This window comes from Shewanella glacialipiscicola (assembly GCF_023283485.1).
GTDB classification, from domain to species: domain Bacteria; phylum Pseudomonadota; class Gammaproteobacteria; order Enterobacterales; family Shewanellaceae; genus Shewanella; species Shewanella glacialipiscicola.
Map to the genome: position 1 here is coordinate 1 of NZ_JAKILU010000020.1, position 57,671 is coordinate 57,671.

Here is a 57,671-nt window from a genome sequence, read left to right on the forward strand (position 1 = left end):
CGACATTGTTGAGCAGTGTTCCATCGCATGGAATAGCTTCATAGAGAATAAAGAAAGGGTGAGTAAATTGTGCTCTAGACGATGGGCAGTGTTGACCAGTTAATTAATATAAATGGTATTGTCTCATTTCTCCAATAGCTTCACGAGTGAGATTTTAAGTGAGCCGTTCTTATAGCTACGAGTATGGTAGAGGTGTCGCGTTAAACTGGCTGGTAATTTGAGTGAAAGTGAGGGGGAGGTTTCTAAAAAGAGGGCTGTATTAAGGTATGTATATAGTTGAGATAAAAAAAGGCGACACTCATTGCTGAGTGTCGCCTTTCGTCATTTAACTTTTAATTTAGTCTACACCTAAGAATCCACAGGTTTGGTGTGCCCATAGTTGGGCATAAATACCGCCAGCGGCGATAAGTTCTTGATGTGTGCCTTGCTCGACGACTCGGCCTTGATCTAACACGATTAGCCTATCCATCGCTGCAATAGTTGAAAGTCGATGGGCAATGGCGATCACTGTTTTACCTTGCATTAATTCATATAAGCTTTCTTGAATTGCAGCCTCGACTTCAGAATCCAGCGCAGAGGTGGCCTCATCCAGCAGCAAAATCGGTGCATTTTTCAATAAAACCCGTGCGATGGCGATACGTTGTCTTTGGCCACCAGAGAGTTTTACGCCGCGTTCACCCACTTGGGCATCTAAGCCATGGTTACCGTTAGGATCGCTTAAGCTTTGAATAAAGTCATAGGCTTGAGCTTGCTTAATGGCGCTGTCGAGCTGTTCTTCGCTGGCACTTGGATTACCGTAAAGAATATTTTCACGGATGGTGCGATGCAAAAGTGAAGTATCTTGTGTTACCATGCCTATTTGCGAACGCAGTGAATCTTGCGTGACCGTTTTGATGTCTTGGTCATCAATATTAATCTGACCTTTTTCAACATCATAAAAACGCATTAGTAAATTTACTAGAGTTGATTTACCGGCGCCAGAACGGCCAACAAGACCGACTTTCTCACCCGCTTTAATATTCAGATTCAGATCTTCAATTACGCCAGTTTGTTCACCGTAATGGAAACACACATGTTTGAAATCTATCTTACCTTGATTAACGATAAGCGGTTTTGCGTTAGGTTCGTCTTGGATTATTGTTGTTTTTGATAGCGTGTTCATCCCATCGGTAACCGTGCCGATATTTTCAAATAACGAACTAATTTCCCACATTATCCACTGTGACATGCCGTTTAAGCGCAGTGCTAAACTGACCGCAATGGCAATGGCGCCGATAGTAATCGCGCTGTCAGTCCATAAAGCAATCGCTACCGCAGCAATGCTGAAGGCGAGCATATAGTTGATGATTTGCACGCTGACGCTGATGCCCGTTACTAAACGCATCTGGCGATAAACCGTGTCTAAAAATATCCGCATACTGGATTTAGCGTATTCGGCTTCTTGTTGTGTGTGGGCGAATAGTTTTACTGTGGTGATGTTGGTGTAGCTGTCGACGATACGGCCTGTCATGGTTGAGCGTGCATCGGCTTGCTCAGTAGAGACACTTTTTAACTTAGGTACAAAATACCATTGCAGCCCAACATACAATGCGAGCCACACTAACATGGGGAGTACGAGACGCACATCGGCGCTGGCGATCATCACTAGCATAGAGGTGAAATACACTAAAATGTATACCAGTACATCGAGCAATTTCATCACAGTTTCGCGCACGGCTAAGGAGGTTTGCATCACTTTAGTCGCGATTCGCCCCGCAAAATCATTTTGATAAAATGAAACACTTTGCTTCAGCAAATAACGATGTGCAAGCCAACGAATCGACATAGGATAATTGCCGAGTAAGGTTTGATGCATGATAAGCGCATGCAGTAATACCAACACAGGCATGACAATCAGCATCATCACGCCCATGAGTATTAAGGTTGTCCCTTCATCTTGAAATAAGGTCTGTGGATCTTTTTTCACAAGCCAATCAACTAACTGGCCCATAAATCCGAACAATGACACCTCAAGCATGGCCAGCATAGCGGTCAGAATAGACATTAGGATTAATGGCAGCTCGTAGCCTTTAGTATAGTGACGACAAAAAGCATATACCCCAGTAGGTGGCTTAGTGGGTTCGTCATCGGGGAGGGCTTCAACCCAAGATTCAAATCGTTTAAACATGAATTAACTCTATGTTGAGATAAAAAATAGTCGTATTTATACCTAAATAACCCGCTGATGTTGAAACTCGTATCCTCAGGTCGCTTGGGTATAGCATATAGGATTTCATGCATTAACAGCATGGAAATGATTGAGTTTCGTTTTCCGCTAGTGCTACATGTTAGTTTTACGTAAAGTAATCAACAAGACATAAATTGTGAGCGGATATTGTCGGGCCTAATAAATGATGAAGACGAGTAACATGCCTGTGGTTTTGATAAAAAAAGAGAGTAATCGTTCGGCTGATATGCTTGAATTCAGAGCGGGACACCTTTCAGCAACGGTTTGCCGAGAGGCGAGGATGAGCTGCGATGTGCATTTTGATGGTAAGTTTTTTGTTGGCGTGTTAACGACGGGCATTTATTGCCGTACTGTGTGTCCGGCTGTTGCGCCAAAAGAGCAAAATGTGCGTTATTTCGATTTAGCCGTTAAAGCGGCGCTGGCGGGATTACGCCCGTGTTTGCGCTGTCGGCCCGACAGTGCGCCGGGGTCAAATCCGTGGAAGGGTACAGGCACAACGCTAGCGAGGGCCATTAGCTTAATCGAAGCGGGCGCATTGGCAGGGAAATCATCGGGGGAAGCTGCTTTAACCGTAACACAATTAGCTGACCGATTAGGCATCAGCAGTCGTTATCTGAATAAGCTATTTACCGAAGGTTTTGGCACTTCGCCAAAACAATATGCCTTATACCGACAGTTACTGTTTGCGAAACAATTATTACATCAAACCCAGTTACCTATCACTCAAGTGGCGTTGGCGGCGGGTTTCAACAGTATTCGCCGTTTTAATGAGGCGTTTAAGCAAAACTTGCAATTAACGCCCTCTCAATTAAGAAAGACCGCATTAATCAAGGCGGCGAAGGAGCACGTTATTGATCCATCAACAGGATTGAGCGAAATTAATGCTATGGGTGAATTTGTACCACACTATGGATTAACCCTATATCAATACTATCGACCACCATTGGATTGGTCATCGCAGCTGGCATTTTATCGCTTACGTGCGGTGACGGGGATGGAATGGTTCACGTCGCAAGTGAGTCATCCACAAGTGAGTCATCCACAAGCGAGTGATGCAGTTCAAGTTACAGATGAAGCGCACCTTGCCGCGGAAGCCAAAGTTGACGATAACGGGCTCGAATATGGTCGTTGTTTTGCATTAGGTAACATGCGCGGCACAGTGCAAATGTCCCATGAGCCTAAGCTCAATCGATTCAAGCTGTCCATTGCATTGACCGAAGACTCTACCGTAGATGAATTACAGCAATTAGTGACGCAGATACGGCGGATTTTAGATCTTGATGCGGATATGCAGCAGATTGAGCAGGGCTTAAGCACGCTACCCCATGTAGAATTAACGCCTATGGCAGGCTTGCGTATTCCTGGCGCGGGCTCATTATTTGAGGCCGTGTGCCGCGCGATTTTAGGCCAACAAGTGACAGTAGTGCAGGCAACTAAATTATTGAATCTATTGGTTGAGGCCTATGGTGAGCGCTTTTACCTCAATGGCCGAGAGTATCGTTTATTCCCGACACCTGAGATCATTCGCAATGCCAGTCTTACTGAGCTTAACATGCCGGGGGCACGTAAATCGGCGCTCAATGCTCTGGCTGCATTTATCTGCGATTACCCGGAGGCAAGCGTTGATGAATGGCTTAGTGTTAAGGGTATTGGTCCTTGGACGATAGCCTATGCCAAGCTTCGCGGTTTGGGCGAACCTAATGTGTTTTTAGATTCAGATTTAATCGTCAAAAAGCATTTACTGGCCTTATATGCTAAAACACATCCGCAGGATGTATCTGCTACTACGGTAAGTTATCCTGATTTATGTCAGCAGCTTAGCCAAAGCATCGCGCCTTGGGGCAGTTATTTAACCTTCCAGCTCTGGCACCAATAACCGTCAAACAGTTCCAAATTAAACTGACAATGTAGAACATCGTTTACATTAAATGAAGAGACAGATCATGAAGCATCCTATTCGTCAATTGAGCCAAGCTCCAAACGTTGCAGCGTATCAGCCCTGCGCTGTTGATACTTTTATGAGTCCTGTTGGCCTGTTGCAATTACATGCTAACGCCTACGGGCTGAGCCATTTAACGGTTATTGGCTCAGATCGTACTGAGATTACCCTTGCTAAGGTGAGTGCGGATACTCTCAATCAAGCCACGGTGCATATTCGCGAAACTCAGGCACAGCTCACGGATTATTTTGCGGGTAAACGTGTTCAGTTTGATGTAAAGCTCGCGCCCAAGGGCACACTATTTCAACGTGAAGTCTGGCAAGCTTTGCTTAATTTAGATTACGGTCAGAGCTGCAGTTATGGAGAGATTGCTAAACAAATAGGTCGTCCCAAAGCGGTACGCGCGGTAGGCGCCGCCAATGGCGCAAATCCTATCGCCATTATTGTACCTTGCCATAGAGTGATAGGTAAAAATGGTAAACTCACCGGTTATGCTTACGGACTTGCGATGAAACAACAGCTGTTAACGCTGGAAACTGACAAGCACGGCTTCGATATTTAAGCTAGAATAGCGGTCTATTAAGATATTGGTGAGCAGTTAAACTTTTTATGACTCAGGCTTCTTCCTCTGCGGCAAACTTTGCCCAACTCGGCATTATTGCACCATTGCTAAATCGATTAACCGAATTAGCCTATGTTTTGCCCACACCAGTACAGGCGGCGACAATTCCTGCCGTGCTCGCAGGGCGCGATGTGTTAGCCGGCGCCAATACAGGCTCGGGTAAAACCGCAGCATTTGCCGTACCGTTGTTGCAACAACTTGTTGAAGCCAAAACTGATGATAAGAGTGGCGCTTATGTCCGTTGTTTGGTCTTAGTGCCAACCCGTGAATTAGCGCAGCAAGTTGCTGACAGCTTTTTATCCTATGCCTCGCATTTAAATGGCAAACTAAAAATTGTTGCCGCATTTGGTGGTGTATCCGTTAATGCCCAAATGCAAAGTTTGCGCTCGGGCGCCGATGTATTAGTGGCAACCCCTGGTCGTTTATTAGATCTGTTATCCAGTAATGCGATTAAATTGAACCGCGTTAGTGTCTTAGTGCTTGATGAAGCCGACCGTTTGCTAAGTCTTGGCTTTACTGAAGAGTTAGCCCAAGTGTTTGACGCTTTGCCAGCGAAAAAACAAACGTTATTATTCTCAGCGACCTTTCCTGAAGAAGTGCGTGAGTTAACAGCAAAACTGCTTAATAATCCACTTGAATATCAATTGCAAAGTGAGCAAGAAAGCACTATTCATCAGCGGGTGATTACCGTTAACCGACCGATGAAAACCGCACTATTGGCACATTTGATTAAAGAACATCAGTGGTCGCAGGTGCTGATTTTTGTCAGTGCTAAAAATACTTGTAATCATTTAGCGCAAAAATTGTCTAAACGTGGCATCAGTGCCGAAGTTTTCCATGGCGATAAAGCTCAAGGTGCGCGTACGCGGGTGCTCGATGGCTTTAAGAATGGTGAGATCAGTGTGTTAATTGCGACCGATATTGCTGCTCGTGGTATTGATATCGATAAACTGCCTGTGGTGATTAACTTTGATTTGCCCAGAAGCCCTGCAGATTATATGCATCGTATTGGTCGTAGTGGCCGCGCCGGTGAAGCAGGCTTAGCCGTGACCTTGATTTCCCATGAGGATTATCACCACTTTGGCATTATAGAAAAAAAGAACAAGCTTAAGTTAGTGCGTGAGCAAATTGTCGGTTTTGAAGCCGATGATGAAATGCCGGCCGAATTGTTAGAGCAAGAAAAGCCAGTCGCTAAGCCTGAAGGTACGGGCAAAAAAAAACGTAAGCAGTTACCGCCAGCCAATACTGAATTTTGGGGTAAGCAATCGTAAGTCGTTGGAGATAAGCTATTGTTAACTTATCTCTAATGTCCCTTGTCATCTCACTTGTCGTAGGTAAGGTTTATGCAGCACTTATTTTGGTTAGTTGAAGGTAAAGTCGCAGGGCGCAGTGGCCCCAATAAAGATCCTTGGGATTTGCAAACGCTCAAAGACGCTGGCATTGGCGCCGTTTTGTCAGTTAATGGCGGCGAAGGCTGCGAACCGAGCGCATTTAAACAGCTTGATTTACGTTACGAATGCATTCCATTGTCGCGCAATGTGCCACCCCAAAATGGAGACGTGGCGATTTGTGTGGCTCAGTTGCCTAAGGCTTTAGCGTTTATTCAGCAATGTGAAGCTGATGATGTTCCTGTGGTTATTCATTGTCGTTCGGGTAAAGATCGCACGGGTTTAATTATGGCGTATTATCTGATGGTTAACGGCGCAGCACCATTACATGCGGTGAGCCAAGTACGCAATATTCGCGATATCGCTTTTACTGCCGAAGGCTGGGACCAATTTGCCTTTGATGTCCTATATGCATTACAAGACTAAGTCTTTAAAAGCCATTTGGTCGTTAAATCGACTAATTAATAGGTAATAATTTTCATGTGTTTGACCTTAATCATCAATTTTTAATTGTTTTAAGGTTAAGCTATCTCTAGATTCGTTTGAGTGAGTTACCCATATCATTATGAAAAGCAAGGCAAGTCAGTCGCAGGGATTACTACTGTTTAAGTTGTCACAGACCCAAGTATTTGCTTTGGGCACGCTAAAAATTCGTGAGTTAGTGCCATACACGCCATTAAGTAAAATACCCCAATCGCACCCGACGATTCTTGGCGCTGCGACCATTCGTGGCCATACTATACCGATTATTGATATGGCGGCCGCTATTGGCTACAGGCCGATTACCGCCGATGAATTAGAGAAGTGCTACATTATTATCACTGACTGCCAACGGATGATTATTGGCTTTTTAGTGCGCGGTATCGATAAAATTATCGAGTGTAACTGGCGTGATATTGAAGCCCCTTCTGCCAACTTAGGTAAAAATGCCTATTTGACTGGCGTTACCCGTTTTCAAGATCAATTGGTGCAGTTGCTCGATGTTGAACTGTTATTGTCAAAAATTTTCCCCGATAACCCACAAACTAACCGCGCTATTTTGACCGATGTGCAGCGTGAAAAACTTAAGCCGATGAATATTCTACTGGTTGATGATTCTAAAGTTGCCCGTAAGCAATTATCCGACGCCCTAGATATGATCAATATTCCTTATCGGGTGACCGCAGACGGTAAAGAAGCCTTAGCGATTATGGAGCAGGCGGCACTGGATCATCATCCTATTGATATTTTAGTGAGTGATATCGAAATGCCAGGGCTTGATGGTTATGAATTGGCGTTTGAGGTGCGGGATAATCCGTTAACCGCCAATGCTTATATTATTCTGCACACGTCTCTATCCAGCGAAATTAGCGTGAGCCAAGCCCATCAAGTCGGGGCAAATGAAGCGCTAACGAAATTTGATGCCCATGAGTTGATTGATGCCATGTTGCGTGGTGCTGATTTAGCTATCAAAAAGCACTAATCAAGCAGTGTGTGCGGTTTTTGTGAGCTTTAGGCGAGCAAGAGGGGGATTTTGCTCGCTTATTTCTTTGTAAGACTAGACAAGTCCAGTCACATCCTATAAAAACCTAATGGCCTCATTTTCGAAGGCGTGCGTTGGGGATCTCAACCAAAATATAATAACGATAGGTTAACTCATGAAACAAAAATCATTATTAGCTAAATTGGCTAATGGAAGTCTCGTTATACAAATCTTATTAGGCATCATCGCGGGTGTGGTTTTAGCCAATTTTTCACCTGATAGCGCAAAAGATATCGCTTTTTTAGGTAGCTTATTTGTGGGTGCATTAAAAGCGATAGCGCCAATATTAGTATTCATCTTAGTGGCGTCATCGATTGCCAATCAAAAGAAAAATACTCAAACTAATATGCGTCCTATTGTGGTTCTGTATCTATTTGGCACGTTTGCCGCAGCATTAACCGCAGTCATTTTAAGTTCAATTTTCCCCACTGATTTAGTACTAGTAGCTGGCGTGGAAGGTACAAGTCCACCACAAGGCATTGGCGAAGTCATCAATACCTTATTATTCAAACTAGTCGATAACCCCGTTAATGCGTTAATGACGGGTAACTATATTGGTATTCTCGCTTGGGGTGTGGGTTTAGGTTTAGCCTTACATCACGCTACCGATTCGACTAAACAAGTGTTTGCCGACATGAGCCATGGTATTTCGCAAATGGTGCGCTTTATTATTCGTTTAGCGCCTATCGGTATTTTTGGTTTAGTTGCTGCCACATTTGCTGAAACCGGCTTTGCGGCAATTGCAGGTTATGCACAGCTATTGGCGGTATTATTAGGTGCGATGGCGATTATCGCTTTAATCGTTAATCCATTGATTGTATATGTTAAGATTAGACGTAATCCGTACCCGCTGGTATTTCAATGTTTGCGTGAAAGTGGTGTTACCGCATTTTTTACTCGCTCGAGTGCGGCCAATATTCCCGTGAATATGGCGCTATGTGAAAAATTAAACCTGCATGAAGACACGTATTCCGTTTCTATTCCTTTAGGTGCCACCATTAACATGGGCGGCGCGGCGATCACCATTACAGTATTGACTTTAGCCGCGGCTCATACCTTAGGTATTCAAGTTGATCTACTGACAGCATTGTTACTCAGCGTCGTCGCCGCAGTTTCAGCTTGCGGCGCATCTGGCGTTGCTGGTGGTTCATTACTGCTCATTCCATTAGCTTGTAGCTTGTTTGGTATTTCTAACGATGTAGCCATGCAAGTAGTCGCAGTGGGCTTTATTATTGGTGTGGTTCAAGATGCTGCTGAAACCGCATTGAATAGCTCAACTGACGTTATCTTTACCGCTGCCGCTTGTGAAGCTGCTGAGAATAAAGCTAAACTGAGTTAACGAGTGCAGTTATGCGTATTGAAAAGTAATAAAAAAGCAGTCACTTAGGTGGCTGCTTTTTTATGGGAGTTGTTATGATCTTTTTTGATTTTAAAGTGCTAGATGCGGAAAAGCCTTGGTATGGCATAAATGATACTGTGATGGGCGGTTTGTCCCGCAGCAAGATGGCGATTTTACCTTTCGGTTATGGTGAGTTTAGTGGTCATGTGTCGCTGGCTAATGGCGGCGGCTTTGCCTCGGTGCGTTGTGAGTTCACCCCTATAGATGTGAGTGGGTTTACGGGGATTTATCTTGTACTAGATAGCGAGCGAGATAAGCACTATAAAGTGAATTTAAAAGATATTAATACCCCTCAAAGTACGGTATATCAAGCGGTAATGCCCATGCCAAGTCATCAAATGTTTGGTGTGAATGACACAAAAATTATAAATTGGCAGCGTATCAATATTCCTTTCAGTAATTTTCAGCCGCAATGTCGCGGTAAAGCAATTTCCCGTCCAGATATAGCGTTAAGTCAACTCTGCAGCTTAGGGCTAGTGATTGGTGCCCAGCAAAGCGGTGACTTTTCACTGTTAATTAAAGAAATAGGTTATTACTAGCTTGTGCTGTTATTGCTTGTAACTGACAGATATATTATCCATCGACTTGATTAAATAAAAATAAGGCGGAGACACTTACTCTTATGGTGAGTTTGACGGCACGGTAACAAGCGCCGACAACCCCTAATGGTTGGATATTTTTCTAAGTATCATTAGTTTTTCGCGGTCGTAGTTAGCGTTCGCCATCATCATGCCGTTTGGGGGGCGCTTAGAGCGATCAACAATTTACCAATATTATTTAATTGTAAGCGCTAGCACTTTGATAAAATTATGTTTTTCACGTCCCATTGGCTCTGTCGCTATCAATGCATGCTATTCCCATTGAGTTGAGATCATACCGTGGCTTAACAGATCTGATAACTCAGGTCTTTGCATTATAAATTGTGTTGTTGGTCTTTTTGTGAGCGGTTAACGGTTAAGTGATTGGTATAGAACAATATTTGCAGTGACGAGCCCAGCGGTAGCGGCATCTTTAACCTAAAAAATTACGTCGATAAATATTATACATAACGCTTTTTATTTTTTGACCTAAAAATAGTGAAATTATCCTCGGCGTTGTTAGTGTGATAATTCACTGAGGATTTATATTAGAAACCTTATTCAAATGAGCCATAAAAGATCCAATAGCTTATTCACTACAGAAATAAGTCTTTTAGCGCCCTTTACTTTAGCAATGAGTAAAGAGTGATAATGATCACGTTTTAATTTACACGTTGAGCTACACTGCCGATTAATTAATCAAAGGTGTTTATCTTTTTATTTTATATAGTTAGCAAATATTAATTAACCAAATGATCACATTACATACGTTGTTCTAAGTAATGTGCAGTCATAAGGAGTAAAGAGTCAAATGGGTTCTATGCTTAATGTACTACCAAAACTGACTTTCACCTCAGGTGATTGGGTATTGCATAAGGATATCAGGATGTCTGGAATTGAAAAACGCCGTCGCCTTCATTGGCGGGAGACAGATATGCAAAATCGTGAAATTATAGGTCGTTGGTTAGATGGGCGTCCTTTATTGGGTGACAAAATTACCCTCTATAAAGAAGACGATAAATATTTTTTAGAAACGTGGTTTAGTGATGGCTGCCATAGTTTAGATGAAGTCTATATGTCGCAAACCGCTGAAGGCCATAAGCTGGAAGATGTGGGCGGTAATTTCTTTGGTGAATTCTTTATCGTGACACAGTCACAGCAATTACAATTTTGTAATGAGCAGGGCTGTTATTTCCAAGCGGATAAATTAGCCGCCGATGCCGATTTTGCTAAAGGCATGCGCGTCGCTTAAACGACGACAGTCGAATCCGTAAATAACTAAGGTCGCATTTTAGCTCAGTGCTAAGTCGCGACCTTTTGCTTTTATGGGATTGCAGCTATTGGATTGAGTTATTCACTAAAGGGATGTTTACTGCAAAAAAATAGCGATTTACCCGAATAGGGATGGGTCAAACTTAAGCTTTGTGCATGTAAGCATAAACGCGGTGCGGCTTTGATAACCTCGGCATCACCGTAAAACTCATCGCCTAAAATCGCATGGCCTAGGGCAAGCATATGCACACGCAATTGATGAGTGCGGCCAGTTTCTGGTGACAGCTCGACTAAGGTGCTATTTTCTCTTCTTTCTAATACACGGTAATGGGTGAGTGCGCTTTTACCGCCCGTTTCTCCCGCTGGCAGTGTTTTTTGATAGGGCGGATGTTCACTGTCTGGCGCAATCGCGAAGTCAATAACGCCCTGTTCCTGCGTCATATCTCCCATCACTTCAGCAATATAAACTTTCTTACTCTGCCTATCTTGAAACTGCGTTTTTAGATGTGACTCGGCTTTCTTATTACGAGCGAACACCATAATGCCCGAAGTCGCGCAGTCAAGGCGATGCACTAAAATTGTTTCAGGATAGAGTGTTTGCAGACGTGTTAGCGCGCAATCGAAGGTGTGGGCTGCTCGACCTGGGTTAGACAATAATCCCGAAGGTTTATTGATGATAATCAGATCTCTATCTTTATAACGTATGTCTAGCCAGGGAACCGCTGGGGGCTGGTAATCAAATATTTGCATCTTATCCTCATTTTCGCGCGGCCATATTAACAAAATTTACTTAGGCCAACAGCATAATCTGATGCTCGCTCATTTTTTAGAGCGTCGAGGGCAAATATTCTACTGGCGTCTTACGACCCCAAATACGGCTGTAAGCCATTAATTGTGGATAAAAAGTGCGAAATGCCGTTTCAATTTCTATCTGCATTTTATCGATAATTTTATGGCTATCTTTAAATAGCGCAGCTTGTGGGTGCTGTTTTGCCACTTGTGTTAAAGCGTGCCGTAGTCCTTGCTCGGTAGCATAACTGCCTAACCAATCTTCGCTGTGCATGGTTGGAATAAGCGTTAACAAAGATTGAGGATGATATGGGTCACTGCCTTGTGCTGCAAAGGACGCAAGGGCGCCATAAGCCTTTTGGCTAAATGCATCCAGTGGTTCTGGATGGTATTCTTCCCAATAGTAAGCCAAGTAATGATCAAAACTCACTGCCATCAGTTCTGCTGCTATGCTTTTTAAGGCTACAGGGAAAGCTTCCATTAATTCGAGAGTGAGTTCGTGGCTGGCGCACAGAGCGTTAATTTCTTGGTTTAGCCACAAAGCTTGACGTAATTCCATTGGCGCTTGTGAGATTGGTGCTTGAATATAGTTACCTGCCACATTAGCGGCAAGATGGGTTTTACTGATGTCGGCAAGATGTAAGTGTGTAAGAAAGTTCATATATATGCTTGGTTAACCACGTCGGTTCACGGTAGCATGCTGTAGTGCGCTTAGGAAAGCGCCCAAGGTAAAAATGTAGTTTTTTTTCACTTTTCTAGGATCATGGATGATGTGTAACTGGTTTACTAAAATGCTCAGTAAAGATGAGCGGCCTAAGCGCAAAAAAGTGCTAGTCGAAATTCCCTTTGAACAATACCCTTTTAGTTTGGATGATTTTAGCCCCACACGGCTTAAATATAGTGTTGATGAGAATGTATCCTCAGAGGGGGCCAATCCGCAGTGTCTTGAGCAAGAAGTAGACGCTGGTAATAAGTAATCTTGATCTTATTGGCCTCTACCCTATAGACTAGCCGCCGTTTAACGCTATCTTGAGGCCACTATGCGCGTTGCTGACTTTTCTTTTGATCTCCCCGATGAGCTGATCGCTCGCTATCCTATGGCGCAGCGTAATGCATCACGCCTACTTACTTTAAATGGCAACTCTGGCGCGTTAGGTGATAAACAATTTACCGATCTACAGGGGATGATTAATCCTGGCGATTTAATGGTATTCAATAATACCCGAGTAATCCCCGCGCGCATGTTTGGTCAAAAAGCCAGTGGCGGTAAGTTAGAAATCTTAGTTGAGCGTATGCTTGATGATAAGCGTATTCTCGCCCATGTTCGCAGCTCTAAATCCCCCAAAGTCGATTCATTAATCCACCTAGATGGTGGTTATCAAATGAAGATGCTGGCGCGCCACGATACCTTGTTTGAACTAGAGCTGTTAGCTGAGTTAACCATCTTAGAAGTGCTCGAAGCAGTAGGGCACATGCCATTACCGCCTTATATCGACAGACCCGATGAAGATGCCGACAAAGAGCGTTATCAAACCGTATATAACCAAAATCCCGGTGCAGTTGCAGCCCCAACGGCTGGCTTACATTTTGACGATGCGATGCTTGAAGCATTAAAGGCTAAGGGCGTTAATATTGCCTTTGTGACCTTGCATGTCGGTGCAGGAACTTTCCAGCCCGTACGCGTTGACACTATTCTTGAGCACAAGATGCATTCTGAATGGGCCAATGTACCGCAGGATGTGGTCGATTTAATTGCGCAAACTAAAGCCGCGGGTAAACGTGTGGTTGCCGTTGGTACAACATCAGTGCGTTCACTCGAAAGTGCAGCGCGCGCAGGTGAGGGTGAACTCAAAGCTTTTTGCGGTGATACCGACATCTTTATTTATCCCGGTTATCAGTTCCAAGTGGTTGATGCCATGGTGACTAACTTCCATTTGCCAGAATCTACCTTAATCATGTTAGTGTCCGCCTTTGCGGGTTTTGATCATGTTATGGCAGCATATCAACATGCCATCACGCAAAAATATCGCTTTTTTAGTTATGGTGATGCCATGTTTGTGACGAAAAAAGCCCACTAGAGTATGATTTTGCTTTAAAATAGCCGCCCACAGTGAGTATGGGCGGCAAATTTATTTTATCAAAAGGTTGAACCTTTTTGCATTGTCCCCATCTCTATTGTTAATCAAAATGGCATTGGCCATTAAAAATGTAGTCAGACTGTTTTTCTGGCGAGGTAAATTATGAAATTTGAATTAGATACTACCGACGGCCGTGCGCGCCGTGGTCGGTTGATTTTTGATCGAGGCACAGTAGAAACCCCAGCATTTATGCCTGTGGGAACCTACGGCACGGTTAAAGGTATGACGCCAGAAGAAGTACGTGCCACTGGAGCTGACATTCTGCTCGGTAACACCTTCCATTTATGGTTGCGTCCAGGCGAAGAAATCATGCGTAAGCACGGTGACTTGCATGATTTTATGAATTGGCAGCGTCCAATATTAACTGATTCGGGTGGTTTCCAAGTATTTAGTCTTGGTGATATTCGCAAAATCACTGAAGAAGGAGTGCATTTTCGTTCGCCCATTAATGGCGAAAAAATCTTCTTAGATCCTGAAAAATCAATGCAAATTCAAGATGCATTGGGCAGTGATGTGGTGATGATTTTTGACGAATGTACCCCGTATCCCGCCACTGAAGATGAAGCGCGCAAATCAATGCAAATGTCTTTGCGTTGGGCTAAGCGTTCGCGCGATGAATTTGACCGTTTAGAGAACCCTAATTCTCTGTTCGGTATTATTCAGGGCGGAGTGTATGAAGATTTACGCGATGAAAGCTTAAAAGGCTTAGTCGATATTGGTTTTGACGGTTATGCCGTCGGTGGTTTGGCCGTAGGTGAGCCTAAAGCAGATATGCATCGCATTCTTGAGCATATTTGCCCGCAAATTCCTGCTGACAAACCTCGCTATCTGATGGGGGTCGGTAAACCAGAAGATCTCGTTGAAGGCGTACGCCGCGGTGTTGACATGTTTGACTGTGTGATGCCAACCCGTAATGCTCGAAACGGTCATCTGTTTACGAGTGAAGGTGTGATCAAAATACGCAATGCGCGTCATCGAGATGACACCTCACCACTTGATACTAAGTGTGATTGTTATACCTGTAAAAACTATTCGCGGGCATACCTTTACCACTTAGATCGTTGTAATGAGATTCTGGGTGCGCGTTTAAACACCATGCACAATTTGAGATACTATCAAATGTTAATGGAAGGTTTGCGCGGTGCGATTGAGACGGGTACATTAGACGCCTTTGTAAAGGACTTCTATACCAGTCAAGGTCGCGAAGTACCAGAGTTAGTCGATTGATTTTTTGCTAATAAAAAGAGAGAACTATGTTTATTTCAAATGCATACGCAAGCGCTGCCGGCGCACCACAAGGTGGCGGCACGATGGAACTGATTTTCATGCTGGCGATTTTCGGCCTGATTTTCTATTTCATGATTTTCCGTCCACAGTCAAAACGCGTTAAAGAGCACAAAAACCTTATGTCAGCGATTGGTAAAGGCGATGAAGTGCTAACTAGTGGTGGAATTTTAGGCAAAGTTGCAAAAATCAGCGATGAAAGCGATTACGTGTTACTGAGCTTAAACGACACAACGCAAATCACGATCAAAAAAGACTATATTGCAGCTGTATTGCCTAAGGGCTCTATCCAGTCGTTGTAAGCCAAGAGGGCTCAGGCGTGTTAAATAAATACCCAATGTGGAAAAACATTATGGTGATGCTCGTCATCGCCATAGGTTGTTTCTATGCCGTACCGAACCTTTTTGGTGAAGATCACGCGGTGCAAGTGGTGGCGACTCGAGGTGCTGAAGTTACCGCATCGACCCAAGCCAGTGTGAACGAGCTGTTAGCCAGTAAGGGCATTGCGGTAAAGCGCTCTGAGCTTGAAAAAGGTCAGTTGTTGGTCCGAGTGCAAAATCCGGAGCAACAACTACTGGCTAAAGAAGTGATTGCAGATAGCCTAGGTGACAAGTTTACAGTAGCGCTAAACTTAGCGCCTGCAACGCCTAAGTGGCTCGAGTCCATGGGCGGTAGCCCAATGAAACTCGGGCTCGATCTTCGCGGCGGTGTGCATTTCTTAATGGAAGTGGACATGGGCGAAGCTATTCGCAAGATGGAAGAAGCTAAAGTTGCCGATTTTCGCTCGCAATTACGTGAAGAAAAAATTCGTTATGCCGGCATTCGTAATAATGCTGCGGGTATCGAAATTAAATTTCGTGATGCTGAAAGTCTAGCCAGTGCGGAACGTTTCCTTAAGACTCGCAGTAACGATATGGTTTTTAGTGATGTGAGCCGTGGTGAAGATTTTGCCCTGCAAGCTGTCATGAGCGAAACCTATATTAAGCAAGTTAAAGAAGAAGCACTGCAACAGAACATTACCACTATTCGTAATCGTGTTAACGAGTTAGGTGTGGCTGAACCGGTTGTACAACGTCAAGGCGCTGAGCGCATTATCGTTGAGCTGCCAGGGGTGCAAGATACCGCTCGTGCCAAGGAAATTTTAGGTGCGACAGCATCGATAGAATTTCACATGGTGGATGACAAAGCCGATCCTAATGCTGCGCAATCTGGTCGTGTGCCTGCAGGTTCTGAAGTCTATCCTCGCCGCGAAGGTGGCACTGTTATATTGAAAAAAGAAGTGATGCTGACGGGGGATCATATCACTGGCGCACAGCCTAGCTTTGACCAGTATAGTCGTCCACAGGTAAGCATTAACTTAGACGCGAAAGGCGGTACCATTTTCTCTGACGTGACCAAAGACAACATAGGCAAGCCTATGGCCACTTTGTTCATCGAGTATAAAGACAGTGGTGAGCGTAATGCCGACGGCAGCGTTAAGATGCACAAAATCCAAGAAGTGATTTCTGTTGCAACTATTCAAGCTCGCTTAGGCCGTAACTTTGTGATCACTGGCTTAAGCCATGGTGAAGCACAAAACCTTGCGCTATTACTGCGTGCAGGTGCCCTGATTGCACCGGTATCGATTGTTGAAGAACGTACTATTGGTCCAAGCTTAGGTGCTGAAAATATTCAAAGTGGTGTGCAAGCTATGGTATGGGGTATGGCGATTGTCTTACTCTTTATGTTGGTTTACTACCGTGCCTTTGGTTTTATCGCCAACCTCGCTTTAACCGCAAACTTAGTTATGGTTGTAGGCGTTATGTCGATGATCCCAGGCGCTGTGTTAACGTTACCCGGTATTGCCGGTATGGTGTTGACTGTGGGGATGGCAGTTGACGGCAACGTACTGATTTATGAGCGTATCCGTGAAGAGTTACGTGCAGGTCGTAGTGTACAGCAAGCTATCCATGAAGGTTATGGCAACGCATTTTCAACTATTGCGGATGCTAACATCACCACCTTTATCACTGCACTCATTTTGTTTGCTGTAGGAACCGGTGCGATTAAAGGTTTCGCGGTGACCCTAATGATAGGTATTGCCACTTCTATGTTCACCGCTATCGTGGGTACTCGCTCAATCGTTAACGCGATTTGGGGTGGTAAGCGCGTGAAGACTCTGTCTATCTAAGGGGAAGTGATAATGATTGAAATTTTATCTTTAAAACATACGGTAAACTTCCTCCGTCATGCATTGCCTATCAGTATTATGTCGGCTGTATTGGTGCTGGCATCGCTGGTATCGCTTGCTGTAAATGGTGTTAACTGGGGGCTTGATTTCACTGGCGGCACCGTCGTTGAAATGGAGTTTACTCAGCCTGTTGATTTAAACGCACTGCGTGTGCAACTGACAACGCCTGATTCTGAAGGCGCCATTGTGCAAAACTTCGGTTCTAGCCGTGACGTCTTAGTACGTTTACAGGTGAAAGAGGGCGTTAAAAGTGATGTGCAAGTTAAATCCGTCATGGAAGCCGCACAGAAAGTTGATCCACAAGTACAGCAAAAGCGTGTTGAGTTTGTTGGCCCACAAGTGGGTAAAGAACTGGCTGAACAAGGTGCTTTAGCGGTATTAGTCGCGCTGATTTGTATCATGATCTATGTGTCATTTCGTTTTGAATGGCGCTTAGCTTTTGGTTCTGTGGCAGCTCTCGCACACGACGTGATTGTAACCTTAGGGGTATTTTCGGCATTCCAATTGGAATTCGATTTGACCGTTTTAGCGGGTCTATTGACGGTTGTAGGTTATTCACTTAACGATACTATCGTGGTATTTGACCGTATCCGTGAAAACTTCCTTAAGATGCGCAAGAGCGAACCTGAAGAAATAGTCAACGTTTCTATTACTCAAACGATGAGCCGGACGATTATCACCACAGGTACGACTTTAGTGACGGTTGTGGCCTTGTTCCTGAAGGGTGGCACTATGATCCATGGCTTTGCGACTGCATTGTTGATGGGGATTTTTGTGGGTACTTATTCTTCTATTTATGTTGCAAGTTTCTTAGCCGTGAAACTGGGGATCAATCGTGAACACATGATGCCAGTTGAGATAGAGAAAGAAGGCGCAGATCAACCGCCAATGATGCCTTAACAGCTAAGTTGGAGTAAAAGCCACCTTCGGGTGGTTTTTTTTACGCAAATATTAGAGTGGATGATGCATGTTGCTTGCAAAATCAGTATCTCATTATAGTTTGTTGTGTAGAAAGTCATTGTTAACGCTATTAATGAATGATGTAAAAAACAGCACTCGACACGCTCGGCTATTTAGCAGTAGGATGTCGGCAACCCTTATTTAGAGACTAGTAGCCGTAGGATGTCCCATGGAAGAACGTAAGGTATTAGTGGCAGGTGGTAACTTATTGCAAGCCCACACATGGAAAGGTTTATTAGAAACCTGTGGTATTCACGTTGAACTCAGAGGTGAAGCGTTGTTAGGTGGCGTAGGTGAACTCCCTACCGGAATGCAAAATGTGGAGTTATGGGTGAGAGAATCACAACATGGCTCAGCGCAAATTCAATTAAATGCCTTGGATGTTGAAAGTCCGCAATGGCAATGTGTATTGTGCCATGAGACCAATGAGGGCAGTTTTGAGCTTTGTTGGCAATGCAGCTCGGAGCGCAGCGAAAGCCATAATTAATCTAAGTAGTAGTCTAAGTACGTAATCTTAGTTGATTAATTCCTTAGCTAAATGGTGCGACAAAAAGATTGCTTGAGCCAGATGAGCGCATTACACTTTGTTGATAAGCTGACTTTATTCTCATCATTCAATATCTTACCTAGGAGTCTGCGATGCAGCACCCCAATGCCTTTTCCGCTCTTGTTAATGCTATTCTGCCTAAAATAACCGAAGTGACCATAGAAGCTTATCAATTAGATGACAGCTGGTATTTAATTGATGTGCGTGAGGATCGCGAGTGGCTACAGGATCATTTACCCCAAGCTCAACATTTAAGCCGCGGTATTTTAGAGCGTGATATTGAAGCGCGTTTTCCTGATAAAAATACTCCCATTTTGCTCTACTGCGCAGGTGGTGCGCGCTCAGCTTTAGCGGCCCATAATTTGCAACTTATGGGCTATACCCGTGTTGGTTCTATGGCGGGTGGTTATAAGGGCTGGATACAACGTCAACTGCCAGTGGTGCAGGATTAAGAGTCTAGGATCCTATTTTAATGCAATATTTCCCCTTATTTGTCGATACAGTTAACTTAAATGTCTTGCTGGTAGGAGCGGGCGATGTGGCCAGCCGTAAGCTCGCACTGCTAACACGTACCGAGGCTAATATTCACGTGATAGCCCCAGAGATTATTCCTGAAGTGCAGCGTTATGCCGATACGGGCCGTATTCTGCTATCCCAGCGTGAAGTGGTCCACGCCGATATTCAAAACTATGATTTAGTCTATTTAGCCACCGCCAATGACAGTTTTAATGCCGAGTTGGCGACCCTAGCCACCGCGCGGGGCATTTGGGTTAATGCCGTTGATAATCCTGCATTTTGCCGTTTTATTACTCCATCCATTGTCGATCGTGGTCGTTTAGTGGTGGCCATAAGCACTGCGGGCGCAGCGCCGGTATTTGCGCGTACCATTCGCTCACGTTTAGAGGCCAGTTTGCCACAATCACTTAAGCCTTTATTTGATTTTGTCGCCGATAGACGTGTAGAAGTGCAAGATAAACTCGATTCAACATCAAAACGGCGCTTATTTTGGGAACGTTTTTTCGATACTAATGGCGACCGTTTTGATAGTCGCACTGCCGAACATTATCACAATGCGTTTGGTCATTTAGTCAGCCGCGGCGAAATGTTGTTAATCGATGATGCTACCCAAATTGACTTATTACCGCTCGCGGCGATACCGCTATTACAACGGCTCGATTGGGTATATAGCCAAGAGGAGGTGAGTGATGCACTGGCTGAACTCGTACGCCGTGATGCTAATCGTGCTTTTTTACCTGTACTTAGTGAATTGAGTCAACAATATGAGCAAGGCACACGCATGTTGTTAGTGGCAGATACGCAAAAAATCAATCAGTTGAAAGCACATTTCCCTATGGCTAAACATTTACGCCAAGGCGCACTTTAATACTCAATGTGCCATTGTTCGTTTGAGCTAACATTGAGTCTCAGGTAGACTCAGCGACCTTATTTTAGGATTTCGCTTTTTCAGGATTTCACTCTGCACTTAGGATGACTATGGCTCCCAAAGCGACCGTGTTTAAGGTCAATTTACAGATTGCCGATATGGATCGACATTATTACCAAGATCATCAACTAACATTGGCCCAGCATCCTTCAGAAACCGATGGCCGCATGATGGTACGTTTATTGGCGTTTATTATTAATGCCAGTGAAAGCTTAAGTTTTAGTAAAGGCATGTGCGTTGAGGACGAGCCAGAACTGTGGGATAAAACCTTATCCGGTGAAATTGATCTTTGGGTTGAGTTTGGTCAAGCCGATGAGAAATGGCTGAGAAAGGCCAGTGGCCGTGCCAAAGTGGTGCAGTTATTTACCTATGGTGGCCGCAGCGTGCCTATTTGGTGGAAGCAAAATCAGCAAACGTTAGAGCGTTATCAAAATCTTAAAGTATGGAATATTGCTGAAGAGTCAGTAGCGGCGATGCAAATCTTTGTTGGCCGTAATATGGCATTGCAGGTTTCTATCAGTGAAGGCCAAATTTGGCTATCGGATAGCGAAAACAGCGTGCTGATCGAACCTGAAATCCTTAAAGATATTTAATCACGCATCGGATTAAAAAGCGCCGATAGCGAATGTCTTCACTCAAGAGTGAGCAGCATTAGCTATTGGCGCTTTTAGTTTATTAGTCTGTCATTAACCGGGTGGGTAAAGCAGCTAGCTGATTAAAATTATGTTTTAAATGTTATACCAACCACATTAAATATCTAATCAGTTCAGAGCCTCACAGGTATTTCAATCCGAGGCGCATTGACGCAGAAATGGTTATTCCCTTTTAAGTCAATGCAACACGGGAGTGGGATGCCTGTGAGGCTCCCAAAGGGCGGCTGATTTAACTGCATGGCAACGCGCTTTATACTGCGTTTAAGGCTTTCGACAGAGCACCACTATGCCTTCAAGCCTTCGCCTTATCTAAAGCGCGTTGAACTCCCGCTGAATGAACAGATATTTAATACGATTGGTATTACCTTAGCGCGTCAAGACTCACTTTTTGGAGCTCATTACTTAGTTGGCGCTTTTTGCGCTTCAATTAAGCTTGAATAACCGCCACCATCATAGGTTTGCGTGTATCCCGCAGCGACTAAGGCTTTGGTTGCAATACTGCTACGGCGGCCGCTGTGACAATACAGCACAACAGGGGCGTCTTTGGCGATGCCACGCTTAGCAAATTCCTCAGCCACTTGCTCAAAGGGAATATTGACGGCATTGGCGATATGCCCTTCAGCAAACTCCTTTGGTGTTCTGACATCAAGCACCATAGCGCCTGTCGCAATTTTATCCCACGCAATGGCTGGATTTTGATCTGCAGCGTTTGCCATCATCGGCATTAGCATCAGTGAGGATAGGCTTAACAGAGCTAAGCGCATTAGGTTTTGGCTACGTGTAATAAGGTTGTGGATCACTTTATCTCTCCTTGAAGACTTGTTTTAGACCAGCTTGGTGTAGCCAAGCTGGTATTCGCTAACCTTACTATTATGTACTGACTTGGTATTGGTTAGCTTTGCTTGGCAATTTCAGCCTCTGATTTTACACCTAATTTGCGTAAAACCATGGCCGCAGGGCAAAAACCTGTAAAAGCACTTTGTAATAGGTTAGCGCCAATAAATGCGGTTAACCATATAAAATTGTGGTGCACATACGCGGTTAGCACTAGCGACAGTAACACCATCAATCCGGCAAAAGCCATAATGCTGCGTTCTATTGACATACTTTACTCCTTGAGACCGTCTGGGTAGCGGCCTTTGTTGTGGTTAGTTTAGGGTTGATTTAGGGTCATACGATTTTTCATTGTTGTGTAATACAGCACTGGAATAACGATTAACGTCAGTATGGTTGAGATAAAAATACCAAAGATCAGACTAATAGCTAACCCATTGAAAATAGGGTCATCAAGGATGAATAAGGCGCCTATCATGGCTGCAAAAGCGGTCAGCATAATGGGTTTTGCCCTTACGGCGCCGGAGTGGATCACCGCTCGCTCAAAGGGCACGCCGGATGCGGTTTCTTGATTGATAAAATCGACCAATAATATTGAGTTACGCACAATAATCCCCGCCAGCGCTATCATGCCTATCATAGATGTGGCAGTAAATTGGGCACCGAGTAGTGCATGGCCTGGCATCACCCCAATCACCGTCAACGGGATAGGCGCCATGATGATGAGCGGCACCAGATATGATCTAAACTGCACCACCACCAAAAGATAAATCGCGATCATGCCGACAGCGTAGGCTATGCCCATATCTCTGAAGGTTTCGTAGGTGATTTTCCATTCGCCATCCCAAAGCACGGCGATGGAGTCGAGCCCTGTGGGTTGGTGAATATAATGTTGTTCAAACCCTAAACCATCCTTGCCATCGATGTTGCCTGCCATATCGAACATACCATAGAGCGGACTGTCCAGTGGGCCTGACATATCAGCGACGACCATGATCATCGGGATCATATTTTTATGGATAATCGGTGCATCAATGGTGCCGCGTTTGATGGTTACTAACTCAGAAATAGGTACAGATTGACCCGTCTGGCTAAGCAACTTCATATTCAGCACTTGGTCTAAATCAATTTTTGCGCCTTCCTCTAGTTGCAAACGAATCGGCACAGGTTTTTTTTGCTGCGCTTGGTGTAAATAACTCACGTCTTTGCCGCCAACGGAAGTGGCAATCAAATCGACAATATTGCTGTAAGGCACGGCCATCAGGCTGGCTTTACTGCGGTCGATCATCACTTGCCATTTTTGCTGGGCTGCGGGCAAGAAAATATCGATATCGACCACATCTTTGGTTTCATGGAACAATGCCTGCATTTCATAAGCGGCTTGTTTGCGAATTGCGGGGCTTGGGCCATAAACTTCGGCCACCAGCGGCGACCATACTGGTGGCCCAGGTGGTACTTCAACTACTTTAATATTGGCTTGATATTGCTCGCCAATTTTTTGCAAATCTTCCCGCACTGATACCGCAATGCTATGGCTGTCGCGCTTACGGTGTTTTTTATCTACCAGATTCACTTGAATATCGCCAAGCTCTTGGCTGTTACGTAAAAAATAATGGCGCACTAAGCCGTTAAAGTTCATTGGCGCGTTAGTGCCCGCATACAATTGCAGGTGCTCGACCTCGGGGACGGTAGTCAGGTAGCGACTCAAATCCTGTAGCACTCTTTGTGTTTGCTCTACGGGCGTACCTTCTGGCATGTCCACCATCACTTGAAACTCGGACTTGTTATCAAAGGGCAGCATTTTCAGTACCACGAGCTGACCAATGGGGAGCGCGACAGCGATGCCAATTAATACAAATACGCCAGCGGCGAGTCCCACTCTTGCCTTGCGGGCATTTTTACCCAGCAGGAAGGGGCCAATTAAGTGAGTGAAAAGACGCACCATCTTCGTTTCGACTTCATCCTCGTGCGATGCTTGGGCGCTATCGTGCTTGTCATTGTGTTTCAGCAGTTTACGACTAAGCCAAGGGGTGACGACAAAGGCAACCACCAGAGAAATCAACATGCCCATACTGGCGTTGATGGGAATAGGGCTCATGTAAGGCCCCATTAAGCCTGACACAAAAGCCATCGGTAGCAGTGCCGCAATAACGGTGAACGTCGCCAGAATCGTCGGGCCACCAACTTCATCAACCGCCACAGGGATAAGTTCGTTAAAGGATTTTTTGCCGAGCGCCATATGCCTGTGGATGTTTTCGACCACGACTATGGCATCGTCGACCAAGATGCCGATGGAGAAAATCAAGGCGAACAAGGACACGCGGTTTAATGTAAATCCCCACGCCCAAGAGGCGAAAAGGGTGATCGCTAGCGTGATAATAATAGCCACACCTACAACTAAGGATTCGCGGGCTCCCATGGTTAAAAAGACCAATACGACTACGGCGCTGGTGGCAAAAATCAGTTTTAAAATAAGGGTGTTAGATTTATCCGCCGCGGTTTCGCCATAGTTACGCGACACTGTGACTTCAACATTAGCGGGGATCAACACATTGTCGACCTTAGCAATACGTTCAAGCACGCTATCGGCAATATCGACGGCGTTTTGCCCCGCTTGTTTACCGATAGCGATAGTGACAGCAGGATAAATATCGGTTTTATCTGCATGCCAAACGCTCTGCTTAGGGATATCACTCTTTAAACTAATTTCAGCAATATCTGCCAGATAAATAGGTATAGGTTTACCTTGTTTACCTTGTTTACCTTGATAGACACTAACGACTAATTGCTTAAGATCATCAATAGATTGTAAAAATTGCCCAGCTTGTACTTTAATCTCTTGATTGCCTTGCACTAAGGATGCAGGCATAGAGACCATATTATTGTCATTCAGGCTTTGTCTTAACTTGTCGTAGGTCAGATTAAAGCTGTTCATCTTGGCGGGGTCGATGCGTATGTTGGCCACTATTTCGTGTTGGCCAACAGTATAGATTTCGCGGGTGCCAGGAATACGCTTAATTTCGGTTTCTAAACCTAAGGCGACATGGGTTAGTTGCTCGGCAGAAACTTGTCTGTCCTTAGACCACAAGGTTAAACTCACAATAGGCACATCATCGATGCCGCGGGGTTTTATTAGCGGCTCGCCAACGCCAGCGCCTTTTGGCAATTTATCCATATTGGAATAAATCTGGTTGTACAGACTCACGATTGCGTCATTTCGCGCCACGCCTACCTTGAAGATGACGATGATCAGCGCGCCATCGGGCTGAGAGAATGAATATAAGGTGTCTATGCCTTTGATTTCGGAGATTACCTGCTCTGCTGGCAGTGTGACTAAACTTTCAACTTCAGTAGGCGTTGCGCCGGGAAAAGGGATAAATACGTCGGCAAAGGTAACGTCAATTTGTGGCTCTTCTTCCTTTGGTGTTACCAAAATAGCGAATAAACCCAGTAAGAGCCCGAGTAGTGCTAATAGCGGCGTGATGGCGCTATTTTGGAAGGCTGCGGCGATTCGACCGGAAATTCCTAGTGTGGTTTGTGGTACTGGCGAATGTTTCATAAAACAACCTCAACAAAGCTTACGTCGCTAAAAAATTATTGCTTCTTGCTGAGCAACACTTGGTAAGCATCAACGGCAACCGTGTCACCTGACTTAAGGCCCGAGAGTACTTCGACCTCGCCATTTAAGGGTTCAGTCACACGAACTTGCGTGAGTACAAAGCCATCCCCCTGTTTTAAATAAACACTGCTCAGTTCGTTCATTGTGAGTAGCGCTGATAGTGGTAGTTGAATTTTTTCACGCTCGCCATTTTTAAAAGAAGCCTTTGCCCAAGTGCCGGGTTGGAGATTGGCTTCATTTTTAGGCAGGTTAATACGCACTTGGTAACTGTGACTGACGGGATCGGCAAAGCTAAAAATAGTGAGATCCCTCGAGGTCAACTCGCGGCCATCATTTAAACGGACGATAAATTCTGGGGTATTTTTCAGTTGATTGATGTAACGCTGTGGTACCTGGGTAATGGCGCGCATATGACTTGCTGAAAATCCTGACAGCAGCGCTTGTCCGGGGCTCACGGTTTCGCCAAGTTCGACGAAACGCTCAGTGACTACGCCACTAAATGGTGCTGAAACAACCGTATATTTTAAGGATTCGCTGGCTTTAATGACTCGTGCTTTTGCTGCACTGACGGCTTGTGCGGTTGCTTTAGCATTGGCAGTGGCTTCATCCATCGCACCCTTTGAGATAGCGCCTTGGGGAAATAACTCTTTATAACGTTGGTATTGTGCCTGTGCTTCAACATTTAAGGCTTTTGCTTTGGCTAAGTCGGCCTCAAAACTCGCGAGTTCAGCGCCTTGTTCTTTACTGGTTATTTCAAGTAGGGCAGCGCCTTCGGGGACGATATCGTTAACATCGTAGTTGAGCTTGACGATACGGCCAGAGGTTTGTGCGGACACAGTGGCCGCTTTGACCGCTTCAATGGTGGCATCTAAGGTAACCCAATTAGCATAGGGTTTATTTAAAACGTCGATAGTGTCGACTGAGGCTGCTTGAGCTTGAGCACTAGAAAATAGCAGCAGTAAGAACAGAGTGCGAAAAATAGACGTCATCATTAAAATTATCCCAGATGTTATTCATGAGAAAATTCTAATGGAGTTGCATTGAATAGGCAATCACTATTTATTAGAAAAAATTAATGTAATGCGGTTGGCTAATTTAGGAATAAGACCAATATGCCTCTTATTCCCAAATTATTAATAGGTTACCAACCGATAAGTCAATATAACTAATCGTTTAAGTAATAGCTCAGTGTGGAGACAATACGAATTTGTTTAATATAAGGCGTGCTACTGTCGCGATCTGAAATCGTGAACTGGCCTTGACTGGCCGTTTTAATTTTACCGAGGCGAGAATCTGAGTCTTTGGCAAATTTTTCTGCGACTTCGCGGCCATTTTGCGTTGCTTCTTGCACCATCAAAGGTTTAACTGAGTTGAGGTCGGTGAAGAGGAACTCAGCGCTATTACCATAGTCTTGACTGGCTATTGCTATGTCTTCTTTCACTAAATTAATCATTTGTTTACGGGCGTTAAGCATCAAATCGATTTGTGGAGTATAAACCGATAAATTAACTTTTGCGGAGTAACGGTATCTCACGTTTGGGTCGACATAACCTTGGGCTTGGCGGTCTTCAATGGACGGTAAAGAGACGGTGATTTCGCTGTCATTAAAGCCCTGTTCTTTTAAGAATGTCACCACACGGTCGGTTTTTTTCTGAACCGTCTCGTAGAGTTTGGGCAGATTATTATCGACTTCAGTAAAATTGATTGGCCAGATAGCGACATTGGCTTTAACTTCTTTTTCTGCCAAACCCTTTACCGTGACGGTACGCTCCATTGCTTTCATTTGTAATAAAGCTGAGCTTGCGGTTTGGCCGACATATACTAGGCCTGCACAGAGGAAGCCGCCGAGTAAAAGGGCTGGAAGGGTATTAGTTTTTACCATGAAAATAATCTCTTAATTAAATAAACTAAGCCTACGATACGCAATTACTGGAGGTTATGCACTGGGTTTATTCGGTATTGCCGCCGCTTAAAGCCTGCGGGATGAAAGGATGGAAAACATCAGTTTGAATTATTGTTAAACTATAAATTTAAATTAATGATACAAAAAAGCCGCAATCAATGCGGCTTTGTGGATGTAGCGCTTATCTTAGAACTGATAGCTGTATTGCACCGAGTAGTACATAGCACTTGACTCAGTAATCGCATTAACTGGGCCGGCGATTGCGCTATTTTCAATTAAGTGAACTTCTTCACCTTTAACATAGGCGATACCAAAATCGATGCTGTTCTGTGGGTTAACACGGTAGCTCATGCCCGCAGTAAACCAGTTACGGTCTGAATCTGGAATCGAGATTGAGCTAATATCATCAACCACACCCATATCATGCATGTAACCTGCGCGAACGGTAAATTGTTCGTTAATCGTGTAAGTACCACCTAAGCTAAATAACCATGAATCTTTCCATTGGTATTTTTTTAGAGCAACATCACCTGCATTTACAGTACTGCCAGCGCCAGCTTGGCCTGGTAAAATGGTGGCTACGCCATCTTTAGCAGTAATTTGCTCAAAATCGCCCCATTTGGTGAACTGGGCGGTGTAATGTACTGCAAATTGAGACGTCAGCTGATGGAAACCTGCTACTTGGAAGATATCGGCTAGCGGCACATCTAAGCTATCGAAGCTGGTGGCTAGTGTTGTTGGGCCGCCCAATCCTAAATTCGCAGTAGAGATAGTATTGATATCGCCTTCAACATTAACCGTTGGGCTAAAGCGGTAGCTTAAACCAAAACGGTTATCCTGATTTAACTCAATCGTTGCGCCAAGGATACCGCCAAATGCCCAGCCATCGGCATCAACATTAACCAGCGGTGTTGAGCCAGCATCACGGGTCAAGCGTCCTTCACCGTAAACCGCATCAATACCAGCACCTATGCTGAACATGTCATTGATGCGGTATGAAAGGCTAGTATTAAAGTTAATTGTGGTGACTTCTGTTTTACCTAATAGATCAAAGGGGGCTGCAGCAACATTTTTAGACAATGTGGCTGAATCGGTACCTGTACCAAAATTAGAAAAAGCGGCAAAACCTACGGCAAATTTGTCATCGATGGGATGGATATAGTAAATATTAGGAATGACCTTAGTGCTGCCGGCATCATCGATACTGCCTAAGTCAACAGCTCCACCAGCGAAATTCACGTCTTTTACATCAACTGAAACATCGACATAAGTTAAACCAACAGAAAGTGAATCCTTATCAAATAAGGCCATTGCCGCAGGGTTACGAGATATGACTGACGCATTATCGGCGATAACGGCATCACCAGAGAATGCACGGCCAGTGCCTGTAGCGGATTGGCTGTTGAGTTGGAAACCAGCAGCTAAGGTTTGTGTACTGGCTAATGCGACCGAAATGGCAACGAGTGTTTTGTTGAATTTTTTCACTATTATTCTCTCTATTTTTTATAAGTATTGGATTTTTATTCGACCGAACTCCCCAGTACAGTGCCGAAATCCATTTTTTAGTCCTTCGCATCTTATGGATGGAATGCATCGCCAACAAGTCCGACCAGATGTAAAATATGTTAATTTTCAGTTAATTAAAAGTGTCGCGATCATGGTTTTGGGTGTGTGATGATTGAATGGTCTGGCCAGTGGCTTGATATCAAGGGCTTTGGGGATGATGGGAAGTTTTAATTAACGTTAACAGTTTGTAATATTACGAGAGTCAGTTAAAACGCTACAAAATGTAAAAAGCGTACATGTGTACGCTTTTTACATTATTAATGAGAGTTTAGATTAGAGTGCAGATTTAAATTGTTCGAACTCTGCGGTCACTTGTGGACTCGGCGCAGATAATTTACTGACTAAAACACCGGCAAGGGAGGCCAGTACAAAGCCTGGTAGAATTTCATATAATTCAAAAATTCCACCCGATAATTGCTTCCAAATAACCACGGTTAACGCGCCCACTATGATAGTGGCAATCGCGCCATTACGGCTATATTGTTTCCAAAATAACGACAATAACACCACTGGGCCAAATGCAGCGCCAAAACCTGCCCATGCATAGCTTACTAAGCTCAATACGCTACTGTCAGGATTGAGTGCCACCACGCCAGCAATCACAGCAATAGCGAGTACGCCTAAACGTCCTACCATCATTAACTCGCGATCATCCGCTTGTGGGCGTAGCCACTTGCGGTAGAAGTCTTCGGTGATAACGCTCGAGCAAACCAGTAGTTGCGAATCGATAGTGCTCATAATTGCCGATAAAATAGCCGCGATAAGTAAACCGCCAATCCAAGGATTAAAGGCCGCTTGGGCTAAATGAATAAATACCGTTTCGGGGTTTGCAAGTGGCATTTTTGCAAAATAGATAGAGCCAGCAATCCCTGTTGCTAGCGCACCTACCAAAGATAATATCATCCAGCTCATAGCAATACGGCGCGATAAGGGCAGGGCATCGGCACTGCTTATCGCCATAAAGCGCGATAAAATATGTGGTTGACCAAAATAGCCTAACCCCCACGCAAGTAAAGACAACATGCCGAACACTGTGGTTTTATCGCTGACAAGTGCCAGCATCGTAGGATCTATTGATTCAATTCCGGCCTGACTTTCAGGATTAGTGAACACTGCAAACGGCACAATTAATAGGGCAATAAGCATTAAACAACCTTGGAAAAAGTCCGTCCAACACACTGCAAAAAAACCGCCTATAAAGGTGTAACCGACTATGATGGCTGAGCCAATAACCAGGGCGACGGTATAATCAAGGCCAAAGACTTTTTCAAACAAAATCGCGCCGCCCACCATGCCTGAAGAAGCATAGAAAGTAAAAAAAACTAAAATAGTGATGGCAGACACGAGCTTGAGATAACCTTGAGTATCGTGGAAACGTTTCTCAAAAAAATCAGGTAAAGTCAGTGCGTTATCAGCCAGCTGAGTGTATATGCGCAAGCGTTTAGCTACAAATAACCAGTTTAGCCAAGCGCCAACAATTAAGCCTATGCCAATCCACGCTTCACCTAAACCACCTAAGTAAACTGCGCCGGGCAAACCCAGTAATAGCCAACCAGACATATCGGATGCACCCACACTGAGCGCAGTAACGGCGGGGCCCATTTTTCGGCCACCTAAAATATAATCATCAACAGTATCGGTAGCACGATAAGCCCAAAAACCTATGCCCATCATCAATACTAAATAGCTAACAAATGTGATTAAAATTGGGGTTTCAATCGTCATCTTGCCTTTTCCCATCTTTTTATTTTTAAAAGTGGCGAGCATGCTACCAGATGTTTGAGCAATCGCCCATTAGCTGATAAATGTGTGATTAAAATCTAACCTCCGATACGTATTGATATCGGAGATTAGATTTAAAAATGATGGGGTTAAATGAAGATATTTTTTATTTCGTTTTTTACGTAGTTAAGATCAGATTTATCTTCACCTACAAGCAAAATAAAAGCGTCAGCAGTTTCAAAACCTATACCTTGATATTGGCTGTCGGCAAACGTTTGATCTAGCACCATACGTTTTTCCTGCGGTACGATAAATAAGGTGACTTTACCTTGCTCGCCTTGAAGCACGAGATGCAAGCTTTTTACACCCTGAAAATCGCAATAAGAGGTGAAATACACTTTGCCGGGTTGTTGGGTAAACTTGGCATTACCAAAGTTTTTTAAAGAAGCTAATCGAGCATTAACTTGTTTAAAGTCAACATTTTGGTCTAAGTGTAAAGCGATATCTTCATGGTAGACATGGGCCAGAGCATGCTCGGCTAAATCGACAGGGCCAAGGCGGAATAAACTAAAACTTATCCCTACAGTAAAGGCAATTGAAGCTGCCATTGCCACTAGAAAACCGGTTCGGCGTCGCTGTTTATAATGTTGCTGCAATTGCTGGCGTAGGATTAGCTTATCAGCTAAATCTTCAGGTACGCCAATCTTCAATGCATTGCAGAGTTTAGCATCGAGGTTTTTAAGTTCATTCACAAACGCTGGGTTTTCTGGCTTAGCATCTACTTGACGCAGAAAGTCGGCATCTTGATTGTTAGGGTTTTCATAGGCTTGACGTCTAAATTTAAGCTCATCCATTGGATTGGCCTCTCACCTGTGATTTTTCAAGTAATTCTTTCAATTGGCTCCTCGCCCGAAATAAACGTGTCATCACAGTGTTGCGATTAAGCTCCATCAGCTCGGCAATTTCATCGCCGCTAAAGCCACCAATAAGTTGCAGTAACAATGGTTCGCGGTATTCGATATCAAGCCGACTGATTTGCCGACGGATCAAATATTGCTCGGTCTGTTCTTCACTGCTATTAGAGATGTTGTCCTCTAAGGTGTCTTGTTCAACATCGGAATAATCAAACTGTTTACGCTCAAAGCGCCGGGCATTTTCACGCCGCAGAATAGTGATTAGCCATGCTTTTGCGGCTTTATCATCTTTGAGTGAATCTAATGCTTTCCATGCCCGTAAAAATGTTTCTTGGGTAATGTCTTCAGCTACGTGTTTATCGCCACATAGCCAATAGGCATAACGGAAGATATCGGCATGTAGTGCCTTGACTAGGCTGTTATAGCGTCGTTGTTTACTTAGCATGTCAGAAGAGACCGCAGGCTCAGCCGATTTCTTACGCCAATGAGTAAACATTTTTTACCTTTTGGTCTTTTAGTTGAATATTTAGCATGGTTGAGCTCGCTTCTATGTCATTAAACCTATTTTTTTATTGAGGGTTTATTGCGGATTTAATGGGCTTAAAGGTGCTGACTTGGGTTTTGAGTGTTGACGTTTATAGGCTTTGACCACGTTAAGTAATGCGGTGCACTGGGCACTTAAGTGCTGATTTGCACTGCTAGTACTTGTGGTTGCATTATCAGTATGGTTGACATCGGCCTTTGCACCATAGGCGGCTAGTTGTAGTTGCTGTATCGCCTGTGCGAGTGGTAAAGATTGTTCGGCAATCTTATCGAGTGTCATCGGCGTTTGTTCTAATTCGCTGAAATAGCGCTGTAACTGCAACATTATATGGCTCACATCGCCACTAGCACAGGCTTGCTCTAATCCTTGTAAACTCGTTACAGCTGTGGCTGGCGCAGAGTTAAGCGCAATAGGGGCGGTTATTTGATTTTTTAAGGCGCGGCGCCAAGCGATAAATGTGATTAGCCAAACAATCATTGTGACTAACCAAAGCGTTGCAAAAACGCTGCTGGCCCAAGACCAACCGTTGTCAGTTGTAGCGTTAGCTTGCCACGTAGGCTCTGTGGGCGTATCGCTAACCCTGCCACCTTTGACCACGATAGTTCGTGCGGGTAGTGTTGCCGTTTCTTGACGTTTAAGGTGTGGATTCCACCAAGGCACTTTGACTTCGGGCAGGGTAAATGTTCCCGCTTTGCTGGGGACAATAGCCGACGAAACACTGTACTGAGACACGATTTGCGCTTCACGCACAAAGGTCTGTCGCTGCGGTTTTTCAGGATATAACTTCAGCTCTTCAGGGAGCGCTTGGCTGATATCTGGCAAACTATTTTCATCAGCGTTTGAGGCTAAAAGCGTTATCGTGCGGGTAATGGGGCTACCGACGGTAAACTCTTTAATATCCTCCGGAAATGTTTCTTTTAATACGACAAGATCGGCAACCAGCCACTGACCTTGGAAACTGGCCGGTGCAGGGTTGACTTGCACCGTGAGCGATGGCGCTCCCGCTTGCATTGGGCGACTTTCATTAAAGCCAAACATACCGCCACGGCGTTGGGATTCAACCAATACATCGCCGGCAAAGGTGGCTCCCTTAATATTAATTTGGCCCGGTAAGTCGGGAATAATGCCATAGGTACGCTCAATTACGCGATAACGACGCCCATCGACAATTTCTGAACCATCCTTATCTTCACCGACTTGTTTGATTTGCCCACCCTCAATCACCGGTGCGCTCAATACGCCTCGCTGTAATTCTACCGCGAGATAGAGTTTTACTTTGTAGGTAATCAATTGACCGACATAGGCTTCGTCGGTTGACACTTTGGCGTCGATAAACAAATTATTCATTTGTGCGGGTTGGCTACCGGTTTCGACCACTTGTAGTGGAATAGGCGCCGAGTTTATGCCGCCAATACTAAAGGCTGGAATGGTCAACTGGCCTTTTTGTTTTGGTGCAAGCAGCACTTGCCAGCGGGTTTCTTTAACCGCATCAAAATTCATGATTTGTGTACTGCGACTTACACTGGTGCGACCGACAATAAAGTCCCTCAGTAAGGCTGAAGTGTCGAGTTTGCCGGTATCTATTTCATCATCAACACTGATATTTAATACAAAGTATTCGCCCAACATCACGGGGTTACGATCAACTGTTGCCTCAATTTTAGTGAGTGCAAAAGCGGGATTAACCACTCCGATAGCAAGGAGTAGCAGGATAAAAAATTGTCTGATTACCACTGTTCGTTATCCTTTGATATTTGGCCATTTTGGCGGCGTTTTTGATATTCCAACTGCATTTTGTTACGCAGTAATACTTGAGGGTCTTCGCTCACGCCCCGCAGTGCGCGCTGCATTTCGGGTGGAAGCGGCTCGCTATTTGTTGGTGGTGCTTCGATAGATTCATCCATAGCAATGTTTTGTTTATCTTGATCATTTTGCTCTGGAGTATCTTTAGCACTAACGTTTTGTTTTTCTTGCTCAGGCATTTGTTTGTTATTTGCATCAGCTTTAGCCTGCGCCTGCATGTTAGCCTCATTATCTACTGGCTGATTTTCTTGGCTATCAGGTTGAGGTTTATCCTTATTACTTTGATCATTGCTATTTTGTTTATCTTGTTCTGATGGTTGTTCATCTGCTTTTTGCTGTTCAGGGCTTTGCTTATGATCTTGTTCAGCATTGGTATCATCCTGCTGCTTCTTGGATTCTTGCCCTGCTTGAACTTGCTTATTTTGCTCAGAACCATTCTGTTGATCGTCATCTTGACCTGATTGCGGATCTTCTTTTTGATCTTGCTCTTTACTCTGTTGGCCGTTATTACCTTGCTGTTTTTGCTGTTCTTTCAATTGTTTTTCAGCAAGTTCAAGATTGGCTTTTGCCGCAGGGAAATCGGCCTGTTTTTCAAGCGCGTCTTGATAGCGTTCTTTCGCTTTATCAGGTTTACCGAGTTGCATCAACGCATTGCCTTGATTGTAAAGGCCTTGGGCTGAGTTATCTTGCTCGAAGGTTTTGAGCGCTTGCTCATAATCACCGGCTTTATACTGAGCACTAGCACGCCATTGGGGTGACTCAAACTGCTTAGCGGCGTTAGCATAATCTTGTGATTGATAGGCTTGCATTGCTTGTTGATCGGCGGTTTGCCATAAATCTTCCCATATATTGGCATGGGCAGATTGCGGCGCAGCCGCTAATAGTAGGCCGCTCAATAAGGCAACAAACCCGCCACCGATACCCGCAATGATGCCTTGCCTAAAACTGAACAGCGCGGGAAGCAGCAATAATAGTGCCAGATAAGGGCCGAGATCTTGCCAGGTTTCGCCGTCAAGCTCTGTTGCTTTAGCATCGCCAGCATCACTTAACCAACCTTGTAATTGGTCGAGATCGTTACCATCGGCGCGGTTCTGAATCAAGATGCCTTTATTGTTTGCAACCAGCTTTTGCAGTAAGCCAAAATTTACCGCAGCAACCACAACTTCATTGCTATTGTCTCGTTGTAATTGTCCATCGGGTAGACGGATTGGCGCGCCTTGGCTGGTGCCAAAAGCCATTATGGCAAGACGATATTGCGTGCCACTTAATGCCGAGTTTGCCTCATCAAATTGTGCGGTAGTAATGCCATCGGTCATGACAATGATATCGCCGTGAATATGGCCACCTTGCGCCAATAGAGCTTTAGCTTGAGTAAGCGCCGCAGCTAAGTTTGAGCCGCGCACTGGCATGATCTCAGGGCTTAATGTGGGCAGTAAATTGAGAAGTGTGCCGGTATCACGCGTTAATGGACTGATAGTAAAAGCATCACCAGCAAAAGCGACTAAACCTGTTTCACCTTCTTTTAGATTACGTAGTAAGTCTGTTGCCCTAAATTTGGCTTGGGTTAAGCGATTTGGCGTCACATCGGTTGCAAACATAGATACCGACATATCCATCACTAATACACGGCCTTGTTCGGTGGCAAACACGGGTAAGGATTGTTTATTAACGGCAGGCCCAGCAAGGGCAATCGTCGCGATCAGCCAAGTGAAGGCTAATAAATGCAGCGGATGGCGGGATTTTTTATCGCCTTGGGTGACTAATATTTTGGCTAAGTGCGGCGCAATATAACGGTTCCATGCGCTGTGACTCTGGTGTTGTCGCCATAAACTGAGTAACACTAAGGCCAGCGGCACTAGGGCGAGTAGCCATTCGGGACGAATAAAATGTAGGCTCATTATTTTATGTTCCCCCGTGAACTCGTTGCAGCGAGTTTAACTCGGCGCGTAGCAAAAAATGGTAATTGACCTAAGGCAATCCACAGGCTCGTCAGTAACGCTAAAGCCAGCGGCCAATAGAACAGGTCTGCCTGCGGACGATAGCTCAATTGGTCGCGACTCACTGGCTCGAGTTTGTCGATTTCTTGGTAAATTTGATCCAGTTCTTGGCTGTTACGGGCGCGAAAATAACGGCCGTGGGTGACTTCAGCGATATGCTTAAGCTGGTTTTCATCTAGATCCATCGAGGGGTTAACCCGTTCGCGGCCAAAGAGTGTGCGCCGCTCCATCACATCAGCTCCGACACCCACAGTGTAAATGGTGACTTTACGATTAGCGGCAATCTGCGCTGCTTGTTCTGGCTCGATATTGCCCGCGTTGTTAGATCCGTCGGTCAATAAAATCAGCACTCTATTACTCTCGTCCATTTTATCAAAACGCTTTACCGCTAGGGCTATGGCTTCACCTATGGCGGTTTGTTTACCGACTAAGCCGATTTGCGCTTCTTTTAAAAATTGCGCCACTGAACGTCTATCTTGGGTGAGCGGCGCCTGTAAATAGGCGTGATCGGCAAATAGAATCAAGCCGATACGGTCGCCTTTGCGGCGTTCAATAAAATCACTGACGACGTGTTGTATCAAAGTAAATCGGTCGACGGTTTTACCATTTATCACCATATCTTCAATCTGCATACTGCCGGATAAATCTACTGCCATCATCAGATCGCGGCCTTGGCTTGGTAGCTCGATGGGTTCCCCAAGCCATTGCGGACGAGCGATAGCAAGCACTAACAAGCACCACATCAGCCAGTAGCGTTTACGGCTCTGGCGTGTGTTGGCCGCTAAGCTTTGTTTACCTGTTTGGCTCATTCCCGGTAATTGCAGTCGGCCACCCTCTACTTGTATGGTTTGTTGGCGCCAAAAAATCAAAGGTAACGGCAGTAATATCAATAACCAAGGCCATGCAATAGTTAACATTGTGCCTCCGATTGTTGACTATCAACAGGCATAACTTGAACGTTAATTTGACTAAGTTCAGGGGCGTTGAGTTTGGCTTTTGATGCTAACCAAGCCTGTGCCAGCGCGTGTAACTCATTGGCTTCATCCAATGTTAGCGGCGTTGCTTGATGGCGTTTGGTTAGCAAGGGACCGATACGTTGGCGTTTATGCGCGGGTAAATAGCTGTCTAGCCAAGTTGCCCAAGCCTTTCCATCTAATGACGCTATCGCTTCTCTACTGAGGTAACTCATGGCGGTGCGCTTTAGGATGCTATTGACGTCAGAGACATAAGAGGGCGCTTGTCTATCAAGCTGATTGAGTAACTGTTTTGCGGCTCCTCTTGGCGCGAAGTAACGGGCGCGTTTTCTTAGCCAAATAACTAACAGTGTAATGAGGCTAATCACTATTGCTAAAACTAACCAATAACCGATGGCCCAAGGCCAAGCACCGATTGGATCGGGATGTATAATATCCTGCAGCTCTGCAAGTGCAGGATTTGGCACGGCAGACATCATCGGTGCAGCCGGTAAATTTGCTATTTCAGGCGTCGCTATGTGTGAATTCACTATTTCTGCACTCATTGTTAACGCAATAATTCCAATTGATTAGCTAAAGGAATACCCGCATCTATTAGCTGAGTACGCACACGCAATTGCTGCATCATGCTGATAAACCTTTGTTGCTGGCGCTGCTGCATGTCGAGCCAAGTCTGATAACTGTGGCGGGTGAGCACTAAATCTTCATCGCCATCGCGTACCGGTAAACTAAAGTTGTGCGGTAACGGCAAAGTGCCTTGGCGCAGGGGATCGGTAATCAGATAGGCGCCAACATCACAATGACGCTTTAGCTCAGTTAATGGTGCAATACACTGGGGCGTAAAATGGCTGCCATCAGTCACTATCCAAATTAAGGAGCCGGGTTTAGCGATACGTTGTAATCGCTGACAGGCGCGCAAAATATGATCGGGATCGCGCTGAGCACTGCCAACACGGTTAAGCTGATTTTCGTGCACGCGGCGCAGCTCTGATATTAATTGCAATATGCCCTGACGACGACTGCGTGGTTTAAGCTCGACATGTTCAGACTCGCTGGCAATCAAGGCGCCGAGCCTATCGCCATGGTTAATCGCATTCCAACCTAAGGTGGTCGCAAGGTGGCCTGCTTGCACCGATTGTAGCAATAAACGCGAGCCAAAATAGAGGCTTTGGCTCAAGTCGATTAATAGCAGAATAGGGCGCTCACGTTCTTCGACAAATAACTTAGTATGGGTTTTGCCAGTGCGAGCGGTAACGCGCCAATCAATCGTGCGCACATCGTCGCCCTGTTGATAGTGGCGCACCTCGGCAAACTCCATGCCGCGGCCTTTAATCAAGCTGCTGCGATGGCCGGCTAAATTGGCGCGGGCACGGCTGTATCGCTCAGGCATAGCGCGAGCGATATTCTGGCACGCCAGCAGTTCTTGCTCCGTTAAGTGCAAACCATCGGCAAAAAGCGGCAAGCCATCGGCCGAGGCTGAAAGTTGCGCAGTGTCACTCATCTTATTTCACCCTTATCTTCACCGTTAAGGTACTGCAACTTGACTCAAAATGTGGTTGATTACGTGCTCGCGGCTCACGCCTTCGGCCTGCGCTTGATAGCTCAGTAATAATCTGTGTCTTAACACATTGGGCGCAACGGCTTGAATGTCTTCTGGTGAAACAAAGTCTCGTTCGTGCAGCCAAGCGCGGGCGCGGGCGCAGCGTTCTAACGAAATCGTTGCGCGCGGGCTGACGCCATACTCTAGCCATTTAGCTAAGTCTTCGCTGTAACGTGAAGGCTCGCGGGTCGCCATAACAATTTCGACTATGTACTTTTCGAGCGGTTCGGCAAGATAGATTTCCATGGCTTCATCACGGGCGGCAAACACATCCGCCTGCGCAATTGGCTCCATTGTTGGCAACTCGTGGGTTAATGCTTCTTTACGCGATTGGCGCAGAATTTCGATTTCAGTTTCGCCGCTTGGGTAATCAAGATTTAAATGCATTAAAAAACGGTCAAGCTGTGCTTCCGGCAGAGGATAAGTGCCTTCGTTTTCTAACGGATTTTGGGTTGCCATTACTAAAAACAGCGGCGGAAGCTTATAACTGTGCTTACCGACAGTAACTTGACCTTCGGCCATGGCTTCTAATAAGGCCGATTGTACTTTGGCTGGAGCTCGGTTAATTTCGTCGGCTAAGATTAAATTGTGAAAAATCGGTCCGGCTTCAAATTCAAAAGTACCAGTTTGCGAGCGATAAATATCGGTACCAGTTAAGTCAGCAGGTAACAAATCAGGGGTGAATTGAATGCGGTGAAAATCGCCCTCAACCCCGTCACATAAGGCTTTCACCGCACGGGTCTTAGCAAGTCCTGGCGGCCCTTCAACTAATAAGTGGCCATTGGCAATTAAGGCAATGAGCAGATTTTCGGTCAATACTGGTTGCCCTAAAACAACCTTATTGAGGTAAGTGCGTAATGCATGGAAGCGACTCAAAGGCATGATGCTACTCGTTTTATTATGTTGAAAATACGTATGTGGGCTATAGACAACAGCTATGGTAAAGAATTCCCTTAGGGTTTGGCTAGTGTTAAAAAAACAAACAGGTGTTTAAAACTTGCTGACAAGAAGTTAGAATCAGATCACACTTTAATGGTCAGACCTGTTATTGGGCGATTTTCGCCGTAAATCAATGGGTCAAACACGGAAATCGATAGCGCCGCCTGAAATCTCTCAGCGATTGCGCACATAAAGAGGGTGACAAATGAGTGATAGACAACAGGTTACGAACGCCAAGGGCGAACGTATCGCCATTGTAGCGGGTTTAAGAACGCCATTCGCAAAGCAAGCCACCGCATTTCACGGTGTATCGGCGCTCGATATGGGCAAAATGGTAGTCAATGAATTATTGGCGCGTTCTGAACTTGACCCTAAGCTGATTGAACAGCTGGTCTATGGACAAGTCGTGCAAATGCCTGCTGCACCTAACATTGCTCGTGAAATCGTACTTGGTACTGGCATGAATGTATCGACCGATGCCTATAGTGTCACTCGCGCTTGTGCTACGAGCTTTCAATCTGCCGTAAACGTAGCTGAATCTATCATGACGGGTAATATCGAAATCGGTATTGCCGGCGGCGCTGATTCATCCTCTGTATTGCCTATCGGTGTGTCAAAAAAGTTAGCCCATGCGTTAGTCGATTTGAATAAAGCCCGTAGCTTTGGGCAAAAATTACAAATATTCCGCCGTTTAGGCATTAAGGATTTATTTCCAGTGCCGCCTGCGGTAGCTGAGTATTCGACGGGCTTATCTATGGGGCAAACCGCTGAGCAGATGGCAAAGACCTACAATATTAGCCGTGCCGACCAAGATGCGTTAGCACACCGCTCGCACACGTTAGCGAGTGAAACTTGGGCCGCTGGCAAACTTCGCGATGAAGTGATGGTGGCCCATATACCACCATATAAGCAGTTTATCGATCGTGATAACAATATCCGCGACAACTCTGTACTTGAGTCATACGCTAAATTACGCCCGGCTTTTGATCGGCAGCATGGCACTGTGACGGCTGCCAATAGTACGCCACTGACGGACGGTGCATCGGCCATCATTCTAATGAGCGAAGGTCGAGCCAAAGCTTTAGGTTATCAGCCTATTGGTTATATTAAGAGTTACGCCTTTAGCGCCATTGATGTATGGCAAGACATGTTGATGGGGCCGTCTTACGCGACGCCACTGGCACTGAAACGCGCTGGAATGGAGTTAGAAGACCTCACGCTAATTGAAATGCACGAGGCTTTTGCAGCGCAGACATTAGCCAATATGCAGATGTTTGCTTCGAAAAAATTTGCCGAAGAAAAACTCGGTCGTAACCGCGCCATTGGTGAAATCGACATGAGTAAGTTTAACGTGCTCGGCGGCTCGCTGGCCTATGGTCATCCTTTTGCTGCAACGGGAACTCGTTTGATTACGCAAGTGTGTCGTGAACTGAAACGTCGCGGTGGTGGAACTGGCCTAACTACGGCTTGTGCGGCCGGTGGTTTAGGTGTGGCTATGATAGTAGAAGTGGAGTAATCGGCATGGAAAAGACCTTTAATTTAACCCGCCGCGACGACGGTATTGCCATTTTGACAATGGATGTTCCTGGTGAAACCATGAACACCTTAAAAACACAGTTTGGCCTTGAAATCAGTGAAATTCTGGCCGAGATCAAGAGTGATTTGAGTATTCGCGGTTTAGTGCTTATATCGGGTAAAAAAGATTCTTTTGTCGCGGGCGCGGATATCTCCATGCTCGATGCCTGTAAAACGGCGGGCGATGCCAAAGCCTTATCCCAGCAAGGTCATGTGGTTTTTAATGAGCTAGAAGCGTTAAAAATCCCAGTGGTTGCGGCTATCCATGGGGCCTGCTTAGGTGGTGGTTTAGAGTTAGCATTAGCCTGTCATCAAAGGGTATGTAGTGACGATGGCAAGACTATGCTCGGTGTACCTGAAGTGCAACTGGGTTTATTGCCAGGTGGCGGCGGTACTCAACGTTTGCCACGTTTAGTTGGTATTTCGACTGCTTTAGACATGATGTTGACCGGTAAACAAATTCGACCTAAACAAGCCTTGAAAATGGGCTTAGTAAATGATGTTGTGCCGCAGACTATTTTGCTTCAAACCGCGGTCGATATGGCGCTTGCGGGCAAACGCGCACCGAAACCGGTTAAAAAGTCACTTGTTAATCAAGTGCTTGAAGGCACAAGCTTTGGCCGTAACATTATTTTTAGCCAAGCGACTAAACAAGTCGAAAAGAAAACCCAAGGCAATTATCCCGCCCCTGCCAAAATAATTGATTGCGTGCGCCAAGGGATTGCTAAGGGCATGCAAAAAGGCTTAGAAATCGAAGCCAGCCATTTTGCCGAGTTAGTGGTATCTAAAGAGTCTGAAGCACTGCGCAGTATTTTCTTCGCGACTACAGAAATGAAGAAAGAAACCGGCGCAGTGGGTGCGATTCCCCGCAAAGTGAAAAAAGCCGTGATCTTAGGCGGTGGCTTAATGGGCGGCGGTATTGCATCGGTGACAACGACCAAGGCTAAGATCCCCGTTCGCGTCAAAGACATCAGTGAAAAAGGTTTAAGCAATGCGCTAGCCTACGCTTATAAGCTATTGGATAAAGGCGTAAAACGTCGCCACATGACGCCTGCTGCCCGTGACAATTTAATGGCATTGATGACTACAACCACAGAGTATAAAGGCGTAAAAGATGCCGATATCGTCGTGGAAGCAGTATTTGAAGACTTAGCGCTTAAGCATCAAATGGTAAAGGACATTGAGCGTGAATGCGGCGAGCATACTATTTTTGCCTCAAACACTTCATCATTACCGATTAGTCAAATCGCCGAGGCGGCGACGCGTCCTGAGAACGTTATTGGTCTACATTATTTCTCGCCAGTAGAGAAAATGCCGCTGGTGGAAGTCATTGCCCACGCTAAAACATCGGCAGAAACTATTGCAACCACGGTCGCATTTGCTCGTAAGCAAGGTAAAACGCCGATAGTGGTGCAGGATGGCGCAGGTTTTTATGTGAATCGAATTCTAGCGCTCTACATGAACGAGGCCGCGCAATTATTACTTGAAGGCCAGAGTGTTGAGCATTTAGATAAAGCCTTAATAAAGTTTGGTTTCCCTGTTGGACCTATTACTTTACTCGACGAAGTGGGTATCGATGTGGGCGCAAAAATTTCACCGATCCTTGAGAAGGAATTGGGTGAACGTTTTAGAGCGCCAGCCGCATTTGACAAGCTTTTGGCTGACGATCGTAAAGGCCGTAAAAATGGCAAAGGTTTCTATCAATACGGCGCATCGAGCAAGAAAACTAAAACCGTCGATGAAACTGTGTATGGCGTATTAGGCATTAAACCCGGCACGAATAAGGATGCCAAAGCGGTTGCTGAGCGATGCGTCGTGCAAATGCTTAACGAAGCCGTACGTTGTTTAGATGATGGTATTATCGCATCGCCAAGAGATGGTGATATTGGGGCTATTTTCGGCATTGGTTTCCCGCCATTCCTCGGTGGTCCATTCCATTATATTGATACTTTGGGCGCAGCTAACTTAGTGCGAATTCTTGAGGGCTATCAAAGTCAATTAGGTAGCAGATTCGAACCTTGCGAACGCTTAAAAACGATGGCTCAAGAAAACTCGCGCTTCTTCTAAGTCTTCACCAGGCTATATTGAGCAAAAAAGCGGCATGATATTGCCGCTTTTTTATTACCATAAAGCATAGCTTTGCCTAAAAAACACTCATAATACTGATGCAATTCTTGTATGAGCAGCGCCCTTAAATGGTTGAAGTTGACTTTAATGTTATTCCCTTGAGTTGGATGCTTTAGTTCAGTGTTTAGTTGACCACTTGTATGTTGATAGCGGGTACGCATAGAACGCTTAGTCTAATATCTGAACGAAGATTAACATGGGTATTAATTTGAATGGCTCACAAGCGATTTTTTTGATGGGGAGTGAAATACCGAGCGTTATGATTTTTGTCTGCTGGTTATCGTTATTGCATTAACCTCAGCGGATATTGGTGTGTGGCTACATTTACCGCCGTTTTTTCAGTCAAATATTAGTCGTTACTGACTTGTATTCACAGATCTATGACTTACCCACTCCTTACAACACACTGCGCTTTGGCCTTGGTAATCATCTTTTGTAACTAAGAGAGCGTTCTAAATGATTTATTTAAAAATCATTTACCAGAAGTCCCTTTAATATTTATTAAAGAATAAAGGGAGCTATGCTCCCTTTATTCTTTTTCAGCTTTGCCTAATTTAATTTTTTATCGCTGTTTATTCATTAGGCTCATTACTTTAAGGCTTGAATCTAGTTCCACCAACCCTTTGCTGAAATCACTTCAAGTTGGTTTAAACCATCAGGTAACTTAACCTTTTTACGTGCTGGCTTAGATAAACCGAGTGCTTTTTTAATTGAATTTAGCATAGTTATGCTCCTTAACCTGATTAATATTATGCAACTTCAGAGTTAATTAATTTTACGCATGGGTGACCTGCGACTTCGAGATGTCTGAATTTCACCGCTGGGTGACCAGCAATTTCAAGAGGTTTAAATTTCACCGCTGGGTGACCAGCAATTTCAAGATGTTTAAATTTCACCGCTGGGTGACCAGCAATTTCAAGATGTTTGAATTTCACGGCAGGGTGGCCAGCTATTTCAAGAGGTTTAAATTTCACCGCTGGGTGGCCGGCTATTTGAAGAGGTTTGAATTTCACCGCTGGGTGGCCAGCTATTTCAAGAGGTTTTATTTCAAGAGGTTTAAATTTCACTGCAGGATGCCCTGTAGCCTCAAGCGAAGTTTGTTCAGAATTGCTCGTCGCTTCAAGTGCTGAAGAATTTGCTACAAAGCCAATTGAAGATAATAAAGTAACGGTTACTAGGATTCCTTTAATCATTCTAATTCTCTCTCAGGGTAGTTGATATTGATTTATTATTGACACTAACAGTACTGATGCATGTGTTGTGCCAATGTTTAAACTTGCAATCAAGTTGAGAGTTAAGTGATTAGATAATGTTTCTATTCATATCGGGTTTGGCTATATTTTCTTGGAGTAGCAGAGTAAACTCACTTTCTTTGATGGCCTTACTAAAAATATAACCTTGAATTTCTTCGCAGTTGAGCGCTCGTAAAATATTTAATTGTGCCGTCTGCTCTACGCCTTCACCTACCACTGATAGCCCCATGTTATGGGCGATTGTGATAATAGAATCGACCATTTTTAGATCGCGATCAGACTTATCAATATCGTCAACAAACGCTTTATCAATCTTCAAAGTATGAATTGGGAAGCGTTTTAAGTATGAGAGTGATGAGTACCCAGTACCAAAATCATCGAGTGCTAGACTTACGCCCATTTTAGCCAGTTGTTGCATGACAATAATTGCTGTTTCCGGCTGTTTAATGACGGTACCTTCAGTAATTTCTAATTCTAGATGACAAGCTGGCAGTTTAGTAAGTCTTAAAATTGACTCAATTCGTTGTTGAAGATCGGGGAGGGCAAATTGACGTGACGATAAATTGACAGCAACCCTGCCGCTAAATATTCCTTGTTCCCGCCAATTCTGTGCGGCGAAACAGGCTTTACGTAATACAATTTCACCAATTTCAACAATTAAACCATTTTCTTCGGCTAGAGGAATAAAATCATTCGGTGGAATTAAACCATGTATTGGATGATTTAATCTAACCAAAGCCTCCATACCAGTAATTTTACCGCGTTTAAGATCAATTTTAGGTTGATAATAGACTTCGAATAAATCTTCCTTTAAACCTTCACGAATTAAGGTTTCCACCTCTAATTGACGAATAGCATGTTGGTTTAATGGCTCTGAATAAAACTGATAACAATTACCTCCTGCTGATTTAGCATGGTACATAGCGATATCAGCTTTTCTCAATAATGCTTGCTCGTTTTGCTCATCCTCTGGAAATAATACGATACCAATACTTAATCCTAAGACTAACAGTTCATTATTAATTTCAAAGGCTGGTTTTAGTCCTTCTATAATACGACTTGCGATTGCTGCACTGGCATTTATATCTGAAATTTTATCGAGTACAATTGCAAACTCATCTCCACCTAATCGGTAAATACTAGTATTTTTAGGCAGTAATGATTTTATACGCACTGAAACCTGTTGTAGTAATGTGTCTCCAACCTGATGACCTAAGGAGTCATTAATACGTTTGAAATTATCAAGATCGAGTACCATTAGAGCATGGGCTATTTCTTTATTGACTAAGTTACTTAAGGTGACTTGTAAATTTGAACGATTTGGGAGTCCAGTCAATACATCATTATTTGTTAGTTTTCTAAGTTCTTCTTCTTGTTGTTTTCGTCTTGATATATCGGAAAAAATGCCAACATAGTGTGATAATTCACCTTGTTCATCATAGATTGCGTCGATAGTGAGTTCCATATTAAAGCGACTTTTGTCTCCTCTTATTGCTTCGACTTCATTTGTCCATCGACCTTGCTGTTTTAATATTGTTCTGATTTGAGTGGAAAAGGTTTCGGGATATAAATCAAATGTGAGTACGTTGCCAATAAAATCAGTTCTGTTACGTAATGAAATCTTGCAGCAAGCTTCATTAACTTCGACAAAACGGTATTCACCGTCGAGGATAAACATGCCTTCCGAAATATTTTCAATTGCCTTTTCAAACAATTTTAATTGTTCTTCTTTCTGTTTAAATTGGCTAATATTTTTAATTGTACCTGTCATACGCAGGGCATTATCTTTGTCATCACGCTCTACAATTTTGGCGCGATCTAAGATCCATATCCAATTGTCATCTTTACCTTTCACCCTGTATGCCGCTTCGAAATGATCTGTTTCACCATAAAAATGCTTATTGAGCGCTTCTCGAACACGTTCTTGATCCATTGGATGTATATTACTCTCTTCATCCGATTTACCCGAGCGATGTCCATCACGCGGAAATTCAAGTGCTCCCCAGATATTTGAGCGGAAAATATTGCCAGTTTCTATATCCCAGTCCCACATTTCATCACCACTTCCCCATAGGGAAAGCTTTAATCTTTCCTCACTTAATGCAATTTGTTTTTGCGTTTCTCGACGACGTAAAATAGTTTTTACTATTAAAAATAAAATTAATATTATAATTACTAAATATATCGATTTCGCTTGAAATGATGACCACCAAGGAGGTGTTATAATGACTGAAAGCTCTTTTATTGATGCTTTCTCACCAGAAAGAGAGTTAACGGCATATACTTGAAAATTATATTGTCCTGGCGATAGATTTGTATACGTAGCTGAGTTCGTTCCATTTGCTGATATCCATGTATCAGAAAGACCATGCATTCTATAGTAGTAGTTGGTAGATGAGTCGTCTGACATTGGTGATGTAAAATTAAATGAGAATGGATAATCAGAATATTTTAAGGTTATTTCATTCTTAGTAATATTTTCTTTGTTAAAGACGTTGCTTTCTTTTTCTTGTTTTATATTAAAGACTAAAAACTCTGATATTTCAGTTCTATTTGTTTTGCTATTTTTAATGTAGTTTATTATATCAGCAGGTGATACCAAACTAACTCCATTTATACCAGCAAGTAAAACATGACCATTAACATCTATCCCACTCGGTGAGTTATACTCATGTTGACTTCCATTTGATGTTTTTAGGATGTATTTTTTCTTACTTTCCTTTTCATATATAATTACTTCACTCAGCGATGCCGCAGTTAAAAAGTTATTACTATTAACGATGGAATAGATTTCTTTTTTATTAGAGAACACTTTAGAAATGTTATTGTTTTGTGTGTTGTAGAACATTAATGATGTCGATGTTCCAAAATAAATTCCATTGTCGCCTTTCTCTATGCTGTATGTTATTTCTTCGCTTAAATTTTTTAACGAACCATTCTCATACTTTTTAAGGCCACCTTGACCTGCAATATAAATGAAATTTTCCGACTCTAATTCAATATCAAAAACTGGTTCATTCTTTTTAGTATTAATACTGCTAATTATTTCTCCTTTACTAATAATCAATACTTCACCATCAGATGTGCCAGCAGCAATTATCGAGTCACCTTGATTGTTAGATAATGACGAGATTGATTTTTTACTAATCAATTTTACAGTATTAGTTGTCTTCAAAAATAACCCATTAGGAGTGCCGAAATAGAGCCCGTCATTATTTAAGATTGCATATTTATATCCTTGGGTTTGAGTGTCGAAACTGTCGATTAAACTAAAATTATTGTCAAAGAGATCTATTTTTTCAGATTCGGATGAGATAACAAATCCCTGAGTATTTTTTGTAAGATGCCAAGTGCTATCTTTTGCTAAATTAGTTTGTTGCACCAGATTGTTAACGTTTTTTATGACAATTACGCCTTGTTCAACACTACCCAATATAAACATATCTTCTGTTGCAAAAAATGATGATATTTTATCAGTGCGATCTGGCGATATAAGCCCTAAAACTAAGTATTTAGAAATGTTAACGATATTTTCTTTAGTGAGGCCATAAATTATATCTTTATATTTTGTGAGTTGAGAGAATGCTCGTGGATCTACTTTTACTATTTCATTATCTTTATATTCATATAATCCATTGCTGAATGATATTAGCATTGTCGTATCATTCTTTTGCTCAAAATCCATTGTTTTCTGAGCTATCTCCTTTAATTCATTTTTGGTTAGTTTAAATAATGTACCTGCATAGTCCCTGATATAATAATCGTCGCCTACTTTTATCGTTTTTTTAATTTCACCTAGGCCTTTCTTTGAGAGTTCAAAGTAGTACTCTTTATCACTAATATCTATAATTGCTTTATTTGTTCCAACAATTAAACTTTTCCCACTTGAGTTAAGACTCCAAATAGGAGCATCTTTTACTGATAAACCATAACTAGTGAATGATTCTTGGCGTTTGTCATATACAACGAGTCCATTATCGGTTCCCACATATAAAGCTCCTTTATCATCAACTAGCAAACTTCTTATAAAAGAACTGGGGAGGCCTGTTCTGGCATCATTAGCATAAAAATGCTTAAAGTTTTTCCCATCAAATCGATTAAGTCCATTAAATGTTCCAATCCATAGATAGCCATCATGGTCCTGGACTATAGACGTAACAGTGCTTTGGGAAAGTCCTTGCGGGACACCAAAAGATTGTGATTGGAGAATAATTGGGGATTTGTCAGAAAAGGGAGATGCGTTTACGTCTTTGAATGCATGCAAGCCAAAGAAAGCGAGCAAGACGATTTTAAAGAGTGCTTTAGGCATAGTATTTGTTCTTATTATCCGATGATGCCATGAAACAATAGTGTTACATCACTTTTCCAGAAAGCGAGTGGTTTGTCAAAGTGCAGTTTACCAAAAATCATTTTACAACATACAGATGCGGTAAAATTGTTCACTTAATATGTGATAAAACATGGATTAGCCATGTTTTACATCAGTATTATGCCCAACAGTGATAGATACGACTATCGTTGGGCTAATTTGTAGCGGTTCTGTTTGTTTGCCTCAAATCGCGAGCAAATGTGTGAGTAAAAGTGTTCTGTTTAAAAATTAAACTTATCTGCTGTTTGCTTAAAAGTCTTGAGATCAGTAATCATTTTTTCTGATAACAGTGGTGCTTGGGTTTTATGCTCTTCACCAGTGCTAAATAAGACTAAGCGGTCACTGTGTTTAGTACGCATTCTACGCATCATAAATTTAAGTAAATCGGTACGGGTGAGTTTAGCTATCTCATCGACAACGATTTCTCTTTGGTTAAATTGATAATCTCTATTACCGACACTGACCCAATAACGTTGACTACGCGTTTTGAGATTTGCATCATGTTCCATTATTTGGCTAATTAAGCCTACTTTTGTGCTTTCCCATTCTTCATTAGTAATTTGCATCACCGCATAATTAAAGTCGGCAATAAACTCATCGATTGCTTCTAATAAATGCAATGGTCCGGCTGTGGGTGACTGTATATAAAAAATGAGTCCAGGATGACGATTGAGTGGCAGATAACCTGTCCCGACCATATAGCCCAATTGCTTTTCGGTGCGCAGTTCATGGAAGAAGGTGGACGACATAGTGTGATTAAGTAAGCTAAATAGCGCCATTTTTTCTGGTGTTGCCACGGCCGATTGGTAATAGACTATGATTGCGCTGTCTTGATGATCTATAGCGAGTTCTCTTAACAACGTACCTTGGGCGGTTAGATTAACTAATTCTCTGCTGGACTCGGCGCTTGGCGTCGAAACTAAGGCTAAAATGTGCTCTAAGCGTTTGCCGAGCGCTTGAGCTTCTGAGACTAACCAATCCCCATAGACTAAACCTTCGAGGTAAATTTTTTCGTAAAAGGCGCGTACATGATCATGTAAATCTTCTAGGCTAATGTCTTCCAGCATTTGTGCCATGCGGGCGGGTTCATAACTGCTTTTTTGCAGTGTAACGGTCAGGCTAGTAAACAATTGTGAAATGGGTTTAGCTTGGGCCATATTCTGCCAGCTGCGCAATAATTGAGATTTAATCAGCGCAAAACGATCTTCAGTAAAATTACGTTCCCTCGCTTTATCAATTAATAAAGCCAGCAGAGTTTCTTGATTACCCGTGAATCCAGATAAATGTAGGGTAATGCCACCTTGATGCGGATAAATATTGTAACTTAAGCCCGCGACTTCAGCCTGATAGGTCGGCTCGGTCAAATAATCTAGCAGCATTTCAACATATAAGCGGGTGAGGGCGGCATGCTTTGGCGTTTTACTCGCTTGTTCTGAATCCAGTGATAAATACATGTGGCCTTTTGGCACATTAAACTCATCATCTTTCTTATGCCAAATACGGTATCCAGTTGATTCAGCGACGATCACAGGAACATCTACATCACTCTTATCTGGCCTGGGAATAGAGTCCGCTACGATAAAAGGGTTCGGCGTAGGTAGTTGTAATTCATGACGAATATGCTTAACTTGCCAGCGAGCAAGAGATTGTGGTGCAATCGTGCTGACTTTATAAGGTGTGTGATACCAGTTCGCTTTACGATCTGTTTTAACCGATTGCGCGATAAGCTGTAGACGCATGTTCGATGGCGTCATTAGCTCAAGTAACTCGATAGTCTCGGGGATATCGAGTCCATCCATGCGGTAGTCACCAAAGACTAAGTCTTCAACGTCATAATGATGCATATTAATGCTGAGATGGCTGGCTAAATCGAGTGATTTTACTTGTTCTTGATAACGAAATGCCATTTTAAGTAAATTTGCGCGTTCTAAATAACGCCACTCATCTAACCCTTGGGTTTTGATGAGTTCAATGTACTCAAAACAACAACTGATAATCTCATCAAGATTCGCCAGTCCCTTATCTGTTAACTGCAAGCCGATACTGTAATCTTTAAAGTTATACCCGTTTACGCCACCACCCGCAGACAAGTTATTCACCAGTCCTTGCTCTTTAAGATAGGACAACAGACTACCTTGGCTCTCATTACCTAAAATATGGCTGATATAAGTCAAAGGTTTACGTTTGTAGTAGTGGTCAATCCCAGGGAAATTAAAACTGATACTTAAGCGTTTTTGTTCTTTAAGCGGCACAATGTTGATTTGCGTTAATAGTTCTTTTTCAGAAAAAATAGGCACTTGAGGATAGTTTTTAACTAAGTCTAGGTTCTGTATGCCACTAAAGTAATGGTTTGCTAAGTCTTGTAATTCATCAAGAGAAAGTGGCGCGACTAAGCACAGTGTCATTAAGTTGGCACTGTAATGGCTTTGGTAAAAGTTGAGTAATTCGCTACGAACTTGCGCTTGTTCACCGCCTAAAGTGACTAAGTTACCGACAGAGAATTTTGAAAAAGGGTGGAGCGGGTTAACGGTTTCTTTTAGCACTTGATAGGTTCGGCGGATATCATCTTTGAGCTTTAAACTAAATTCAGATTCAATGGCTTGTCGCTCTCTGTCCACTAATTCTAAATCAAATTTAGGTGCGATAAAAAACTGGCTAAATCTGTCTAAAGAATCGGCAAACACGTCTTCATTGATGGTGAAAAAAAAGTTGGTGTGTTCAGTACCTGTCCAAGCGTTATTACTGCCACCATGTTGATTAATAAAGGCGTGATACTCGCCTGAGTCGGGGAACTTCTCTGTGCCAAGAAAGAGCATATGTTCTAAGAAATGCGCCATACCGGGTCTATCGGCGGGATCATCGAAATGACCTACGCCTACAGCCATGGATGCAGCCGCTTGGCTAGCATCTTGATCTTCAACTAATAGCACCCTAAGCGCGTTATCTAACACGAGATAACGGTACTGACGATGATCATTAGGACTTTTATAAATGGACTGAGAGGCTTGCAAAGAGACACTCCGATAACGATAGCTTGTTATATATTGATAGCCTTAACTGTTTTTAGCAAATATCTCTTGTGTTTATCGACTAAAGATTAAGTCTTATACCCAAACCACCTCAAAATGCAGGATTCAGCGGGAATTTAACGCACTTTAGGCAAGGCGGTTATTTGCAGACCTAGTGGACTAAGTTAAAAATAACTAACACAGCATAAAGTGCCTTAAAACCCGCCGGGACGGAGCGCCTAGGGCACTCCACTTCCGTGTTGCATCAATTTAAAAGGTGGCGTTCTGTCATTGATGCGCCTTGAATTGAAGCACCCTAGGCGCTCTGAAACTCGTATTTTGAGGTCGCTTGGGTATACATGGTTTGTTGAAACGGATTTTAGGGCTACAATTGGGATAAAATAAAAACACGTGTGAGTCACGAGATAAGTATGCAGCTATTTTTGATGAGACATGGTGACGCAGGATTTAATGCGCTGTCTGATAGAGACAGAACGCTGAGCGATGTAGGCAGGCACCACACCGTTTTGATGAGTAACTGGTTGGCGCGCAGTGTGACTGATTTTGATCTTGTTTTGGTTAGTCCTTACTTACGTGCACAGCAAACTTGGCAAGAGCTAAGTCAGCATTTTCCTGAGCCGCGTAAATGGTTAGTGGCTGACGACCTAGTACCCGCTGGTGATCCCGCGAATGTTGCAGCCTTAGTCGCGGCCTATGCTGAGTTATATAAAGCCGATAAAATACTCGTGATTGCTCACATGCCTTTATTAGGTTATTTGGTGAGTGAGTTAGTGGCAGGTGTGGAACCGCCTTTATTTGCGACATCGGGTATTACGCTCATTGATAAACATGCTGAGCAAGCTTCAATCGTCTGGCAGCACGCGCCCCACAGTATCAGCTAATGTTGTTCCATGTCGTGATTGCAAAATAATTACAACAAACGGCCCACCTTAAAGTGGGCCGTTTGTTTATCTTAATTGAAAGCAAATGTTTTAATGGCTTAAGTTTAGTCCAGAACATTACCGTCGATGCGGCAGTTCCCCAATATCGATCAGCACTAATAGCGCAGCGTCGCCGCCCCATTCTTTAGGGGCTTGGTGGAAAGCTTTTACCATAGGATGCTGTACTAGCCACATAGGGACTTGCTGTTTCAATATGCCGCTGCCGTAGCCATGCATAATGCAGCAACATAGACTTTGCTGTTTTACGCAGGCTTGGATCAGTGCTGCTAACTCAAGTTTGGCTTCTGATTGACGATAGCCGTGTAAATCCAACAGTAAATCTGGCTGGTAATCCCCACGCCTAAGGCGTTTTAATTCTAGGCTATCAACACCATCTTCCAACCAACGCATCGGCCCTTGTACTGGCAGTAGCGGTTGATAAGTATCTGAGAAATAACTGTTAGCATGCAGTTGCTGCTCTTTGAGCTCTATTTCTTGTTTGGTTTTTAAGGGCGTGCCGAAGTGTCGCTTATTTTGCGTGATGGGTTTAATCCCATCAATAAGCTTTGAAAACATCGCCAAGCCTTCATTATCATCGTCTTTATTCATGGCGGGTATTCTATTGAATCCTATGGTTTCTGAATAGAGTTCAGTTACAATGTTTTGCGAACAAATTAGCAGGAGCACGTTTTGGATAAGATCTTTGTAGATGAAGCCGTGACAGAGTTGCGCACCATTGGCGATATGTTGCGTTGGGCTGTAAGCCGTTTTAACGATGCCAATGTGTATTATGGTCATGGCACTGATAACGCATGGGATGAAGCCATTGCATTAGTTTTCCATGCTTTACACTTACCCGAAGAAATCGGCCAGCAAGTGATTTTAAGCAACTTGACCAGCAGTGAAAAACATAAAATTGTCGAGTTGATTATTCGCCGTGTAAGGGAGCGCTTACCGGTACCTTATCTGACCAATAAAGCGCGTTTTGCAGGGCTTGAGTTTTACGTTGATGAACGCGTGTTAGTGCCGCGCTCACCGATTGCCGAAATGATCGCCAATCGTTTTAGCCCTTGGTTATACGGTAAACCAGTCATGCGTATTTTAGATTTATGCACTGGTAGCGCTTGTATCGCGATTGCCTGTGCTTACGAATTTGAAGACGTTGAGGTTGATGCGCTGGATATCAGTCAAGATGCGTTAGATGTGGCGCAAATTAATATTGAAACCTTAGGGGTCATGGACAGAGTGTTCCCGATGCAGTCGGACTTATTCTCAGCCATTCCAGAAGGGCCGCAATATGATTTGATTGTCTCAAATCCGCCTTATGTAGACGCCGAAGATATTGGCGATATGCCTGATGAATATCATCACGAGCCTGCCATTGGTTTAGCATCGGGTCGTGACGGCTTAGATTTAACTAAACGCATACTGGCCAACGCCGCACAGTACCTCACGCCAACGGGTCTACTCGTAGTCGAAGTGGGTAATTCTATGGTGCATTTGATTGAGCAATTCCCTGAAGTGCCATTTACTTGGATTACCTTTGAAAATGGGGGTGACGGTGTATTTGTATTAACGCGTGATCAACTGGTTGAGAATCAATCAGTGTTTGGTATTTATCGCGACGCGCAATAACTTAAGATAGCAAATTAGGTTGAGACTTTTCCCGCTGCCAGTTAGGCTTGCAGTGGGAAAATAAATGGTCCAGTGGTCGCTGGACACGGAGCGATAAACAAATAATTTAAGGTGTACAACGCGGATGTCTGGAAACAGTATTGGTCAAAATTTTGTAGTGACGACGTTTGGTGAGAGCCACGGTGTAGCGCTCGGTTGCATTATTGATGGTTGCCCTCCCGGGCTTGAATTAACCGAAGCCGATATGCAGCACGATCTTGACCGCCGTCGCCCAGGTACATCACGATACACCACGGCTCGCCGTGAGCCTGACGAAGTGCGTATTTTATCTGGCGTCTTTGAAGGTAAAACCACGGGCACCTCAATTGGACTCTTGATTGAAAATACCGATCAACGCAGTCAAGATTACTCTAATATCAAAGATTTATTCCGTCCAGGGCACGCCGATTATACCTATCAACAAAAGTACGGTATGCGCGATTATCGTGGCGGTGGCCGCTCATCAGCTCGCGAAACCGCAATGCGGGTGGCGGCGGGTGCGGTAGCGAAAAAATATTTAAAACAAATTCATGGTATTGAGATCCACGGCTATATGTCGCAACTGGGGCCTATTTTTGCCGAGAAGATTGATTTTAGCCAGATAGAACAAAATGCCTTTTTCTTTCCCGATGCCAGCAAACTTGAAGCGCTTGATGACTATATGCGCGAGCTTAAAAAGTCCGGTGACTCAATTGGCGCAAAAATCTCCGTTGTTGCTACAGGCGTACCTGTGGGCTTAGGGGAGCCAGTGTTTGACAGATTAGATGCCGATATCGCCCACGCTTTGATGGGGATTAATGCGGTGAAAGGCGTTGAGATCGGTGATGGTTTTGGCGTTGTCACGCAAAAAGGCTCCGAAGGCCGCGACTTAATGTCACCTCTGGGTTTTGAGTCAAACCATGCGGGTGGCGTGCTCGGTGGAATTTCATCGGGTCAGCCGATCATTGCCCATATTGCATTAAAACCCACTTCAAGCATTAGCGTACCGGGTCAAAGTATGACGGCGCAAGGTGAAATGGCCGAAGTTATCACTAAAGGTCGTCACGATCCCTGTGTGGGTATCCGCGCTGTACCGATTGCCGAAGCCATGCTTGCCATAGTACTGATGGATCACTTGCTAAGGCACAGAGCGCAAAATCAGGATGTTCAGAGTCATACACCGATTCTTAGCATGAGATAGTCTGCATGAGATAGGCGGTGTGCGATAACGAATGTAATAAGTGACATGAGATAAATGGAATGTATTAATGTCAGTATCTTCTAGCACAAGTCAGCAATTACGCTGGCTTTGTGCCTGTTATTTTTTCTTCTTTTCTATTCTCGGTACTATGATCCCTTATCTTGGGGTCTTTTTTGAAAACCGAGGATTTAATCCCCAAGAAATTGGTTTTTTACTCGCAATCCTGATGGCGACGCGCATTGTTGCGCCCAATGTGTGGGCCAAAGTAGCTGACCGTACAGGCATGCGCTCCGAGCTGATTAAAATGGGCGCGGGTGCAGCAGCACTCGCCTATTTGAGTTTTTTCTACCATGGCGGATTTGTATATATGGCGCTCAGTTTGGCCTTATATACTTTCTTTTGGAATGCCATTCTCGCCCAGCTTGAAGTGATTACCTTAGAAACCTTAGGTGAGAATGCCAGCCGCTACGGCCAAATACGCAGTTGGGGTAGTGTAGGTTATATTTGCTTGGTGGTGAGTGCTGGCTTTGCGATTGGCCAGTGGGGCACAGAAGTACTGCCCTATATCGGCCTATCATTATTTATTGGCATGTTAGTTTGTGCGCTGCCATTGCCAGCCAATCGTTTAGTGCGCGACACCCATCAAGTTCGAGTACCGTTACAATGGAATAAGGCGATTATTTGGTTCTTAGTCTCGGCGATGTTGTTGCAAATGAGTGCGGGGCCTTTTTACGGGTTCTTCGTCTTATATTTAAAGCAAGCTGGTTATTCTGAATCCTCAGCGGGCATATTTGTCGCCCTTGGCGCGATGGCCGAAATCGTAATGTTTATGTTTGCGCCGCGTTTACTTGGCCGGTATGGCGTTAATACCCTATTGATTGTCAGTATTGGCATGACTTGTCTGCGTTGGTTATTGGTTGCCTTTGGGGTGGACAGCGTGTTGTGGTTAGGGTTTAGTCAACTACTACATGCCTTTACTTTTGGGTTAACCCACGCGGCATCGATTCAATTTGTGCACAGGCACTTTGATGCCAGTCATCGAAGCCAAGGCCAAGCGCTGTACGCCAGCTTAAGTTTTGGGGTTGGCGGCGCGCTTGGCACTTGGATTTGTGGTTATATTTGGGGCGATGGTAGCGGCGCTGTGTGGTCGTGGGTATTTGCCGCTGTGTGCGCTTTTGCTGCGATGTTGGCAGTATTATTTATCCCTAAAGATAAGCCTAGTGTTACTGCTGCAGTGTAAAATAAACCTTTTTTTGAACAGAATTTAAAAATAATAACAAGATTGTGCTGAGTGAGGTAAGAAGTGATTCGATTTCGTTTAGGCTTAGTTATCAACCCATTAGCAGGCCTTGGTGGCAGTGTTGGTCTTAAAGGTAGTGATGGTGTGGCAGCAGAGGCTCTGGCTTTAGGGGCAGAGCCGAAAGCTGCGATGCGCATGATGCAAGCGCTTGAGGTGATCTGTGATTATCGTGATGAAATCGAAGTTATTACTGCATCAGGTAGTATGGGAGAAGATGTCGCTAAAGCGCTGGGGTTTACCACGCAAGTGGTGTATCACACTCCTGAAAAAACCCAAGCACGAGATACCCAAGCCGTTGTGCGCGCATTGCTGGATGAACCGCTAGATTTACTCCTTTTTGCCGGTGGTGATGGTACCGCTCGCGATGTTTATTCTGTGTGTGAACAAGCCGACATTGATGACAAATTACCCGTGCTGGGCGTGCCTGCGGGCGTTAAAATCCATTCTGGCGTTTATGGTATTACGCCCCATGCGTCAGGCATGGTGGTGAAAATGTTACTCGATGGCGAGCTTGTTAGCTTAATGTCTGCAGATGTGATGGATATCGACGAAGTGGCTTTTCGTCAAGGCACAGTGCGCGCCAAACGATTTGGTGAACTTTTAGTGCCTGCCGAGCCGCGTTATGTGCAAGCGGTTAAAATGGGCGGTAAAGAAGTCGATGAACTTGTGTTGGCAGATATTGCCGCTGATGTGATTAATCAAATGGAAGATGAGCTTTACATTATAGGTTCTGGTAGTACCGTTGCCTTTATGATGGAAGAATTAAAGCTCGATAATACCTTGTTAGGTGTTGATCTTATTCAGCATAAAAAACTTATTGGTAGTGATTTAACCGCC

48 protein-coding genes (1 of these 48 running past the window's edge) are annotated in these 57,671 nt (G+C 44.1%); 26 read left to right on the plus strand and 22 right to left on the minus strand.

Features of this window, described 5'->3' with window-relative positions; all coding sequences use genetic code 11:
* Positions 1-337: 337 nt before the first annotated feature.
* Positions 338-2,167 carry an ABC transporter ATP-binding protein gene (locus tag L2717_RS13905; RefSeq protein WP_220774554.1) on the minus strand — a complete coding sequence of 610 codons (1,830 nt, stop codon included), beginning with the start codon at positions 2,165-2,167 and terminating at the stop codon, positions 338-340.
* 286 nt (positions 2,168-2,453) lie between these two features.
* On the opposite strand from L2717_RS13905, the gene L2717_RS13910 reads away from it, so the two are divergent.
* From L2717_RS13910 to L2717_RS13945, 8 genes are all read left to right on the plus strand, one after another.
* Positions 2,454-4,103: an AlkA N-terminal domain-containing protein gene (locus L2717_RS13910; RefSeq protein ID WP_246611790.1), complete on the plus strand. Its 1,650-nt coding sequence runs from the start codon at positions 2,454-2,456 to the stop codon at positions 4,101-4,103.
* Positions 4,104-4,170: 67 nt separating this feature from the next.
* Positions 4,171-4,728, plus strand: coding sequence for a methylated-DNA--[protein]-cysteine S-methyltransferase (locus L2717_RS13915; protein ID WP_220774555.1), 558 nt, complete (start codon positions 4,171-4,173; stop codon positions 4,726-4,728).
* A gap of 47 nt (positions 4,729-4,775) precedes the next feature.
* On the plus strand, positions 4,776-6,059 hold the full coding sequence (locus L2717_RS13920; RefSeq protein WP_220774553.1) for a DEAD/DEAH box helicase: 1,284 nt from the start codon (positions 4,776-4,778) through the stop codon (positions 6,057-6,059).
* Positions 6,060-6,131: 72 nt separating this feature from the next.
* Positions 6,132-6,602: a phosphatase domain-containing protein gene (locus L2717_RS13925; protein WP_220774552.1), complete on the plus strand. Its 471-nt coding sequence runs from the start codon at positions 6,132-6,134 to the stop codon at positions 6,600-6,602.
* A 139-nt stretch (positions 6,603-6,741) separates the two neighbouring features.
* Positions 6,742-7,638 (plus strand): chemotaxis protein CheV, encoded by an 897-nt coding sequence (locus L2717_RS13930; RefSeq protein WP_220774551.1) that lies wholly within the window; start codon positions 6,742-6,744, stop codon positions 7,636-7,638.
* 175 nt (positions 7,639-7,813) lie between these two features.
* Positions 7,814-9,037: a serine/threonine transporter SstT gene (gene sstT, locus L2717_RS13935; RefSeq protein ID WP_220774550.1), complete on the plus strand. Its 1,224-nt coding sequence runs from the start codon at positions 7,814-7,816 to the stop codon at positions 9,035-9,037.
* A 74-nt stretch (positions 9,038-9,111) separates the two neighbouring features.
* Positions 9,112-9,636 carry a CIA30 family protein gene (locus L2717_RS13940; protein ID WP_248938076.1) on the plus strand — a complete coding sequence of 175 codons (525 nt, stop codon included), beginning with the start codon at positions 9,112-9,114 and terminating at the stop codon, positions 9,634-9,636.
* A gap of 850 nt (positions 9,637-10,486) precedes the next feature.
* Positions 10,487-10,927 carry a hypothetical protein gene (locus L2717_RS13945; RefSeq protein ID WP_220774408.1) on the plus strand — a complete coding sequence of 147 codons (441 nt, stop codon included), beginning with the start codon at positions 10,487-10,489 and terminating at the stop codon, positions 10,925-10,927.
* A 98-nt stretch (positions 10,928-11,025) separates the two neighbouring features.
* Here L2717_RS13945 and L2717_RS13950 read toward each other — a convergent pair whose 3' ends face one another.
* Together L2717_RS13950 and L2717_RS13955 are read right to left on the minus strand one after the other, a co-directional pair.
* Positions 11,026-11,697, minus strand: coding sequence for an RluA family pseudouridine synthase (locus L2717_RS13950; protein WP_220774407.1), 672 nt, complete (start codon positions 11,695-11,697; stop codon positions 11,026-11,028).
* Between the two features lie 76 nt (positions 11,698-11,773).
* Positions 11,774-12,397, minus strand: a complete 624-nt coding sequence (locus tag L2717_RS13955; protein WP_220774406.1) for an acyl carrier protein phosphodiesterase — start codon at positions 12,395-12,397, stop codon at positions 11,774-11,776.
* Between the two features lie 106 nt (positions 12,398-12,503).
* Here L2717_RS13955 and L2717_RS13960 point away from each other — a divergent pair, with 106 nt between their 5' ends.
* The 11 genes from L2717_RS13960 to L2717_RS14010 all read left to right on the plus strand — a co-directional run bounded on the left by L2717_RS13960 (position 12,504) and on the right by L2717_RS14010 (position 21,433).
* Positions 12,504-12,713 carry a hypothetical protein gene (locus L2717_RS13960; protein ID WP_220774405.1) on the plus strand — a complete coding sequence of 70 codons (210 nt, stop codon included), beginning with the start codon at positions 12,504-12,506 and terminating at the stop codon, positions 12,711-12,713.
* Between the two features lie 63 nt (positions 12,714-12,776).
* A complete protein-coding gene (queA, locus tag L2717_RS13965) occupies positions 12,777-13,814 on the plus strand; it encodes a tRNA preQ1(34) S-adenosylmethionine ribosyltransferase-isomerase QueA (protein ID WP_220774404.1) in 1,038 nt (345 codons plus the stop codon).
* 162 nt (positions 13,815-13,976) lie between these two features.
* Positions 13,977-15,101: a tRNA guanosine(34) transglycosylase Tgt gene (tgt, locus tag L2717_RS13970; protein WP_220774403.1), complete on the plus strand. Its 1,125-nt coding sequence runs from the start codon at positions 13,977-13,979 to the stop codon at positions 15,099-15,101.
* Between the two features lie 26 nt (positions 15,102-15,127).
* The gene (gene yajC / locus L2717_RS13975) at positions 15,128-15,460 is read left to right on the plus strand and encodes a preprotein translocase subunit YajC (RefSeq protein WP_076498077.1); all 333 of its coding nucleotides are present in this window, start codon (positions 15,128-15,130) and stop codon (positions 15,458-15,460) included.
* Between the two features lie 17 nt (positions 15,461-15,477).
* Positions 15,478-17,328, plus strand: coding sequence for a protein translocase subunit SecD (gene secD / locus L2717_RS13980; protein ID WP_220774402.1), 1,851 nt, complete (start codon positions 15,478-15,480; stop codon positions 17,326-17,328).
* A gap of 12 nt (positions 17,329-17,340) precedes the next feature.
* Complete coding sequence (gene secF / locus L2717_RS13985; RefSeq protein ID WP_220774401.1) at positions 17,341-18,288, plus strand: protein translocase subunit SecF; 948 nt, start codon at positions 17,341-17,343, stop codon at positions 18,286-18,288.
* 229 nt (positions 18,289-18,517) lie between these two features.
* On the plus strand, positions 18,518-18,835 hold the full coding sequence (locus tag L2717_RS13990; protein ID WP_220774400.1) for a putative signal transducing protein: 318 nt from the start codon (positions 18,518-18,520) through the stop codon (positions 18,833-18,835).
* A 152-nt stretch (positions 18,836-18,987) separates the two neighbouring features.
* Positions 18,988-19,347, plus strand: a complete 360-nt coding sequence (locus L2717_RS13995; protein ID WP_220774399.1) for a rhodanese-like domain-containing protein — start codon at positions 18,988-18,990, stop codon at positions 19,345-19,347.
* 20 nt (positions 19,348-19,367) lie between these two features.
* The gene (locus tag L2717_RS14000; protein WP_220774398.1) at positions 19,368-20,279 is read left to right on the plus strand and encodes a precorrin-2 dehydrogenase/sirohydrochlorin ferrochelatase family protein; all 912 of its coding nucleotides are present in this window, start codon (positions 19,368-19,370) and stop codon (positions 20,277-20,279) included.
* Positions 20,280-20,389: 110 nt separating this feature from the next.
* Positions 20,390-20,932: a YaeQ family protein gene (locus L2717_RS14005; RefSeq protein ID WP_076498087.1), complete on the plus strand. Its 543-nt coding sequence runs from the start codon at positions 20,390-20,392 to the stop codon at positions 20,930-20,932.
* Between the two features lie 297 nt (positions 20,933-21,229).
* Positions 21,230-21,433, plus strand: a complete 204-nt coding sequence (locus tag L2717_RS14010; protein WP_246611718.1) for a hypothetical protein — start codon at positions 21,230-21,232, stop codon at positions 21,431-21,433.
* Here L2717_RS14010 and L2717_RS14015 read toward each other — a convergent pair.
* The 15 genes from L2717_RS14015 to L2717_RS14085 form a co-directional block, all read right to left on the minus strand.
* On the minus strand, positions 21,391-21,792 hold the full coding sequence (locus L2717_RS14015) for a rhodanese-like domain-containing protein (protein ID WP_220772437.1): 402 nt from the start codon (positions 21,790-21,792) through the stop codon (positions 21,391-21,393). The two genes, L2717_RS14010 and L2717_RS14015, sit on opposite strands and share 43 nt — an antisense overlap.
* Positions 21,793-21,884: 92 nt before the next feature.
* Positions 21,885-22,097, minus strand: coding sequence for a YgaP family membrane protein (locus L2717_RS14020; protein ID WP_220772435.1), 213 nt, complete (start codon positions 22,095-22,097; stop codon positions 21,885-21,887).
* Positions 22,098-22,145: 48 nt separating this feature from the next.
* Positions 22,146-25,385, minus strand: coding sequence for an efflux RND transporter permease subunit (locus tag L2717_RS14025; RefSeq protein ID WP_220772433.1), 3,240 nt, complete (start codon positions 25,383-25,385; stop codon positions 22,146-22,148).
* A 35-nt stretch (positions 25,386-25,420) separates the two neighbouring features.
* Positions 25,421-26,434, minus strand: a complete 1,014-nt coding sequence (locus tag L2717_RS14030; protein ID WP_220772498.1) for an efflux RND transporter periplasmic adaptor subunit — start codon at positions 26,432-26,434, stop codon at positions 25,421-25,423.
* A gap of 176 nt (positions 26,435-26,610) precedes the next feature.
* On the minus strand, positions 26,611-27,327 hold the full coding sequence (locus L2717_RS14035; protein ID WP_248938077.1) for an SIMPL domain-containing protein: 717 nt from the start codon (positions 27,325-27,327) through the stop codon (positions 26,611-26,613).
* A 207-nt stretch (positions 27,328-27,534) separates the two neighbouring features.
* Positions 27,535-28,833, minus strand: coding sequence for an OmpP1/FadL family transporter (locus tag L2717_RS14040; RefSeq protein WP_220775165.1), 1,299 nt, complete (start codon positions 28,831-28,833; stop codon positions 27,535-27,537).
* A 354-nt stretch (positions 28,834-29,187) separates the two neighbouring features.
* The gene (putP, locus tag L2717_RS14045) at positions 29,188-30,639 is read right to left on the minus strand and encodes a sodium/proline symporter PutP (RefSeq protein WP_220774127.1); all 1,452 of its coding nucleotides are present in this window, start codon (positions 30,637-30,639) and stop codon (positions 29,188-29,190) included.
* Positions 30,640-30,785: 146 nt separating this feature from the next.
* Positions 30,786-31,490, minus strand: coding sequence for a DUF3379 domain-containing protein (locus tag L2717_RS14050; RefSeq protein ID WP_220774128.1), 705 nt, complete (start codon positions 31,488-31,490; stop codon positions 30,786-30,788).
* Entirely contained in the window at positions 31,483-32,046 is a 564-nt protein-coding gene (locus L2717_RS14055; RefSeq protein WP_220774129.1) for a sigma-70 family RNA polymerase sigma factor, read from the minus strand. Before L2717_RS14055 ends, L2717_RS14050 begins: the two co-directional genes overlap by 8 nt.
* Positions 32,047-32,130: 84 nt before the next feature.
* Positions 32,131-33,828 carry a BatD family protein gene (locus L2717_RS14060; RefSeq protein WP_220774130.1) on the minus strand — a complete coding sequence of 566 codons (1,698 nt, stop codon included), beginning with the start codon at positions 33,826-33,828 and terminating at the stop codon, positions 32,131-32,133.
* On the minus strand, positions 33,822-35,795 hold the full coding sequence (locus tag L2717_RS14065) for a vWA domain-containing protein (protein WP_220774131.1): 1,974 nt from the start codon (positions 35,793-35,795) through the stop codon (positions 33,822-33,824). The genes L2717_RS14060 and L2717_RS14065 overlap by 7 nt, the downstream gene beginning before the upstream one ends.
* Entirely contained in the window at positions 35,795-36,811 is a 1,017-nt protein-coding gene (locus L2717_RS14070; RefSeq protein ID WP_220774132.1) for a vWA domain-containing protein, read from the minus strand. Before L2717_RS14070 ends, L2717_RS14065 begins: the two co-directional genes overlap by 1 nt.
* Positions 36,805-37,413, minus strand: coding sequence for a DUF4381 domain-containing protein (locus tag L2717_RS14075; protein ID WP_220774134.1), 609 nt, complete (start codon positions 37,411-37,413; stop codon positions 36,805-36,807). Before L2717_RS14075 ends, L2717_RS14070 begins: the two co-directional genes overlap by 7 nt.
* A gap of 2 nt (positions 37,414-37,415) precedes the next feature.
* A complete protein-coding gene (locus L2717_RS14080) occupies positions 37,416-38,369 on the minus strand; it encodes a DUF58 domain-containing protein (protein ID WP_220774135.1) in 954 nt (317 codons plus the stop codon).
* A gap of 24 nt (positions 38,370-38,393) precedes the next feature.
* Positions 38,394-39,350, minus strand: coding sequence for an AAA family ATPase (locus tag L2717_RS14085; protein ID WP_220774136.1), 957 nt, complete (start codon positions 39,348-39,350; stop codon positions 38,394-38,396).
* Between the two features lie 262 nt (positions 39,351-39,612).
* Between L2717_RS14085 and fadI the strand changes: the two genes are divergently transcribed.
* Together fadI and fadJ are read left to right on the plus strand one after the other, a co-directional pair.
* Positions 39,613-40,923, plus strand: coding sequence for an acetyl-CoA C-acyltransferase FadI (gene fadI, locus L2717_RS14090; RefSeq protein WP_220733029.1), 1,311 nt, complete (start codon positions 39,613-39,615; stop codon positions 40,921-40,923).
* Between the two features lie 5 nt (positions 40,924-40,928).
* Positions 40,929-43,049 (plus strand): fatty acid oxidation complex subunit alpha FadJ, encoded by a 2,121-nt coding sequence (gene fadJ / locus L2717_RS14095; protein ID WP_220774137.1) that lies wholly within the window; start codon positions 40,929-40,931, stop codon positions 43,047-43,049.
* Positions 43,050-43,858: 809 nt separating this feature from the next.
* Here the strand turns inward: fadJ and L2717_RS14100 are convergent.
* From L2717_RS14100 to L2717_RS14110, 3 genes are all read right to left on the minus strand, one after another.
* Positions 43,859-44,302, minus strand: coding sequence for a hypothetical protein (locus L2717_RS14100; protein WP_220774139.1), 444 nt, complete (start codon positions 44,300-44,302; stop codon positions 43,859-43,861).
* Positions 44,303-44,411: 109 nt separating this feature from the next.
* Positions 44,412-48,671 carry an EAL domain-containing protein gene (locus L2717_RS14105; RefSeq protein ID WP_248938078.1) on the minus strand — a complete coding sequence of 1,420 codons (4,260 nt, stop codon included), beginning with the start codon at positions 48,669-48,671 and terminating at the stop codon, positions 44,412-44,414.
* Positions 48,672-48,952: 281 nt separating this feature from the next.
* The gene (locus L2717_RS14110; RefSeq protein ID WP_220775023.1) at positions 48,953-51,742 is read right to left on the minus strand and encodes an insulinase family protein; all 2,790 of its coding nucleotides are present in this window, start codon (positions 51,740-51,742) and stop codon (positions 48,953-48,955) included.
* A 428-nt stretch (positions 51,743-52,170) separates the two neighbouring features.
* Here L2717_RS14110 and sixA point away from each other — a divergent pair, with 428 nt between their 5' ends.
* Entirely contained in the window at positions 52,171-52,641 is a 471-nt protein-coding gene (gene sixA, locus L2717_RS14115) for a phosphohistidine phosphatase SixA (protein ID WP_220772986.1), read from the plus strand.
* Between the two features lie 117 nt (positions 52,642-52,758).
* Here the strand turns inward: sixA and smrB are convergent, their stop codons facing one another.
* Positions 52,759-53,289, minus strand: a complete 531-nt coding sequence (smrB, locus tag L2717_RS14120) for an endonuclease SmrB (protein WP_220772959.1) — start codon at positions 53,287-53,289, stop codon at positions 52,759-52,761.
* A gap of 81 nt (positions 53,290-53,370) precedes the next feature.
* Between smrB and prmB the strand changes: the two genes are divergently transcribed.
* The 4 genes from prmB to L2717_RS14140 form a co-directional block, all read left to right on the plus strand.
* On the plus strand, positions 53,371-54,315 hold the full coding sequence (gene prmB, locus L2717_RS14125; RefSeq protein WP_220772960.1) for a 50S ribosomal protein L3 N(5)-glutamine methyltransferase: 945 nt from the start codon (positions 53,371-53,373) through the stop codon (positions 54,313-54,315).
* A gap of 124 nt (positions 54,316-54,439) precedes the next feature.
* Complete coding sequence (aroC, locus tag L2717_RS14130; RefSeq protein ID WP_220772961.1) at positions 54,440-55,534, plus strand: chorismate synthase; 1,095 nt, start codon at positions 54,440-54,442, stop codon at positions 55,532-55,534.
* 67 nt (positions 55,535-55,601) lie between these two features.
* On the plus strand, positions 55,602-56,774 hold the full coding sequence (locus L2717_RS14135; RefSeq protein ID WP_220772962.1) for an MFS transporter: 1,173 nt from the start codon (positions 55,602-55,604) through the stop codon (positions 56,772-56,774).
* A gap of 63 nt (positions 56,775-56,837) precedes the next feature.
* Positions 56,838-57,671, plus strand: partial view of an ATP-NAD kinase family protein gene (locus L2717_RS14140; protein WP_220772963.1) — the 5' portion only. 345 nt of this gene lie beyond the right edge of the window; only the first 834 of its 1,179 coding nucleotides appear in the window; it begins with the start codon at positions 56,838-56,840; the stop codon falls past the right edge of the window.

Excerpts from the sequence above, each read along its gene's own strand:
- L2717_RS13905 (WP_220774554.1), bottom strand. The coding sequence starts at position 2,167 with ATGTTTAAACGATTTGAATCTTGGGTTGAAGCCCTCCCCGATGACGAA.
- L2717_RS13910 (WP_246611790.1), top strand. The coding sequence starts at position 2,454 with ATGCTTGAATTCAGAGCGGGACACCTTTCAGCAACGGTTTGCCGAGAG.
- L2717_RS13915 (WP_220774555.1), top strand. The coding sequence starts at position 4,171 with ATGAAGCATCCTATTCGTCAATTGAGCCAAGCTCCAAACGTTGCAGCG.
- L2717_RS13920 (WP_220774553.1), top strand. The coding sequence starts at position 4,776 with ATGACTCAGGCTTCTTCCTCTGCGGCAAACTTTGCCCAACTCGGCATT.
- L2717_RS13925 (WP_220774552.1), top strand. The coding sequence starts at position 6,132 with ATGCAGCACTTATTTTGGTTAGTTGAAGGTAAAGTCGCAGGGCGCAGT.
- L2717_RS13930 (WP_220774551.1), top strand. The coding sequence starts at position 6,742 with ATGAAAAGCAAGGCAAGTCAGTCGCAGGGATTACTACTGTTTAAGTTG.
- sstT (WP_220774550.1), top strand. The coding sequence starts at position 7,814 with ATGAAACAAAAATCATTATTAGCTAAATTGGCTAATGGAAGTCTCGTT.
- L2717_RS13940 (WP_248938076.1), top strand. The coding sequence starts at position 9,112 with ATGATCTTTTTTGATTTTAAAGTGCTAGATGCGGAAAAGCCTTGGTAT.
- L2717_RS13945 (WP_220774408.1), top strand. The coding sequence starts at position 10,487 with ATGGGTTCTATGCTTAATGTACTACCAAAACTGACTTTCACCTCAGGT.
- L2717_RS13950 (WP_220774407.1), bottom strand. The coding sequence starts at position 11,697 with ATGCAAATATTTGATTACCAGCCCCCAGCGGTTCCCTGGCTAGACATA.
- L2717_RS13955 (WP_220774406.1), bottom strand. The coding sequence starts at position 12,397 with ATGAACTTTCTTACACACTTACATCTTGCCGACATCAGTAAAACCCAT.
- L2717_RS13960 (WP_220774405.1), top strand. The coding sequence starts at position 12,504 with ATGATGTGTAACTGGTTTACTAAAATGCTCAGTAAAGATGAGCGGCCT.
- queA (WP_220774404.1), top strand. The coding sequence starts at position 12,777 with ATGCGCGTTGCTGACTTTTCTTTTGATCTCCCCGATGAGCTGATCGCT.
- tgt (WP_220774403.1), top strand. The coding sequence starts at position 13,977 with ATGAAATTTGAATTAGATACTACCGACGGCCGTGCGCGCCGTGGTCGG.
- yajC (WP_076498077.1), top strand. The coding sequence starts at position 15,128 with ATGTTTATTTCAAATGCATACGCAAGCGCTGCCGGCGCACCACAAGGT.
- secF (WP_220774401.1), top strand. The coding sequence starts at position 17,341 with ATGATTGAAATTTTATCTTTAAAACATACGGTAAACTTCCTCCGTCAT.
- L2717_RS13990 (WP_220774400.1), top strand. The coding sequence starts at position 18,518 with ATGGAAGAACGTAAGGTATTAGTGGCAGGTGGTAACTTATTGCAAGCC.
- L2717_RS13995 (WP_220774399.1), top strand. The coding sequence starts at position 18,988 with ATGCAGCACCCCAATGCCTTTTCCGCTCTTGTTAATGCTATTCTGCCT.
- L2717_RS14000 (WP_220774398.1), top strand. The coding sequence starts at position 19,368 with ATGCAATATTTCCCCTTATTTGTCGATACAGTTAACTTAAATGTCTTG.
- L2717_RS14005 (WP_076498087.1), top strand. The coding sequence starts at position 20,390 with ATGGCTCCCAAAGCGACCGTGTTTAAGGTCAATTTACAGATTGCCGAT.
- L2717_RS14010 (WP_246611718.1), top strand. The coding sequence starts at position 21,230 with ATGGCAACGCGCTTTATACTGCGTTTAAGGCTTTCGACAGAGCACCAC.
- L2717_RS14020 (WP_220772435.1), bottom strand. The coding sequence starts at position 22,097 with ATGTCAATAGAACGCAGCATTATGGCTTTTGCCGGATTGATGGTGTTA.
- L2717_RS14025 (WP_220772433.1), bottom strand. The coding sequence starts at position 25,385 with ATGAAACATTCGCCAGTACCACAAACCACACTAGGAATTTCCGGTCGA.
- L2717_RS14030 (WP_220772498.1), bottom strand. The coding sequence starts at position 26,434 with ATGACGTCTATTTTTCGCACTCTGTTCTTACTGCTGCTATTTTCTAGT.
- L2717_RS14035 (WP_248938077.1), bottom strand. The coding sequence starts at position 27,327 with ATGGTAAAAACTAATACCCTTCCAGCCCTTTTACTCGGCGGCTTCCTC.
- putP (WP_220774127.1), bottom strand. The coding sequence starts at position 30,639 with ATGACGATTGAAACCCCAATTTTAATCACATTTGTTAGCTATTTAGTA.
- L2717_RS14050 (WP_220774128.1), bottom strand. The coding sequence starts at position 31,490 with ATGGATGAGCTTAAATTTAGACGTCAAGCCTATGAAAACCCTAACAAT.
- L2717_RS14055 (WP_220774129.1), bottom strand. The coding sequence starts at position 32,046 with ATGTTTACTCATTGGCGTAAGAAATCGGCTGAGCCTGCGGTCTCTTCT.
- L2717_RS14065 (WP_220774131.1), bottom strand. The coding sequence starts at position 35,795 with ATGAGCCTACATTTTATTCGTCCCGAATGGCTACTCGCCCTAGTGCCG.
- L2717_RS14070 (WP_220774132.1), bottom strand. The coding sequence starts at position 36,811 with ATGTTAACTATTGCATGGCCTTGGTTATTGATATTACTGCCGTTACCT.
- L2717_RS14075 (WP_220774134.1), bottom strand. The coding sequence starts at position 37,413 with ATGAGTGCAGAAATAGTGAATTCACACATAGCGACGCCTGAAATAGCA.
- L2717_RS14080 (WP_220774135.1), bottom strand. The coding sequence starts at position 38,369 with ATGAGTGACACTGCGCAACTTTCAGCCTCGGCCGATGGCTTGCCGCTT.
- L2717_RS14085 (WP_220774136.1), bottom strand. The coding sequence starts at position 39,350 with ATGCCTTTGAGTCGCTTCCATGCATTACGCACTTACCTCAATAAGGTT.
- fadI (WP_220733029.1), top strand. The coding sequence starts at position 39,613 with ATGAGTGATAGACAACAGGTTACGAACGCCAAGGGCGAACGTATCGCC.
- fadJ (WP_220774137.1), top strand. The coding sequence starts at position 40,929 with ATGGAAAAGACCTTTAATTTAACCCGCCGCGACGACGGTATTGCCATT.
- L2717_RS14100 (WP_220774139.1), bottom strand. The coding sequence starts at position 44,302 with ATGATTAAAGGAATCCTAGTAACCGTTACTTTATTATCTTCAATTGGC.
- L2717_RS14105 (WP_248938078.1), bottom strand. The coding sequence starts at position 48,671 with ATGCCTAAAGCACTCTTTAAAATCGTCTTGCTCGCTTTCTTTGGCTTG.
- sixA (WP_220772986.1), top strand. The coding sequence starts at position 52,171 with ATGCAGCTATTTTTGATGAGACATGGTGACGCAGGATTTAATGCGCTG.
- smrB (WP_220772959.1), bottom strand. The coding sequence starts at position 53,289 with ATGAATAAAGACGATGATAATGAAGGCTTGGCGATGTTTTCAAAGCTT.
- aroC (WP_220772961.1), top strand. The coding sequence starts at position 54,440 with ATGTCTGGAAACAGTATTGGTCAAAATTTTGTAGTGACGACGTTTGGT.
- L2717_RS14135 (WP_220772962.1), top strand. The coding sequence starts at position 55,602 with ATGTCAGTATCTTCTAGCACAAGTCAGCAATTACGCTGGCTTTGTGCC.